This is a genomic window from Pseudomonas sp. UBA3153 (assembly GCF_002364635.1).
Lineage (GTDB): Bacteria > Pseudomonadota > Gammaproteobacteria > Pseudomonadales > Pseudomonadaceae > Pseudomonas_O > Pseudomonas_O kuykendallii.
Genome location: NZ_DEYR01000011.1, coordinates 1 through 55,702, shown reverse-complemented (window position 1 = coordinate 55,702; position 55,702 = coordinate 1). Strand labels below are relative to the sequence as shown.

53 protein-coding genes and 1 riboswitch (1 of these 54 cut by a window edge) are annotated in these 55,702 nt (G+C 66.3%); of the genes, 29 read left to right on the top strand and 24 right to left on the bottom strand.

Translation table 11 applies throughout. The features are described from left to right. Window positions 1-302, top strand: the 3' portion of a protein-coding gene (locus tag B2X67_RS02745) for a glutathione peroxidase (protein WP_286784532.1). 247 nt of this gene lie to the left of the window's left edge; only the last 302 of its 549 coding nucleotides appear in the window; its start codon lies off the left edge, out of view; its stop codon occupies window positions 300-302. 387 nt (window positions 303-689) lie between these two features. Then, window positions 690-2,024, top strand: coding sequence for an OprD family porin (locus tag B2X67_RS02740; RefSeq protein WP_286784531.1), 1,335 nt, complete (start codon window positions 690-692; stop codon window positions 2,022-2,024). Between the two features lie 13 nt (window positions 2,025-2,037). Here B2X67_RS02740 and B2X67_RS02735 read toward each other — a convergent pair whose 3' ends face one another. After that, window positions 2,038-2,304: a DksA/TraR family C4-type zinc finger protein gene (locus B2X67_RS02735; RefSeq protein WP_282338655.1), complete on the bottom strand. Its 267-nt coding sequence runs from the start codon at window positions 2,302-2,304 to the stop codon at window positions 2,038-2,040. A 150-nt stretch (window positions 2,305-2,454) separates the two neighbouring features. On the opposite strand from B2X67_RS02735, the gene B2X67_RS02730 reads away from it, so the two are divergent. Beyond that, window positions 2,455-2,817 (top strand): hypothetical protein, encoded by a 363-nt coding sequence (locus B2X67_RS02730; protein ID WP_282338654.1) that lies wholly within the window; start codon window positions 2,455-2,457, stop codon window positions 2,815-2,817. 3 nt (window positions 2,818-2,820) lie between these two features. Here B2X67_RS02730 and B2X67_RS02725 read toward each other — a convergent pair whose 3' ends face one another. Further along, a complete protein-coding gene (locus tag B2X67_RS02725; RefSeq protein ID WP_286784530.1) occupies window positions 2,821-3,051 on the bottom strand; it encodes a hypothetical protein in 231 nt (76 codons plus the stop codon). A 182-nt stretch (window positions 3,052-3,233) separates the two neighbouring features. Then, complete coding sequence (locus tag B2X67_RS02720; protein ID WP_282338652.1) at window positions 3,234-4,097, bottom strand: isocitrate lyase/PEP mutase family protein; 864 nt, start codon at window positions 4,095-4,097, stop codon at window positions 3,234-3,236. Window positions 4,098-4,660: 563 nt separating this feature from the next. Between B2X67_RS02720 and B2X67_RS02715 the strand changes: the two genes are divergently transcribed. Next, complete coding sequence (locus B2X67_RS02715) at window positions 4,661-5,608, top strand: lysylphosphatidylglycerol synthase transmembrane domain-containing protein (protein WP_282338721.1); 948 nt, start codon at window positions 4,661-4,663, stop codon at window positions 5,606-5,608. 98 nt (window positions 5,609-5,706) lie between these two features. Beyond that, complete coding sequence (locus B2X67_RS02710) at window positions 5,707-6,972, top strand: Hsp70 family protein (RefSeq protein ID WP_282338650.1); 1,266 nt, start codon at window positions 5,707-5,709, stop codon at window positions 6,970-6,972. A gap of 9 nt (window positions 6,973-6,981) precedes the next feature. Here the strand turns inward: B2X67_RS02710 and B2X67_RS02705 are convergent, their stop codons facing one another. The 3 genes from B2X67_RS02705 to B2X67_RS02695 all read right to left on the bottom strand — a co-directional run bounded on the left by B2X67_RS02705 (window position 6,982) and on the right by B2X67_RS02695 (window position 9,155). Further along, the gene (locus B2X67_RS02705; protein ID WP_282338649.1) at window positions 6,982-7,191 is read right to left on the bottom strand and encodes a hypothetical protein; all 210 of its coding nucleotides are present in this window, start codon (window positions 7,189-7,191) and stop codon (window positions 6,982-6,984) included. A gap of 120 nt (window positions 7,192-7,311) precedes the next feature. Then, entirely contained in the window at window positions 7,312-8,169 is an 858-nt protein-coding gene (locus B2X67_RS02700; RefSeq protein WP_286784529.1) for an SDR family oxidoreductase, read from the bottom strand. Between the two features lie 95 nt (window positions 8,170-8,264). Continuing rightward, entirely contained in the window at window positions 8,265-9,155 is an 891-nt protein-coding gene (locus tag B2X67_RS02695) for an esterase/lipase family protein (protein ID WP_282338647.1), read from the bottom strand. Window positions 9,156-9,468: 313 nt separating this feature from the next. Here B2X67_RS02695 and osmE point away from each other — a divergent pair, with 313 nt between their 5' ends. The 4 genes from osmE to B2X67_RS02675 all read left to right on the top strand — a co-directional run bounded on the left by osmE (window position 9,469) and on the right by B2X67_RS02675 (window position 11,193). Next, window positions 9,469-9,813 carry an osmotically-inducible lipoprotein OsmE gene (osmE, locus tag B2X67_RS02690; protein ID WP_282338646.1) on the top strand — a complete coding sequence of 115 codons (345 nt, stop codon included), beginning with the start codon at window positions 9,469-9,471 and terminating at the stop codon, window positions 9,811-9,813. A gap of 131 nt (window positions 9,814-9,944) precedes the next feature. Then, complete coding sequence (locus tag B2X67_RS02685) at window positions 9,945-10,346, top strand: Rho termination factor N-terminal domain-containing protein (protein ID WP_286784528.1); 402 nt, start codon at window positions 9,945-9,947, stop codon at window positions 10,344-10,346. Window positions 10,347-10,360: 14 nt separating this feature from the next. Next, window positions 10,361-10,537, top strand: a complete 177-nt coding sequence (locus B2X67_RS02680) for a hypothetical protein (protein WP_273234882.1) — start codon at window positions 10,361-10,363, stop codon at window positions 10,535-10,537. Between the two features lie 122 nt (window positions 10,538-10,659). Next, window positions 10,660-11,193 carry a ferritin-like domain-containing protein gene (locus B2X67_RS02675; RefSeq protein WP_090223948.1) on the top strand — a complete coding sequence of 178 codons (534 nt, stop codon included), beginning with the start codon at window positions 10,660-10,662 and terminating at the stop codon, window positions 11,191-11,193. 294 nt (window positions 11,194-11,487) lie between these two features. Here B2X67_RS02675 and B2X67_RS02670 read toward each other — a convergent pair whose 3' ends face one another. From B2X67_RS02670 to urtA, 10 genes are all read right to left on the bottom strand, one after another. Beyond that, complete coding sequence (locus B2X67_RS02670) at window positions 11,488-12,540, bottom strand: AAA family ATPase (RefSeq protein ID WP_286784527.1); 1,053 nt, start codon at window positions 12,538-12,540, stop codon at window positions 11,488-11,490. A 245-nt stretch (window positions 12,541-12,785) separates the two neighbouring features. Next, the gene (locus B2X67_RS02665) at window positions 12,786-13,826 is read right to left on the bottom strand and encodes an aliphatic amidase (protein ID WP_090223951.1); all 1,041 of its coding nucleotides are present in this window, start codon (window positions 13,824-13,826) and stop codon (window positions 12,786-12,788) included. Window positions 13,827-13,926: 100 nt separating this feature from the next. Further along, window positions 13,927-14,274: an FmdB family zinc ribbon protein gene (locus B2X67_RS02660; protein ID WP_286784526.1), complete on the bottom strand. Its 348-nt coding sequence runs from the start codon at window positions 14,272-14,274 to the stop codon at window positions 13,927-13,929. 112 nt (window positions 14,275-14,386) lie between these two features. Then, window positions 14,387-15,616, bottom strand: a complete 1,230-nt coding sequence (fmdA, locus tag B2X67_RS02655; RefSeq protein ID WP_282338641.1) for a formamidase — start codon at window positions 15,614-15,616, stop codon at window positions 14,387-14,389. A gap of 194 nt (window positions 15,617-15,810) precedes the next feature. Further along, window positions 15,811-16,329 carry a Rho termination factor N-terminal domain-containing protein gene (locus B2X67_RS02650; protein ID WP_286784525.1) on the bottom strand — a complete coding sequence of 173 codons (519 nt, stop codon included), beginning with the start codon at window positions 16,327-16,329 and terminating at the stop codon, window positions 15,811-15,813. 110 nt (window positions 16,330-16,439) lie between these two features. Further along, on the bottom strand, window positions 16,440-17,129 hold the full coding sequence (gene urtE, locus B2X67_RS02645) for an urea ABC transporter ATP-binding subunit UrtE (protein ID WP_090223958.1): 690 nt from the start codon (window positions 17,127-17,129) through the stop codon (window positions 16,440-16,442). A gap of 277 nt (window positions 17,130-17,406) precedes the next feature. After that, complete coding sequence (gene urtD / locus B2X67_RS02640; RefSeq protein WP_090223960.1) at window positions 17,407-18,168, bottom strand: urea ABC transporter ATP-binding protein UrtD; 762 nt, start codon at window positions 18,166-18,168, stop codon at window positions 17,407-17,409. Further along, on the bottom strand, window positions 18,165-19,349 hold the full coding sequence (gene urtC, locus B2X67_RS02635) for an urea ABC transporter permease subunit UrtC (protein ID WP_282338637.1): 1,185 nt from the start codon (window positions 19,347-19,349) through the stop codon (window positions 18,165-18,167). The genes urtD and urtC overlap by 4 nt, the downstream gene beginning before the upstream one ends. A gap of 163 nt (window positions 19,350-19,512) precedes the next feature. After that, window positions 19,513-20,430 carry an urea ABC transporter permease subunit UrtB gene (gene urtB, locus B2X67_RS02630; protein WP_282338636.1) on the bottom strand — a complete coding sequence of 306 codons (918 nt, stop codon included), beginning with the start codon at window positions 20,428-20,430 and terminating at the stop codon, window positions 19,513-19,515. Window positions 20,431-20,603: 173 nt separating this feature from the next. Continuing rightward, complete coding sequence (gene urtA, locus B2X67_RS02625) at window positions 20,604-21,848, bottom strand: urea ABC transporter substrate-binding protein (RefSeq protein WP_282338635.1); 1,245 nt, start codon at window positions 21,846-21,848, stop codon at window positions 20,604-20,606. A gap of 453 nt (window positions 21,849-22,301) precedes the next feature. Between urtA and B2X67_RS02620 the strand changes: the two genes are divergently transcribed. Then, window positions 22,302-25,718: a hybrid sensor histidine kinase/response regulator gene (locus tag B2X67_RS02620; RefSeq protein ID WP_286784524.1), complete on the top strand. Its 3,417-nt coding sequence runs from the start codon at window positions 22,302-22,304 to the stop codon at window positions 25,716-25,718. Continuing rightward, entirely contained in the window at window positions 25,714-26,412 is a 699-nt protein-coding gene (locus B2X67_RS02615; RefSeq protein ID WP_286784544.1) for a response regulator, read from the top strand. The genes B2X67_RS02620 and B2X67_RS02615 overlap by 5 nt, the downstream gene beginning before the upstream one ends. Window positions 26,413-26,430: 18 nt before the next feature. Here the strand turns inward: B2X67_RS02615 and B2X67_RS02610 are convergent, their stop codons facing one another. Further along, window positions 26,431-27,195, bottom strand: a complete 765-nt coding sequence (locus tag B2X67_RS02610; RefSeq protein ID WP_286784523.1) for a substrate-binding periplasmic protein — start codon at window positions 27,193-27,195, stop codon at window positions 26,431-26,433. Window positions 27,196-27,362: 167 nt separating this feature from the next. Here B2X67_RS02610 and B2X67_RS02605 point away from each other — a divergent pair, with 167 nt between their 5' ends. The 9 genes from B2X67_RS02605 (at window position 27,363) to B2X67_RS02565 (ending at window position 36,893) form a co-directional block, all read left to right on the top strand. After that, on the top strand, window positions 27,363-28,541 hold the full coding sequence (locus B2X67_RS02605) for an NAD(P)/FAD-dependent oxidoreductase (protein ID WP_286784522.1): 1,179 nt from the start codon (window positions 27,363-27,365) through the stop codon (window positions 28,539-28,541). Between the two features lie 83 nt (window positions 28,542-28,624). Next, on the top strand, window positions 28,625-30,799 hold the full coding sequence (gene yccS / locus B2X67_RS02600; RefSeq protein WP_286784521.1) for a YccS family putative transporter: 2,175 nt from the start codon (window positions 28,625-28,627) through the stop codon (window positions 30,797-30,799). A gap of 141 nt (window positions 30,800-30,940) precedes the next feature. Then, complete coding sequence (locus B2X67_RS02595) at window positions 30,941-31,780, top strand: STAS domain-containing protein (RefSeq protein ID WP_282338628.1); 840 nt, start codon at window positions 30,941-30,943, stop codon at window positions 31,778-31,780. An 8-nt stretch (window positions 31,781-31,788) separates the two neighbouring features. Then, window positions 31,789-32,208 carry an STAS domain-containing protein gene (locus B2X67_RS02590; protein ID WP_090225166.1) on the top strand — a complete coding sequence of 140 codons (420 nt, stop codon included), beginning with the start codon at window positions 31,789-31,791 and terminating at the stop codon, window positions 32,206-32,208. Continuing rightward, window positions 32,168-32,566: an ATP-binding protein gene (locus B2X67_RS02585; RefSeq protein WP_090223973.1), complete on the top strand. Its 399-nt coding sequence runs from the start codon at window positions 32,168-32,170 to the stop codon at window positions 32,564-32,566. The genes B2X67_RS02590 and B2X67_RS02585 overlap by 41 nt, the downstream gene beginning before the upstream one ends. After that, complete coding sequence (locus B2X67_RS02580) at window positions 32,557-33,540, top strand: ATP-binding SpoIIE family protein phosphatase (RefSeq protein WP_376747791.1); 984 nt, start codon at window positions 32,557-32,559, stop codon at window positions 33,538-33,540. The genes B2X67_RS02585 and B2X67_RS02580 overlap by 10 nt, the downstream gene beginning before the upstream one ends. After that, complete coding sequence (locus tag B2X67_RS02575; RefSeq protein WP_282338624.1) at window positions 33,533-35,287, top strand: ATP-binding protein; 1,755 nt, start codon at window positions 33,533-33,535, stop codon at window positions 35,285-35,287. The genes B2X67_RS02580 and B2X67_RS02575 overlap by 8 nt, the downstream gene beginning before the upstream one ends. Further along, on the top strand, window positions 35,284-36,405 hold the full coding sequence (locus B2X67_RS02570; RefSeq protein ID WP_286784519.1) for a hybrid sensor histidine kinase/response regulator: 1,122 nt from the start codon (window positions 35,284-35,286) through the stop codon (window positions 36,403-36,405). Before B2X67_RS02575 ends, B2X67_RS02570 begins: the two co-directional genes overlap by 4 nt. Window positions 36,406-36,410: 5 nt before the next feature. Further along, window positions 36,411-36,893 (top strand): GreA/GreB family elongation factor, encoded by a 483-nt coding sequence (locus B2X67_RS02565; RefSeq protein WP_286784518.1) that lies wholly within the window; start codon window positions 36,411-36,413, stop codon window positions 36,891-36,893. Window positions 36,894-36,949: 56 nt separating this feature from the next. Here the strand turns inward: B2X67_RS02565 and B2X67_RS02560 are convergent, their stop codons facing one another. Further along, on the bottom strand, window positions 36,950-37,450 hold the full coding sequence (locus B2X67_RS02560) for a M48 family metallopeptidase (protein ID WP_286784517.1): 501 nt from the start codon (window positions 37,448-37,450) through the stop codon (window positions 36,950-36,952). A gap of 191 nt (window positions 37,451-37,641) precedes the next feature. Here B2X67_RS02560 and B2X67_RS02555 point away from each other — a divergent pair, with 191 nt between their 5' ends. Continuing rightward, window positions 37,642-38,019, top strand: coding sequence for a response regulator (locus tag B2X67_RS02555; protein WP_282338619.1), 378 nt, complete (start codon window positions 37,642-37,644; stop codon window positions 38,017-38,019). A gap of 57 nt (window positions 38,020-38,076) precedes the next feature. Then, the gene (gene ligB, locus B2X67_RS02550; RefSeq protein ID WP_376747790.1) at window positions 38,077-39,759 is read left to right on the top strand and encodes an NAD-dependent DNA ligase LigB; all 1,683 of its coding nucleotides are present in this window, start codon (window positions 38,077-38,079) and stop codon (window positions 39,757-39,759) included. A gap of 10 nt (window positions 39,760-39,769) precedes the next feature. Here ligB and B2X67_RS02545 read toward each other — a convergent pair whose 3' ends face one another. Together B2X67_RS02545 and B2X67_RS02540 are read right to left on the bottom strand one after the other, a co-directional pair. Next, on the bottom strand, window positions 39,770-40,216 hold the full coding sequence (locus tag B2X67_RS02545) for a c-type cytochrome (protein ID WP_282338615.1): 447 nt from the start codon (window positions 40,214-40,216) through the stop codon (window positions 39,770-39,772). A gap of 130 nt (window positions 40,217-40,346) precedes the next feature. Next, the gene (locus B2X67_RS02540; RefSeq protein ID WP_286784515.1) at window positions 40,347-40,763 is read right to left on the bottom strand and encodes an acyl-CoA thioesterase; all 417 of its coding nucleotides are present in this window, start codon (window positions 40,761-40,763) and stop codon (window positions 40,347-40,349) included. Between the two features lie 210 nt (window positions 40,764-40,973). Here B2X67_RS02540 and B2X67_RS02535 point away from each other — a divergent pair, with 210 nt between their 5' ends. From B2X67_RS02535 to B2X67_RS02515, 5 genes are all read left to right on the top strand, one after another. Beyond that, window positions 40,974-41,384 carry a hypothetical protein gene (locus B2X67_RS02535; protein ID WP_282338613.1) on the top strand — a complete coding sequence of 137 codons (411 nt, stop codon included), beginning with the start codon at window positions 40,974-40,976 and terminating at the stop codon, window positions 41,382-41,384. 106 nt (window positions 41,385-41,490) lie between these two features. Further along, a riboswitch (S-adenosyl-L-homocysteine riboswitch) is annotated at window positions 41,491-41,600 on the top strand. A 25-nt stretch (window positions 41,601-41,625) separates the two neighbouring features. Next, window positions 41,626-43,035 carry an adenosylhomocysteinase gene (gene ahcY, locus B2X67_RS02530; protein WP_286784514.1) on the top strand — a complete coding sequence of 470 codons (1,410 nt, stop codon included), beginning with the start codon at window positions 41,626-41,628 and terminating at the stop codon, window positions 43,033-43,035. Window positions 43,036-43,211: 176 nt separating this feature from the next. Further along, window positions 43,212-44,060: a methylenetetrahydrofolate reductase [NAD(P)H] gene (gene metF / locus B2X67_RS02525; RefSeq protein ID WP_282338611.1), complete on the top strand. Its 849-nt coding sequence runs from the start codon at window positions 43,212-43,214 to the stop codon at window positions 44,058-44,060. A gap of 113 nt (window positions 44,061-44,173) precedes the next feature. Beyond that, the gene (locus B2X67_RS02520; protein WP_286784513.1) at window positions 44,174-44,884 is read left to right on the top strand and encodes a substrate-binding periplasmic protein; all 711 of its coding nucleotides are present in this window, start codon (window positions 44,174-44,176) and stop codon (window positions 44,882-44,884) included. A gap of 369 nt (window positions 44,885-45,253) precedes the next feature. After that, window positions 45,254-47,035, top strand: a complete 1,782-nt coding sequence (locus tag B2X67_RS02515) for a DEAD/DEAH box helicase (RefSeq protein ID WP_282338592.1) — start codon at window positions 45,254-45,256, stop codon at window positions 47,033-47,035. Between the two features lie 77 nt (window positions 47,036-47,112). Here the strand turns inward: B2X67_RS02515 and B2X67_RS02510 are convergent, their stop codons facing one another. Then, a complete protein-coding gene (locus B2X67_RS02510) occupies window positions 47,113-47,703 on the bottom strand; it encodes a YceI family protein (RefSeq protein WP_090224029.1) in 591 nt (196 codons plus the stop codon). Between the two features lie 22 nt (window positions 47,704-47,725). Further along, window positions 47,726-48,283, bottom strand: coding sequence for a cytochrome b (locus tag B2X67_RS02505; protein ID WP_286784512.1), 558 nt, complete (start codon window positions 48,281-48,283; stop codon window positions 47,726-47,728). Window positions 48,284-48,463: 180 nt separating this feature from the next. Here B2X67_RS02505 and B2X67_RS02500 point away from each other — a divergent pair, with 180 nt between their 5' ends. Both B2X67_RS02500 and B2X67_RS02495 read left to right on the top strand, forming a co-directional pair. After that, window positions 48,464-49,870, top strand: a complete 1,407-nt coding sequence (locus B2X67_RS02500) for an adenosylmethionine--8-amino-7-oxononanoate transaminase (RefSeq protein WP_286784511.1) — start codon at window positions 48,464-48,466, stop codon at window positions 49,868-49,870. A gap of 345 nt (window positions 49,871-50,215) precedes the next feature. After that, window positions 50,216-50,935, top strand: a complete 720-nt coding sequence (locus tag B2X67_RS02495) for a 16S rRNA (uracil(1498)-N(3))-methyltransferase (protein WP_286784510.1) — start codon at window positions 50,216-50,218, stop codon at window positions 50,933-50,935. Between the two features lie 297 nt (window positions 50,936-51,232). Here the strand turns inward: B2X67_RS02495 and B2X67_RS02490 are convergent, their stop codons facing one another. Further along, entirely contained in the window at window positions 51,233-51,967 is a 735-nt protein-coding gene (locus B2X67_RS02490) for a SapC family protein (RefSeq protein WP_282342805.1), read from the bottom strand. Window positions 51,968-52,072: 105 nt separating this feature from the next. Further along, window positions 52,073-55,486: an EAL domain-containing protein gene (locus B2X67_RS02485; protein WP_286784509.1), complete on the bottom strand. Its 3,414-nt coding sequence runs from the start codon at window positions 55,484-55,486 to the stop codon at window positions 52,073-52,075. Window positions 55,487-55,702: the final 216 nt, after the last annotated feature.

Genomic DNA, 55,702 nt, shown 5'->3' with positions numbered 1-55,702 from the left:
GCCTGACCTACGACGTGAAATTCCCACTGTTCGCCAAGATTTCCGTGGTCGGCGATGGCCAGCACCCGCTGTACCAGGCCCTCACCCGCGCGCTGCCGGATGCCACCGGCGAAGGCCCGATGCGGGAAAAACTCAAGGGCTACGGCATCCAGGCCAATACGGTGCCGGAGGTGCAGTGGAACTTCGAGAAATTTCTCATCGGTCGCGACGGCCGCGTCGCTGCCCGTTTCGCACCCGATGTCACCGCGGACGACCCACGCCTGGTCGAAGCCGTGGAAGCGGAACTGGCGAAATCCGCCTGATCCGCACGGCGGACGAGCCAGCCTCGCCCGCCGCCATTTCTATATACACAACCACACAGCAAAGTCCGCATTGTCGGATCAACGACAATAAAGGCGGTCTTTTCCTGCATTAATAAAAATCCACTTAACCCGTAAAATCATAGACTTGAATGGAAACAGGAACGCTGGAAGCGTTCTTGCTCTGTCCGTGACGCTCAACCGGGCGCATCGGAAATTCGCTATATAGCCGCCTACCCAGGCGAGTGCGAATGGCGCCCTGCATTATCCAGAACTCGTCTACCAGCGATCCGCCACAGAGCCGGACGCGAGGCGAGCGGTGACGATGCAGGCAACGCCTCCCCCTTGCGCCCCGAGCCCACACTCACGACATCGCAACGGAGCGCCCCCATGAAGATCCAATCCCTCAGCGCAGCCATCGCCCTCGGCCTTCTGGCCCGGCACGCCACGGCCGCCGGCTTCATCGAGGACAGCAAGGCCAGCCTTGGCCTGCGCAATTTCTATTACGACCTGAACACCAAGAACACCGCGGACAACCGGGCCGAGGCCAACGAGTGGGGGCAGGGCTTCATCTTCAACTACGCCTCGGGCTTCACCGAAGGCACCGTCGGCTTCGGGCTGGACGTGGTCGGCCTGCTCGGCCTCAAGCTGGATTCGGGCGGCAACAGCCAGAACGGCGACAGCCGCCGCCCCGGCCAGCTGTTCCCGCTGGACAGCAATGGCAAGGCCGAGGACGACTTCAGCAAGGCCGGGGTGACCGCCAAGCTGCGTGTCTCCAAAACCGAAGCGCGCATCGGCACCCTGCAGCCGAAGCTGCCGGTGGTGAACTTCAACGACGGTCGCCTGCTGCCGCAGCTGTTCGACGGTGGCCAGGTCACCTCGGCCGAGATCGACAACCTGACGCTGATCGCTGGCCAGCTTGAACACACCAAGACCCGCGCGTCTTCCGACGACGTCGGCCTGCGCATCGCCGGTGCTGCCTCGGTCGGCGGCGTGCAGGCGGACTCCAACCAGTTCCGCTACGCCGGCGCCGACTACAAGGCCTCCAAGGACCTGGTGCTGCAGTACTACTACGGCAACCTGGAAGACTTCTACAAACAGCACTTCCTCGGCCTGACCCACACCTGGGCCATCGGTCCGGGCGCGCTGAAGACCGACCTGCGCTACTTCCACAGCGATTCCGACGGCAAGAACGGCAGCGTCGCCGGGCGTGCCGAAGGCTATCGCGGCCAGGGCGAAATCACCGCTGCCAACACGGTGAGCGGCACCGAGGTGGACAACGACACTTGGAGTGCCTTCCTCACCTACACCCTGGGCGGCCACGCACTGAGCGGCGGCTACCAGCAGGTCTCGGGCGACAGCGCCTTCCCGTTCCTCAACCAGGGCGACGGCTCCACCGCCTACCTGATCACCGACCGGCAGATCGGCAAGTTCCTCTCCGCCGGCGAGCGCACCTGGCTGGCGGAGTACAGCTACGACTTCGCCAAGCTCGGCGCGCCGGGGCTGAAGGCGTTCATCACCTACCTGTCGGGCGACGACATCGACGCCGTGGGCGGCGATCGCCAGGAATGGGAGCGCGATGTGCGTCTGGACTACAGCCTGCAGAGCGGCGCCCTCAAGGGCCTCGGCTTCTCCTGGCGCAACGCCTCGCTGCGCGGCAACACCACCGCCAACGACCAGGACGAAAACCGCTTCATCGTCAGCTACACCCTGACGCTGCTCTGAGCGCCCGCCGCGCTCAACGCAACTGGCTGTCCTTGCTGCCCCGGCGGTTGTAGCCGCTGTGGGCGGCCTGCTCCTTGTCGTACGCCGCCTGGCAGACCACGCACAGGCGCACGCCCGGCACCGCGGCGCGGCGCGCCTCGGGGATCTTCGCGTCGCATTCCTCGCAGTGGCTCAGGCTCTCGCCCTTCGCCAACTGGCTGCGTGCGCGCTGCACGGCATCCTCGATGGTGCTGTCGATCTGCTCCTGTACCGCTCCGTCGTTCGCCCAACCGCTGGCCATGTTCACCTCCCGCTACGGGTTGCCGGACGATGCGCGCAGCGCCTTTCGCGGCGCCGTGGCATCGGCCGAAAATCTATCTACGCTGCACAGGTCGCCTGCCAGAATGTCGCAGGCCTGCTGATTCCCTGGAACTGGAAAAGGAACGCGCGCATGAACCTGAAGTACCTTCTCGCCGCTACGGCCCTGACGTTTTCCGGCGCCCTCCTGGCAGATGCGCCCGCCGCGATAAAGGACGGCATGCTGGTCGATGACAGCGGCATGACCCTCTACACCTACGACAAGGATTCCCACGGGAAATCCGTCTGCGTCGACAAGTGCGTGGAAAACTGGCCGCCCCTGCAGGCGGACATGGAAGCGGAAGCGGGCGGCGACTGGACGGCGATCGAGCGCAGCGACGGGACCATGCAGTGGGCCTACAAGGGCCGCCCGCTGTATACCTTCATGCAGGACAACGCGCCGGGCGACATGAATGGCGAGGGAAAGGGCGGGGTCTGGCACATGGCCAAACCCTGACGCTCAGTGGCGTTTGCCGGACCTGTTGGGGTCGTTGGTCATGGGGCCCAGGCCGGTCGCCCGGTTGCCGCTGACGTAGGGCCGCTTCTGCGCCACGTTGCCGGACTTCTCATCCGTGTACGGCGCTGGGTTGACGTTGCCGTTTGACTGTTCCTGCGACTGCGAGGGCTGGGCAGCATTACCGGTATCGCGATTGCCGTCGCGTTCGTGAGGCGTCGTTCGCGGGTTGGACATGTGAACCTCCGGCACCGAAGTGCCCGTCGCGGCGCGAAGGGCGCCACCTGCGAACATCGGAACCCGGCCACGCCCAATCGTGCGTCTCGCCCAGGCAATTCCCTCGAACCCGCCCGCGCTGGCGGTTATCCGCCAGAGGCGTGGCGTGCTTCCGCCAGGGCCATGCGCGGAAAAGCGTCGACCTACTCCTTGACGTCCATGTACTCGCGAGCCCAGATGCGGTACTCGTCCGGATGCGTGTACTTGTTCGACAGGGCCGAGGCCGAGAGGTCGCTGGCATCGATCTGGCGCTGCTCGCGCAGGCAGTCGTAGGTCGCCTTGATGGCGGCGAAGTAGGCCGCATGGCCGTTGACCACGATACGCACGCCCAGCTCCGCCAGGCGCTTGCGGTCGCGCAGCTCGGGGTTGTCGTAGGTGACCAGCATCAGCGGCACGCTGAGGTGCTCGGAAACCTGCTGCAGGTGCGCGAAGTCGCGAATCCCGACCATGCAGATGCCGTCCGCGCCGGCCGCCTGGTAGGCCTGCACGCGGGCGATCAGTTCGTCGTTGTCGAGCACGCCGGCGTTGGTCCGGGCAATGATGCTCAGCGCCGGGTCGATGCGCGCCTCGATGGCCGCGCGGATCTTGCCGACGCCCTCCTGCACCGAGATCAGGTCGGTGGACTTGTGCCCGAACTGCGCGGGCAGGAGAGTATCTTCGAGGGTCAGCGCGGCGATTCCGGCGCGCTCCAGCTCGGTCACCGTGCGCATCACGTTGAGCGCGTTGCCGTAGCCGTGGTCGGCGTCGGCGATCACCGGCAGGCGGGCGACCCGGCCGATGCGCACCGCCTGCTCGACGAACTCGCTGAGGGTTATCAGGGCGAAGTCCGGTGCCGCCAGCACCTGCAACGAGGCCACCGAGCCGCCCAGGATGCCAACCTCGAAGCCGAGGTCGGCGGCGATGCGCGCCGACATGGGATCGAAGGTGGACGCCGTGCTGTAGCAGGAATCCGATTCCAGCAGCGCGCGGAATGCCGCGCGTAAATCGTGGTGAGAGGTTCTTTGCATGGGTTCAAGGCCAGTTCGGGATCTAGTTATCAATCGGCCCCACTTTATCAAAAGCGGGTTTGCTCCACGTCGCACGGGCAATCCCGCAGGGGCGCAGTGCCGATCGAGCGCGGCCAGCGCGCGGTTCAGGCAATTTGCATGCACGAATCTTACCGTGTCATTCGGTCGCAGTGGCGAGCGTGGCAGACGACCCAGGTCAGTTTGCCAGCTTCGCACCAGCCGTTATGATGCCGGCCGCCCGACAGGCGGTCCCGCCGCCCTGCCCGCGGCGCGCCGTACCGCTCAGGGAGTGATACGACGAATACTTTGTCACATAGAGGACGGGGTCGCCGCTGGCAGCTTTCCGCCCAACCGGCGATCATCGGAACCCGACCACAGCCTACCGAGCAGATGACTAAAGCGTACGCCGCCTCCCCCACCGAAGCGCCTGTATCCGACCGCAGCGTCGTCCAGGTCAGCCATACCGTCGAGGCCGACAGCCAGGCATACTCGCCGGCGGCCCGAGCGTGTCGCCTGCACGAACCCGCCCTGCGCCCGGCATCGGGATCTGGAAAACAATAATGATGAAAAAGAAGAGCGATCTGATCTGGACCCTCGTCGGCCTCGGCGCCGTCGTGCTGTCCTGCTATCTGCTCTACCACGAAGTGCGCAACATCTCGCTGGACGAGATCGCCGAGAGCCTCAAGGCGATTTCCGGGCACAACTGGGCGATGGCCGCCGCGGCAACCCTCGGCGCCTACTGCGCGCTGGCCTGGTACGACCGCATCGCCGTCGCCCACCTGGGCAAGCACATTTCCTGGTGGTTCATCACGCTCTGCTCGTTCACCACCTACGCCCTGGCGCATAACATCGGCGCTTCGGTATTTTCCGGCGCCTTGGTGCGCTATCGGGCCTACCGCAGCAAGAACCTGTCGGCCCAGGAAATCGGCATCCTGATCGTCTTCTGCTCGTTCACCTTCATCCTCGGGGCGATCCTCGCCGGCGGCTGCGTGCTGATCGCCCGGCCGCAACTGATCGACCGCGTCACCGACGTCACACCCTGGTTCTCGGTGGTCATCGGCCTGTTCCTGCTGGCGCTGGTGGCGCTCTACGTGCTCGGCTCCTGGCGCCAGTTCAAGCCGTGGACCTACGGCAAGTTGCGCCTGGAATACCCCCGACTGGGCATCGTCTTCCGCCAGTTGCTGGCCGGCCCGCTGGAGCTGGCATGCGCCGCGGCGATCATCTATTTCGCCCTGCCGGAAGCCAATAACCCGGGCTATCTGGTGGTGCTCGGGGTGTTCCTCGCGTCCTTCTCGCTGGCGCTGCTCTCGCATGCGCCGGGCGGACTGGGCGTGCTCGAAGTGACCTTCCTCGCGGCGATGCCGGAGCTGCCGAAGGCCGACGTGCTGGCCGCGCTGATCGTTTTCCGCGGTCTCTACCTGCTGCTGCCGTTCGCCCTCTCGCTGTTCATCGTGCTGGGTTTCGAGTGGTCGCAATGGCGGCAGAAACGCCAGGCCGACGCCGCGCCCTGACGGCATGAGCCCGATTCCCTCCGGGCGATAACCGGGGGAAGCATTCGGCGCCGCTCTCGCATACACTGCGCGGCCGTTTTTTCCCGGTGAGCGCGCCCATGACCTTCTCAACTCCGGCCCGTGCCTGTGGCATCGACTTTGGCACCTCCAACTCCACCGTCGGCTGGCTGCGCCCCGGCGAGGAGTCGCTGATCGCCCTGGAGGACGGCAAGATCACCCTGCCGTCGGTGGTCTTCTTCAACTTCGAGGAGCGCCGCCCGGTGTTCGGGCGCCTGGCCCTGCACGAATACCTCGAAGGTTACGAAGGCCGACTGATGCGCTCGCTGAAGAGCCTGCTGGGCTCCAAGCTGCTGAAGAGCGAAACCGCCGTGCTCGGCAGCGCACTGCCCTTTGAATCGATCCTCGGGCTGTTTCTCGGCCAGCTCAAGCACCGCGCCGAAGCCCATGCCGGGCGCGAATTCGAGCAGGTGGTGCTGGGCCGTCCGGTGTACTTCGTCGATGACGACCCCGAAGCCGACAAGGACGCCGAGGACACCCTGGTGCGGGTGGCGCACACCCTGGGCTTCAACGATGTGTCCTTCCAGTACGAACCGATCGCCGCGGCCTTCGACTACGAATCCGCCATCGAGCGCGAGGAGCTGGTGCTGATCGTCGACATCGGTGGCGGTACCTCGGACTTCTCGCTGGTGCGGCTGTCGCCCGAGCGCCGCCAGGTCGCCGACCGGCAGAGCGACATCCTCGCCACCGGCGGCGTGCACATCGGCGGGACCGACTTCGACAAGCAGTTGAGCCTGCGTGGGGTGATGCCGCTGTTCGGCTATGGCAGCCGGATGAAGAGCGACGCGCCGATGCCCACCAGCGTGCACCTCAACCTGGCCACCTGGCATACGATCAACGCGGTCTATGCACAGAAATCGCAGCTGGCGCTGCAGAGCATGCGCTACGACGTGGCCGATCCGACCGGCATCGATCGCCTGATGCGCCTGATTGCGCTGCGTGCCGGCCACTGGCTGGCGATGCAGGTGGAGGAAAGCAAGATCGCCCTGACCGATGCGGCAGAGCACCGCATCGATCTGGGACGGATCGAGGAAAACCTGACCGCGGACTTCGACCGGCCGCTGTTCGAACAGGCCATCGACCCGCTGCTCGAGCGCGTGCGCGGCAGCGTCGGCGAGCTGCTGCGCCGCGCGCAGGTGGGTGTGGAGCAGGTCGATACAGTGTTCTTCACCGGCGGTTCGAGCGGTATCCCGGCATTGCGTCGCAGCGTGGCGGCGCTGTTGCCGAACGCCCGTCACGTGGAGGGCAACACCTTCGGCAGCATTGGCAGCGGTCTCGCCATTGAGGCGAAGAAGCGCTACGGCTGATTGACCGGCTCAGTCCAGCGGCTGGATGCTGACGTCGCTGATGCCCACCACCGGCGCCAACTCGACCAGTTCCTCGAGGACCAGATCGTCGTTCACCGCCAGGTTGTTCTTGCGTGCGAGTTCCTTCACCGCATCGATGATCGGAATATCGAGGTCTTCGATGACATCGGTGTGCGGTTCGCCCTGCAGGGTGTAGTGGATCTCGTAGTGCTCGCTCATGGCGCAATCCTCCGGGTCTACACAGGGTTGATCCCAGCGCGCCGGGGATTGTTCTGGATCTCCGCCGAGCGGTAGTGGCACCGCGCCCATCCTGCGGGAGGACGGCGCGCGGCGCGCGGGTCAGAGGATCGGCTTGCCGCCGGTGACGCCGATCCGGGTGCCGGAAATGTAGCTGGATTCGTCGGAGGCGAGCATGACGAATGCCGGCGCCACTTCCACCGGTTGCCCCGGACGCCCCATCGGGGTTTCGCTGCCGAAGCTCTTCACGTCGTCCTCGGGCATGGTCGAGACGATCAGCGGCGTCCAGACTGGGCCGGGCGCGACGCTATTGGCGCGGATGCCCTTCTCGGCGAGCAGCTGGGCGAGGCCCGCCGTGAAATTGGCGATGGCGCCCTTGGTCGCGGCATAGGCCAGCAGCGTCGGCTTCGGCATGTCCGAGTTGACCGAGGTGGTGTTGATGATCGAGCCGCCCTTGGGCATGTGCGGCACCGCTGCCTTGACGATGCGAAACATCGCCGTGATGTTCACGTCGAAGGTGTGCACCCATTCCTCGTCGGGAATCTCGTCGAGCGAGGCGCGGCTCATCTGGAACGCGGCATTGTTCACCAGCACGTCGATCTTGCCGAACTCGGCGACCGTCTTCTCCACCAGTTGCAGACACAGCTCGCCGTCGGCGAGGTCGCCCGGCAGCAGCAGCGCCTTGCGCCCTGCCTGCTCGACCAGACGCGCGGTGTCCTTGGCATCCTCGTGCTCATCCAGGTAGGCGATGGCGACGTTGGCCCCCTCGCGGGCGAAGGCGATCGCCACGGCGCGGCCGATGCCGCTGTCGGCGCCGGTGATCAGCGCCGTCTTGCCCATCAGCCGGCCGGAACCCTGGTAGCTGTCCTCGCCGCAGTCCGGCAGCGGATTCATGCGGTCCTGGCTGCCGGGGTTCTGCTGCGGCTGGCTGGCGAAGGGCGGAGTCGGATAATCGGTCATGGAAAGCTCCTGTCATTGGGGATACACCCATTAACGACAGGAGCGTTTTTGCCGCAGTTCAGCCAAACCGGCGGGCGGTAGCAGAGCGCGGGCCGTCAGCAGCCGGCTTCACGCAGACGCGCCGCATGCTCGAGATACAACCCGACAGGATTCACGCCGTCCGGTACGCGGCCGGAGAACTGGTTGATCAGGTCGAGGTGGTCCATGGGGTAATCCGAGCGGATCACCTGGCCCAGGTGGGCACTGAAACGCCCGACGAATCCGTCGTTCTGCCCGGCCTCGCGGACGAAGGTACGCGACAACGTCCGGCACATCGCCTGGCTCGGATCAAGACGGTTGCGGCCGCGGTCGGTGACGCCCGGCTGCAGCGTGCCGGCCCAGGAGTAGTAGCGCACGCCGTCCACTTCGTAGTCCCCCTCGCCGCCCCACACCGTGGGCACGCCCTGGGGAAAGCGCTGGTTGAACGACTGCATGCCGGCGCAGGTGAGCGCGCGGTGCGAGGCAATGCCGTCGAGCGGCAGATGCAGGCTGTACTCGTGGCTCTCGAACAGCTCCAGCATTCGCGCCACGCCATGCGCCGCGCGCGCCGCGAACTTCTCCCGACGACCGTTATGCGGCAGTTTCTGCACCAGATAGTCGGCCAGTTCCGAGCCCTGGTTCGGCCCGCCGACGCTGGTCACCGAGGCGACCCACTGCGGCCTGAGCGCCGCCGCGTAGCGCACCGTCAGCGCGCCCTGGCTGTGGCCGATCAGGTTGACCTTCTGCGCGCCGGTGGCGGCGAGGATCTCGTCGATGCGTTCGAGCAGTTGTTCGCCACGCACCTCGTTGCCGTTGAGCGACGACACCTTGGGGGTGAAAACTCGAGCGCCCTGCTCACGCAGCGCGGAATCGATGCCGTACCAGTAAGGCCGCCCGGCCAGGCGAACGAAGCCGAGCAGACCATGCACGAGAACGAGGGGATAGCGGGTGTGCGCGTCAGGCGGCATGTGCGGACTCCTGTCGGCAGCGGCGACGCCGGTCGACGCCGCCGCGAAGGATCAGAACAACAGCTTGAAGAACGCGATCACGACGATCAGGCCGATGAGAAAGATGATGCCGACTGTACTACCAAGAAACTTCAACATGCGCAGGATTCCTTTTCTGGGGTTCACTTTTGTGACCCCGGCGGCCGCGCGTAGGTTCGCCCGAATGCGGCAGAGGCGCCGCGCGAGTGCGGATCAAACCAAGCGGCGAACTACCGGCGAAGGTCATCGCTCCAAGCTCTGTCAGACACACATCATCCGCACAGGAATAATCCGCATGATCAAGCAGAGCCTCGCCCTCGCCGCTGTTGTCGCCACCCTCGGCGGCTGCGCCACCAACCCGGAAAACCCGGTCGACTACGTCACCTACCGTCACGAGCCTCTGGTCGAGCAGGTCAAGATCGGCATGACCAAGGAGCAGGCCCTCGCCCTCGGCGGTCCGGCATCCAGCGAAATGGGCCGCACCGTGTATCCGGGCAGCTGCAACAACTACGTACTCAACCACGACGGCAAGGAACAGCCCTACTACGTCGCCTTCGACGCCAACGACCGTGTCCAGGACAAGGGCTTCCTGACCTGCAAGGAAATGGAAACCAACGAGCGCACCAAGCACAAGTTGTAAGCCAGCCCGCCGCCATCGCCCGATGGCGGCGTTCCTCCCGGACCGCGCCCTGCCGTCTGTCCAGCGATCCGAAACTTCGCCCCAGGCACCAGTCGAATCTCCTGAACACCCATGAATTCAGGAGAACCGTCATGCCCCGTGGCGATAAATCCGAATACAGCGAAAAGCAAAAGCGCAAGGCCGAGCACATCGAGCAGAGCTACGAGCAACGTGGCCTGTCCAACGACGAAGCCGAGGCGCGAGCCTGGGCCACGGTGAACAAGCAGTCCGGCGGTGGCGAGAAAAAAGGCGGCTCCGGCCAGCGCAAGAGCGAAACCGCCAAGCGCGCCGACCGCAAGGACTCCGCCCAGCGTGCCGCCGCCGCGCGCAAGGGCAAGCCGGCCAATCGAGGTTCGGCAAAGTCGCGCTCGCGTAGCGGCAGCACTTCCCTTACCGAGATGACCCGCGACGAACTGATGAAGCGTGCCCGCGAGCGCGACGTGCGCGGACGTTCGAGGATGCGCAAGGCGGAGCTGATCCGCGCCCTCAGCTGAATCTGGAGACTGCCATGACCCCCGACTCGCCCCGCGACAGACCGGACCCGACCCAGCCGAAAGTCACCCCGGACAACGCCCACAACCCGTTGCCGCCGATGCCCGCGCACCAGGACGTACCGCAGAAACCGGCGCCGCAGCCGGAGAACGAAGCCGATCTTGAGCGCGAGCAGCCCGGCAACTGGCGTTGAAGCCAGACGGCTCGACGGTGCGAAACCTTTGGCACCGTCTAACACTCACAACAGGGTCGCCTGGGCCATCCTGCCGTCAGAGCAGGAGCGTCAGGCCGTGATCCACGCCTAGGAGATTCCTGATGAGCTACGTACAACTGAGTGACAAGAACACCCTGCGCGAACGCGCCCGCCAGCACGTCGAAAACGGTGCGGTGACCGAGAGCTACAGCGCCGACAAAGACGTCGTGCTCAAGCTGCTCAACGATTCGCTGGCCACCGAGCTGGTCTGCTACCTGCGCTACAAGCGCCACTACTACATGGCGACCGGCCTGCGGGCGAGCGTCGCCGCCGATGAATTCCTCGAGCACGCCGGGCAGGAGCAGGAACATGCCGACCGCCTGGCCGAACGCATCGTCCAGCTGGGCGGCGAACCGGACTTCAACCCCGACAGCCTGACCGAGCGCTCCCACGCCGAATACACCGAGGGCAACGGCCTGCGCGACATGGTCTTCGAGAATCTGGTCGCCGAGCGCATCGCCATCGACAGCTACAAGGAAATCGTCCAGTACCTGGGCGACAAGGACCCGACCACCCGGCGCATCTTCGAGGACATCCTCGCCCAGGAAGAGGAACACGCCGACGACCTGGCCGGGCTGCTCGACGGGATGAACTGACCCAGCGGGTGAAAGGTCCGAGCCTGCGATCCGCCAAGGCCGCCAGGTGCTTTGCCAGATGCAGGGTGGATGACGCTTTTTCCGTCCACCGTTACCGCGCCGGGTGGATCGGTGAAGCGCGATCCACCCTACTATCCGCCGCCGGCGCCGGGAGCCTTGCCAGATGTAGGGTGGATGACGTTTTTTTCATCCACCGTCACTGCGCGCACTGCGCGCGGGATCGATGAAGCGCGATCCACCCTACGGTCCTACACATCGGGGGTCGGCAGGCGGCAGATAGGTGAGCCGGCGCGGTCACCCTACCGTCTCGCCTTCCACACTTAACATCCCCGTTCCCCCGAGCACCCGCAGCCGATTGGCCTGTGGGTTGCGCAGCAGGTATTCCGCTACCTTCGGCTCCAGTTGCGTCCGCACGCGGCGCGCCAGGTCGCGGGCACCGAAACGGCGGTCGTGACCGGCGCAGAGCAGCGCAGCGGCCGCGTCATCCACCTTAAGCTGGCGCCCGTGCCGGCCCAGGCGCTGGTTGAGCTTGTCCAGTTCGATGGCCAGCAGGTCCGGCAGGCGCTCGCCACCGAGGCGCTCGAAAGCGAGAAGGCGGTCGATGCGGTTGAGGAATTCCGGCTCGAAGTGCCGGTGCAGAGCCGCCTCGACGATTGCCTTCTCGCGCCCCGGCCGCGGTTGCAGGCGCAGCCAGCGGCGCCAGCCCCGCTCGAAACCGGCACGGTAGTGCCAGGCCTCCTGGGCGCCGATGTTGCTGGTCATGAAGATCAAGCTGTTGCGGAAATCGATGCGCCGGCTGCCTGAGCTGAGCACCAGCTGGCCACTGTCGAGCACGTTGAGCAGGCTGCGGATCACCTCGCGGCTGGCCTTTTCCAGTTCGTCGAAGAGCACGATGCCGGGCCGGCTGAAGCTGCCCTGGATCGCCTCGATGTCGAACAGCGTGGTGCCTTCCTTGCTGCCGACGTAGCCCGGCGGCGCGCCGGTCAGTGCGGCGGCGTAGTGCTCCTGGGCCAGGGTGTTCATGTCGATGCGGCAGAAGGCGTCGGCCTTGCCGTGTATCGCCTGGGCCAGCAGGCGGACGATCTCGGTCTTGCCGACGCCGGTGGGGCCCATGAACAGGTTCACGGACAACGGCCGCTCGCGCTCGCCGATGTCCGCCTTGACCACCGCCAGCAGCGATTCCACCGCCGCCAGCGCCGCCTCCTGCCCGACGATCCGTTCTCGCAGCAGCGCCATCACCTGCGCCGGCTCGAAGAGAAAGCGCGATTGCAGGCGATCTGCCGCCGGCGACGGCGCCTCGGCCAGTTGCCCGCGATTGTGCTCGACGAGGTCATTGATGAAGGGCATGCCAGGGCTCCGGATCGGCGGTGTGGGGTGGGCTGCGTCGCGGCGCCCATGCGGTTCGTAGGGTGCGCCGTGCGCACCGACCGATGCTGCGGTGCGCATGGCGCACCCTACGTCCATGTACGTCCGCGCCTTCGGCAGTTTGTAGGGTGCGCCGTGCGCACCGGCCGGTGTTGCGGTGCGCATGGCGCACCCTACGTCCACGTACGTCGCGCCTTCGGCAATTTGTAGGATGCGCGGCAGCGGCATCAGCCGGCGGTCTTTTCCTTGCCGCCGTGCGGCAGTTCGCCGACTGGGCAATCGGCGACGCCGATGCTGCGGCGGGTGAGTTTTTCCACGTCGTCGCGGGCCTTTTCGGCGTCCATCACCCAGGTGCGGTAGAACTCGAACGGGCAGTCGGCGACGCCGCGGTCGCCATCGCCGGAGTTGTACACGCCGGTGTAGCCGCGGTGCAGCAGCTTGAACAGGTGGTTCTGCGACTGGTCGTTGGCGCGCGCGTCGCGAATCTGCGAGATCGACAGCTGGGCGTACTGGATGCCCATTTCCTCCTCGCCGCACTCGCCGAGGGTGCGCCCGTCGAAGCCGATGATCGCCGAATGGCCGAAGTAGCTGTACACGCCGTCGAAGCCGGCGGCGTTGGCCACAGCGACGTAGCAGTTGTTGGCCCAGGCCATGGTTTTGGACATCAGCACCTGCTGCTCCTTGGCCGGGTACATGTAGCCCTGGCAGCGCACGATCAGCTCGGCGCCCTTCATCGCGCAGTCGCGCCAGATCTCCGGGTAGTTGCCGTCGTCGCAGATGATCAGGCTGATCTTCATGCCCTTCGGGCCTTCGCTGACGTAGGTGCGGTCGCCCGGATACCAGCCTTCAATGGGACACCAGGGGATGCACTTGCGGTACTTCTGCACGATCTCGCCCGCATCGTTGATCAGGACGAGGGTGTTGTACGGCGCCTTCTCCGGCGACTCGTTGCGCTCGCCGGTGAGCGAGAAGATGCCCCAGGTTTTTGCCTCGCGGCAGGCGGCGGAGAAGATCGCCGTTTCCTCGCCGGGGATGGTCGCCGCGGTGGCCATCATCTCGTCGCGGTCGTACATGATCCCCATGGTGCTGTATTCGGGGAACACCACCAGGTCCATGCCCGGCAGGCCGAGCTTCATGCCCTTGATCATCTCGGCGATCCTGCGCGCGTTGTCGAGGACTTCGGCCTTGCTGTGCAGGCGCGGCATCTTGTAGTTGACGACGGCGACACCGACGGTGTCCGGGCTGCTGGAAATATCACCGTGACGCATGGGGCTCTCCTCGGATTTCGGGCGCGTTGAGATCGCGGGGTGGTTGGTGGGCTGAAGCCCAGGCTACGGAAGGCCCGGACGCAGCGATCCAGGCGCAGCCTCAGTGGCTGATCATCCACGGCCGTCCCGCCGGCTTGCCCTTGAGGGCGTGGGGGTTGGCCTTGGTCGGCAGGTTCGGCTTGCTCGGCGCGCAGCAGCTGCAGCCGGCCGCGTGTTTGCGCTTACTGGCGTACTCGGCGACGGTCTGCGGCGCATGGGCGGCGCGCTCGTTGGTCTCGATGGCGGCGCGGGTGTTGCCGGCCATGGTCGCCAGCCGCGGCGCGGAGAGGATCACCCTTCGGCTTTCGCCGGCGCAGTAGGGGCACGCGCAGGGCTGGTCGCGCTCGGCCATCGGCCGCAGCATGGTGAAGTCGCCGCATTCGGCGCAGTCGTATTCGTAGATCGGCATGCTCACCTCGGGGGTTCGGGAAGCGCGCAGCGCCCCTTTGCCAATGCGGGTGTCCGCCACCCGGACCGCCCTGGCCGCCGTCCAAAGCACCAGGCCGGTCCGGGCGGAGAACTCATTTGTCCAGGGCGATCGGCAGGTCGATGCTGCCATCGAGGTGCTTGATCGGGCCGGACGCGCTCGGGTTGATGTCGAATTCGAAGATTTCCGTGGGCAGCCACAGCGTCGCGCAGGCGTTGGGGATGTCCACCACGCCGCTGATGTGCCCCTGCACCGGCGCCGAGCCGAGCAGCGAGTAGCCCTGGGCCGGCGAGTAGCCGAACTTGGTCAGGTAGTTGATGGCGTTGAGGCAGGCCTGCTTGTACGCCAGGTTGACGTCCAGGTAGTGCTGCTTGCCGGCCTCGTCTACCGAGATGCCTTCGAAGATCAGGTAGTTGTTGTAGGTGGGCACGATCGGGCTGGGCTTGAAGATCGGGTTCTTGATCCCGTACTTGGCCATGCCGCCCTTGATCAGCTCGACCTTCATGTGCACCCAGCCGGCCATTTCGATGGCGCCGCAGAAGGTGATCTCGCCGTCGCCCTGGCTGAAGTGCAGGTCGCCCACCGACAGGCCGGCGCCGTCGACGTAGACCGGGAAGAAGATCTTCGAGCCGCGCGACAGGTCCTTGATGTCGCAGTTGCCGCCGTGTTCGCGCGGCGGCACGGTGCGCGCACCGGTCAGCGCGGCCTTGTCGCGGGCCTCGCCGGTGAGCTTGCCCATGTGCGCGGTGGCGGCCAGCGGCGGGTTGGCCAGCGGCGGTACGCGGGTCGGGTTGGTGTCGATCAGCTCCTGCTCGCGCTTGTTCCAGTCGGCGAGCATCTTGTGGTCCGGCAGGCAGCCGATCAGGCCGGGGTGGATCAGGCCGGCGAAGTTCACGCCCGGAATGTGCCGCGAGCTGGTGAACATGCCCTTGAAGTCCCAGATCGACTTCTGCGCGTGGGGGAAGTGATCGGTGAGGAAACCGCCGCCGTTCTGCTGCGAGAAGAAGCCGTTGAAGCCCCAGAGCGAATCCTGCCGCGCGCCGATGTCGAGCAGGTCGACCACCAGCAGGTCACCCGGCTCGGCGCCCTGCACGCCCACCGGGCCTGACAGGTAGTGCACGGTGGACAGGTCGACGTCGCGCACGTCGCTGGCGTCGTCGTCGTTCTTGATCGCGCCGGCGGTCCAGTCGTAGGTTTCGAGGATGAAGTCGTCACCCGGCTTGACCCAGCAGGCCATCGGGATGTCCGGATGCCAGCGGTTGTGGATCTGCTCGTTGTCGGTGGCGGCCTGATTGAGGTCGACCTTGATCAGCGTTTCGGTCATGACAAAGCTCCTGGGACCTTGAGGGTTTCGGCGCAGCGGCCGGGTCGGGAGCTAGTCTTGATTCAGCAGGCGATGCGGGAAATACGTCGGATGACGTAGGCGCGAGCGGCACGTGCCAACGGCCTGAAAACGCCACGCGCAGGCCATTTTCGTGCGCCGGGCGCGGGGCCGCAAAGCCGCGCGGCATGCGGCGTTCAGGCCTCGCCGGCGCGCTTCAGCGCCTCGATCAGATCGACCTTGTTCATCCGCGAACGGCCGGCGATGTTGCGCTCGGCGGCGCGCCTGAGCAGCTCGGGTTTGGCCAGGCGGCCCAGCGAGGGCGCGCGCTCGGCGGCGGTCTTGCGCGCGATGTCTTCCGGCTGCGCGGAATGCTGCTGGCCGCGACGACTGTCGGCGCGTTTCTTGCGCGAGGTGCGCGCGTACTCGGCGCGGCTTAGCGACGCACGGGCACGCTCGGGCAGGTAACGCTCGCCGGTCTCGCCGGAGGGCTTGCCCGAGCGCGTGCCCCAGTCCTCCTCGGTCCAGTGCGCGAGGGCGTTGTCGGCCGGCTTGTCGCCGAGGTAACCGCCGCCCTCGCGCTGGTATTCGCGCACCGCCAACTGGGCCTTGCGCGCGGACCACTGGCCGGGCTTGCCACCCTTGTCGCCGGCGGTGACACGCTGTTTGACGGTTTCCCACAGTGCCGGATCGGTTTTCTTCGCGGTACCGGACATGGCGCTTTCCTCCACGCTCTACCTGTGAAGGAAAGACCCCTGCGGCCTACGCGATGTTCTGCGTCCGGGACGAGCGGGCGTCGGCCGGACAGCCAGAGGCCGTAACAGGCTCAGACCGAGAGGTAGCGGCTGATGGTCTGCTCATCCACCTTGTCGCGGGTTTCCTCGACGACGAACTTGCCCTTCTCGATCACCAGGAAGCGGTCGGCGATCTCCATGGTGAAGGACAGCACCTGCTCGGAGACGACGATGGTCAGGTCGCGCAGGTTGCGGATCTCCTTCAGCTTGTGGGCGATGTCCTTGATGATCGACGGCTGGATGCCTTCGGTGGGTTCGTCGAGCAGCAGCACCTTGGGGTTGGTGGCCAGCGCACGGGCGATGGCCAGCTGTTGCTGCTGGCCGCCGGAGAGGTTGCCGCCCTTGCGCGAACGCATCTCGTGGAGCACCGGGAACAGCGCGTAGAGGTCGTCCGGCACCTTGCCCCTGGCCGACGCCGGCAGGCCGGTCTGGATGTTCTCCAGCACGCTCATGTGGGAAAAGATCATCCGCCCCTGGGGCACGTAGGCGATGCCACGCTCGACACGCTGGTGGGTTTCCAGCGCGGAGATGTCGGCGCCGTCGACGCTGATCTGCCCGCCCCATTGCGGCAGCACGCCCATCAGGCTCTTGAACAGGGTGGTCTTGCCCATGCCGTTGCGGCCCATGACCGCGACGATCTCTTTTTTCGCCACGGTCAGGTTCAACTCGTGGAGGATCTGGCTCTGGCCGTAGCCGGAAACGAGGTTGCTGATCTGGAACATGTGTGTCACTCCAACGTAGGGTGCGCCACGCGCACCATTGCGTATGTGTAGGAGCCAGCTTGCTGGCGATCCGCGGACCGTCAGTAGATCGATCGCCGCTGACTCTTCGGTGCGCGCGGCGCCCTCTACAAAGCCGGTATCCCGGCCTCAGATCACCTTCGGATTGCTCTGCACCAACGCCATGCCGCCGTAGGGTGCGCCATGCGCACCGCTGGCCACGACGTGGCGGACTCTTCGGTGCGCACGGCGCACCCTACAAAAGCCTGCATCGCGGGTCTCAATGCCCCAGGTACACCTCGATCACCTTCGGGTTGCTCTGCACGGACTCCATGCTGCCCTCGGCCAGCACCTTGCCCTGGTGCAGCACGGTGACCTTGTGGGCGATGCTCTTGACGAACTCCATGTCGTGCTCGATGACCAGCACCGAACGCCCCTGGCTGATGCGGTTGAGCAACTCGGCGGTCTGCACGCGCTCGCTGACGCTCATTCCGGCCACCGGCTCGTCGAGCATCAGCAACTCCGGGCCCTGCATCAGCAGCATGCCGATCTCCAGCCACTGCTTCTGGCCGTGGGAGAGCAGGTCGGCCTGCTTGTCGAGGAAGTCGCTGAGGAAGATTTCCCCGGCGACCTCCTCGACCCGCGCGATGACCTCGGGCGAGCGCTTGAAGAACAGCGCGCCGAACACCTTGCGCCCGCTCGGGTAGGACATTTCCAGGTTCTCGAACACCGTCAGGTTCTCGTAGATCGACGGGTTCTGGAACTTGCGCCCGACCCCGGCGCGGACGATGTCGAACTCCTTCATCCTGGTCAGCTCGCGGCCGTCGAACTCGATGCTGCCGGAGGTCGCCCTGGTCTTGCCGCAGATGAGGTCGAGCACCGTGGTCTTGCCGGCGCCGTTGGGGCCGATCACCACGTGCACTTCGTTGCGGTCGACGTAGAGGTTGAGGTCGTTGACCGCCTTGAAGCCGTCGAAGGACACGGTCAGCCCCTCGATGGCGAGGACCGGTTTGGCGGCCTGGAATCCTGCTGGGCTGTTCATGGCGCGGTCTCCAGTTCACGGGCGGGCGAGGCGGCGGGCGGCTTGGCGGCGAACACGCGAACCTTGGGCGGCGGCACGCCGAACAGCTGCTTGCCGAGCGGGAAGCGCGCGATCCATTTGCGCCCGTGGCTTTCCCAGAGGCCGGCGATGCCGTTGGGGAAGTACATGACCACGACGATGAAGAGGCCGCCCATCAGGTACAGCCACAGCTCGGGGAAGCTCTCGGAGAAGTAGGTCTTGCCGAAGCTCACCAGCAGCGTGCCGTACACCGCGCCGAGCAGCGACATGCGCCCGCCCACCGCGGCGAAGATGACCATCTCGATCGACGGCACGATGCCGACGAAGCTCGGCGACATGAAGCCGACCTGCAGGGCGAACATCGCCCCGCCGATGGCCGAGAAGGCCGCCGCCAGGCAGAACACGAAGATCTTGAAGCTGGCCACGTCATAGCCGGAGAAGCGCACACGTTCCTCCTTGTCGCGCATCGCCATCAGCAGGCGGCCGAGCTTGGAGGTCAGCACGAAGCGGCCGATGAGGATGCAGCCCAGCAGCAGGAAGGCGTTGACGAAGTAGAGGATGACCTTCGCCGAGTTGTCGCGGATGTCCCAGCCGAGCAGCGTCTTCAGGTCAGTGATGCCGTTGACGCCGCCGGTGAGGCCCTGCTGGCCGATGATCAGGATGGTCAGGATGGCCGCGATGGCCTGGGTGACGATGGAGAAGTACACGTCGCCGACGCGGCGCTTGAACATGGCGATGCCGATGATCAGCGCCAGCAGTACGGGCACCGCGACCACCGCGACCAGGGTGAAGCCGAAGCTGTGGAACGGCTGCCACATCATCGGCAGCTCGGTCAGCTGGTTCCAGTCCATGAAATCCGGGATGCCGGGGGTGGACTGGATCTTGGTGCTCTCCGGGTCGGACGCCTCCAGCTTGAGGAACATCGCCATGCAGTAGCCGCCGACACCGAAGAAGATGCCCTGGCCGAGGCTGAGGATGCCGCCATAGCCCCAGCACAGCACCAGGCCGACGGCGACGAAGGCATAGGTCAGGTACTTGCCGACCATGTTCAGGCGGAAGGTGTCCAGCGCCAGCGGGAACACCACCAGGATCAGCGCGGCCAGCACCAGCAGGCCGATGGCCCCCTGTTTGCCGCCGAGCAGGTTTTCGTAGGCGTTTTTCATCAGCAAATCTCCCGGCGGACAAAAAGTCGCTTTGAACCGTAGCGAGCAGCTCCAGCTGCAAGAAGCCCGGAGCGCAGTGACGAAGGCGTACATCGAGTACGTTGAGGAAACGAGCACTGCGCGACGCCGCAGATGGGGCGCGCAGTAGGTTGAAAGCGACTTTTCACTTCCGGACCTTTATCGAGAACAGCCCCTGCGGACGCAGCATCAGGATCAGGATCACCGCCGACAGGGTCAGCACCTTGGCCATCGAGCCGGAGAGGAAGAACTCCATGATCGATTGCGCCTGGGCGATGGTGAACGCCGAGGCGATGGTGCCGATCAGGCTGGCGGCGCCGCCGAAGACCACGGTGAGGAAGGTGTCGACGATGTACAGCGAACCCGCGGTCGGCCCGGTGGAACCGATGGTGGTGAAGGCCGCGCCGGCGACCCCGGCGACGCCGCAGCCGAGGGCGAAGGTCATGCGGTCGACCTTGCGGGTGTTGATCCCCACGGCGCGGCTCATCACCCGGTTCTGCATGGTGGCGCGCACGTGCAGGCCCCAGCGCGAGCGGTACAGCATGATGAACAGCGTGGCGGTGCAGAGCACGGTCAGGCCCATCACGAACAGGCCGTTCTTCGGAATGTCGATGGTCTCGGTGGGGTTCCACGAACCCATGATCCACTCCGGCATTTCCGCGCCGACCTCGCGCGCGCCGAAGATCGAGCGGAACGCCTGCTGCATCACCAGGGACAGGCCCCAGGTCGCCAGCAGGGTGTCCAGCGGACGGTGGTAGAGCTTGCTGATCATCGCCCACTCCACCAGCCAGCCCAGGGCGCCGGCGATGAAGAACGAAGCGATGATGGCGAAGAAGAAGTAGTACGGCTGCATCGCCGGTACGTAGTGCAGGGTCAGCGTCGAGATCACGTAGGTGGTGTACGCGCCGACGGTGAGGAACTCGCCGTGGGCCATGTTGATCACGCCCATCTGGCCGAAGATGATCGCCAGGCCGAGTGCCATCAACAGCAGCACGCAGAACACCGACAAGCCGTTGAAGCCCTGCATGACGGCGATGGCGCCGAAGTCGGATAGCCACTCCATGATTGGTCTCCTGGGTGGGGTGGTGGAATTCGTGGCGGAGCCGTCCCCCGTTCACCGGCCCTCTCCCGAGGGGAGAGGGGGGATGGGAGCCTGTCGACGGTAAGCGCGGCGCCCGTCGGTCCCCTCCCCTATCGGGGAGAGGGGGCTTGCGCTCGAAGCTCGCCGTCAAACCGTCACTGATAGCCTTTCGGGAACGGGTTCGGCTCGATCAGCTCGGACTCGTGGACCACCTTGAAGGTACCGTCGCCCTGGATTTCGGCGATGCGTGCCTTACTCCACAGGTGATGGTTCTCGTGGACCTTCACGTAGCCCTCCGGCGCGGTGGTCAGCTCGATGCCTGGGGACGCGGCGACGACCTTGTCGACGTCGAAGCTGCCGGCCTTCTCGACCGCCGCCTTCCACAGCCATGGGCCGAGGTAGCCGGCCTGGGTGACGTCGCCGATGACCGAGTCCTTGCCGTACTTGGCCTTGAATTCCTCAACGAATTTCTTGTTGTTGGGGTTATCCAGGGTCTGGAAGTACTTCATCGAGGAGTAGAAGCCCTTCATGTTCTCGCCACCGATGCCGAGCATTTCATCCTCGGTTACGGAGATGGTCAGCAGGGTCTGCTTGTCGCTGGTGATACCGGCGGCCTTCAGTTGCTTGTAGAAGGCCACGTTGGAACCGCCGACCACGGCGGCGAACACCACGTCGGGTTTCTTCAGCTTGATCTTGTTGGTCAGCGAGCCGAACTGGGTGTTGCCCAGCGGGTAATACTCTTCGCCGACGACCTTGCCGCCGAGCACGTTCTCGATGTGCTTGCGCGCGATCTTCATCGAGGTACGCGGCCAGATGTAGTCGGAGCCGAGCAGATAGAAGGTCTTGGCGCCCTTCTCCTTGGCGATCCAGTCGAGGCTGGCGAGGATCTGCTGGGTCGCTTCCTGGCCGGTGTAGATGACGTTCTTGGACTGCTCGAGGCCTTCGTAGAAGGTCGGGTAGTAGAGCAGGCCGTTGTCCTTCTCGAAGATCGGCAGCACGGCCTTGCGCGAGGCGGAGGTCCAGCAGCCGAACACGGCGGCGACCTTGTCGCTTTCCAGCAGCTTCTTGGCTTTTTCGGCGAAGGTCGGCCAGTCGGACGCACCATCTTCCTGGATCACCTTGATCTGCCGGCCGAGGATGCCGCCCGAGGCGTTGATCTGGTCGATGGCCAGGCGTTCGGCCTGGATGGAACCGGTTTCCGAGATCGCCATGGTGCCGGTCGCCGAGTGCAGCTGGCCGACGGTCACGGTGGTGTCGGTGACCGCCAGACCGGTGGTGTTGGCATCGTCGGCCTGCGCCATCTGGCCGAATACGCTGGCGGCCAGCAGCGAGATCGCCGCGGCGCCCAGCGCCAGCCGCCGGGGAAGGTGGCGTGTGGCTCCCGTGAGTCTTGATTCCATCGTCTTGCTCCTCTGGTGGTTGGCGCGATCGGCTCGCCTTGCGGGTGCCGGTCTCGGTTCGGGGCAAGAATGCGTTTGCGACGCGAACGGGGGGTATACGCAGATTGACGTAAGCGCATACGTCATCTGACGTACAGGCGCAGCGCTCTGCCTCGGGCATCCTGAGCCCCGCCACGCGCGCAGGCGTCCCGCATCCTGTAGGCCGACGCCAAGCCGCCGGTGCGCGCGGCGCACCCTACGGCGGTCGGTGCATGCGTAGGGTGCGCCATGCGCACCAGGGGGACCGCCGGACTCCCCGGCGCAGGAAAACCCCCGGTGCGCGCGGCGCACCCACGGCAACACGCTTCACGGAGCACTCGTAGGGTGCGCCATGCGCACCGCAGAACCGCCCGACGGGTCACGCCGAGGCATGGAAGTTGCTGTCGAGAACCACCGCCAACCAGGAGCGCGCCCGTGCAGCCCACCGGCACTCAACGCATCGCCAAGATCCGCCGCGACTACAACAGCTGGGTCGCCGACGAGACGCTGGAAGACTACGCGCTGCGCTTCACGCCGAAGTCGTTCCGCAAGTGGTCGGAGTTCCGTATCGCCAACACCGCCCTGGGCGCGGTGTCGTTCCTCGCCCTGGAAGCGATCGGCGGCGCGCTGGCGATCAGCTACGGCTTCAACAACACGCTGTGGGCGATCATCGCCGTGGCCCTGGTGATCTTCCTCACCGGCCTGCCGATCAGCTACTACGCCGCCCGCTATGGCGTGGACATGGACCTGCTGACCCGCGGCGCCGGCTTCGGCTACATCGGCTCGACCATCACCTCGCTGATCTACGCCAGCTTCACCTTCCTGTTCTTCGCCCTCGAGGCGGCGATCATGGCGCTGGCGCTGGAGCTGTACTTCAACATCCCGCTAGCGCTGGCCTATGTGATCTGTTCGATCCTGATCATCCCGCTGGTGACCTACGGCATCACCCTGATCAACCGCCTGCAGCTGTGGACGCAGCCGGTGTGGATCGTTTTGCTGTTCCTGCCCTACGTGTTCGTCATGCTGAAAAACCCCGAGGCGCTCAGCGACCTCACCGGCTTCGTCGGCCGTGAGGGCGAGGCCGGGCGCTTCAACCTGCTGCATTTCGGCGCCGCCTGCACCGTGGCGCTGGCGCTGGTCACGCAGATCGGCGAGCAGGTCGACTACCTGCGCTTCCTGCCGGCCAGGACCCGCGCCAACCGCAAGCGCTGGTGGGCGGCGATGCTGCTGGCCGGGCCGGGCTGGATCATCCCCGGCGCGCTGAAGATGTTCGCCGGCGCCTTTCTCGCCTTCCTCGCCCTGCAGCACGAGATTCCCATCGAGCGCGCCGCCGAGCCGACGCAGATGTACCTGGTGGCCTACGGCTACGTGTTCGACTCGCCGCAATGGGCACTCGGCGCGATGGTGCTGTTCGTCATCGTCTCGCAGGTGAAGATCAACGTGACCAACGCCTACGCCGGCTCGCTGGCCTGGTCGAACTTCTTCGCCCGCGTCACCCACAGCCATCCGGGGCGCGTGGTGTGGCTGGTGTTCAACGTCGCCATCGCGCTGATGCTGATGGAGCTGGGCGTGTTCGAGGCCATCGAGCAGGTGCTCGGGCTCTACTCCAACATCGCCATCGCCTGGATCGGCGCGGTGGTCGCGGACCTTGTGATCAACAAGCCGCTGGGGCTCTCGCCCAAGCAGATCGAGTTCAAGCGCGCGCACCTGTACGACATCAACCCGGTCGGTGTCGGCGCCATGCTGATCGCCTCGCTGCTCTCGGTGGCGGCGCACGGCGGGCTGTTCGGCGCCCTCGCCCAGGCCGCGTCGCCGGCCGTGGCGCTGGGCTCGGCGCTGATCGTCGCGCCGCTGATCGCCTGGCTGACCAAGGGCCGCTACTACATCGCCCGGCAGCGCCAGCCGGAGCTGCTCTACCCGTACACGGTCAAGGGCAAGGTGCCCTGCGTGCTCTGCAGCAATGCCTTCGAGGAGCCGGACACCGCCTTCTGCCCGGCCTACGGCGCGCCGATCTGCTCGCTGTGCTGCTCGCTGGACGCGCGCTGCGGCGACCTCTGCAAGCCGCGCGCGCGGCTCGCAGAGCAGTTCGACGACCTGATCCACTGGATCTTCCCCAACGTCTCCATCCCGCGCCTGCACACCCGGCTGGCGCATTACCTCGGCGTGCTGACGGTGATAGTCGCGCTGCTGTCCTGCGCTCTGGCGTTGGTCTACAGCCAGGTTTCCCAGGGCATCGGCGAGGCCTCGCCGGAAGCGATGCAGACGCTCTACCAGGCGTTCCTCAAGGCGTTCCTGGTGCTCACCCTGTTCGCCAGCCTGCTCGCCTGGTGGGTGGTGCTGACCCGCGAGAGCCGCCGCGTCGCGCAGGAGGAATCGCACCGCCAGACGCAGTTGCTGATGCAGGAGATCGAGGCGCACCGGCGCACCGACGAGGAACTGCAGAAGGCCAAGGAAGCCAGCGAGGCGGCCAACGCGGCGAAGAGCCGCTACGTCACCGGCCTCTCCCACGAGCTGCGCACGCCGCTCAACAGCATCCTCGGCTACACGCAGATCCTGCAGCGCGACGGCGCCATGGCAGTCCAGCACAAGGACGCCCTGGCGACCATCTTCCGCAGCGGCTCGCACCTGCTCTCGCTGATCGACGGGCTGCTCGACGTGGCCAAGATCGAGGCCGGCAAACTGAACCTGGAGCAGGTGGAAATCCCCTTCCCCGAGTTCGTCCGGCAATTGCAGCAGATGATCACTCCGCAGGCCCAGGAGAAGGGCCTGGGCTTTCGCCTCGACGTGCGCGGGCGGCTGCCCAGCGTGGTGCGCGGCGACGACAAGCGCATCCGCCAGATCCTCATCAACCTGCTCGGCAACGCGGTGCGCTTCACCGAGCGCGGCGAGGTCGCCCTCGCCGTCAGCTACCTGCGCGAGACCGCCACCTTCGAGATCATCGATACCGGCATCGGTATCGCGCCGGAACAGATCGAGCGGATCTTCCAGCCCTTCGAGCGCGGCGACCCGCTGCGCCAGGACAACGGCGTCGGCCTCGGCCTGACCATCACCCGCATGCTCACCTCGCTGATGGGCGGCGAACTGTCGGTGACCAGCCGCCCCGGCGAGGGCACCCGCTTCCAGGTGCGCCTGTTCCTGTCCGAGGTGCGCGTGCCGCAGGCCGTGGTGCACGTCGAGCACGACATCGTCGGCTACCAGGGCGAGCGCCGGCTGATCCTGGTGGTCGACGATCACCTGGAACACCGCAAGGTGCTCTCCGGCATGCTCGCGCCGCTGGGCTTCGCCATCGCCGAGGCGAGCAACGGCCAGGAGGCGGTGCGCCAGGTCGCCCTGCTCAACCCGGACCTGATCCTGATGGACCTGTCGATGCCGCTGATGGACGGCTGGGAAACCAGCCGGATGATCCGCCGCAACGTGATGTCGCAGGCGCCGATCATCGTCATCTCGGCCAACGCCTTCACCGACGACCGCGAGCGCAGCGTAGGCGCCGAATGCAGCGATTACCTGGCCAAGCCGGTGCACACCCCCGAGCTGCTGGAGAAGATCAAGGTCCAGCTCGGCCTGCAATGGCTCAAACGCCCCACCGAAGCGCCGCCCGGAAACGGGCCCTGGCGGCTACCCAGCGACCAGGCCCTGGCCGAGCTCAGCGAGCTGGGCGCACAGGGCTACGTGAAAGGCATCGTCGAACGCCTCGACGCGCTGGAGGGTACCGAACCGGAAGCCGCCGCCTTCGTCGCCGGCATGCGCCAACTGGTCAAGCGCTTCCAGCTCAACGAATTCAACCGCCTGCTCAAGGATGCCCAGAGCCGGCGCCGTTCCGTGCCCGAACAGGAGATCGCCCGTCGTGATTGATTCCCAGCCGTCCGCCCCACCCACCGCCAAGGCCCTCCGGCCGGTCCACGAGCAGGGTGTGGTCCTGATCGTCGACGACGTTCCGGACAACCTCGCCCTGCTTTCCGACGCCCTCGACGAGGCCGGCTACATGGTGCTGGTCGCCCTCGACGGCGCCAGCGCGCTGGAGCGCATGCAGCGCCGCCGCCCGGACGTGATCCTGCTGGACGCAATGATGCCCGGCATGGACGGCTTCGAGACCTGCCGGCGGATCAAGGCGCAGGCCGGCATCGCGGATATCCCGGTGCTGTTCATGACCGCGCTGACGGACAGCGAGCACGTCGTCGAAGGCTTCGCCGCCGGCGGCATCGACTACGTGACCAAGCCGATCCGCCCCGACGAGGTGCTCGCCCGCGTCGCCGCCCACCTGCGCACCGCGCGCACCCTGCAGACCGCGCGCAACGCTCCGGGCGCCGCCCCGAGCCTGGACGACGAACAGGTCCGCGAAGCCCTCGCGGCACGCTTCCAGCTCACCGGCCGCGAAGTCGAAGTGCTGCACTGGGTCGCCTGCGGCAAGACCAACCGCGATATCGGCGACATCCTCGGCCTCAGCCCGCGCACGGTGAACAAGCACCTGGAGCACGTCTACGTGAAGCTCGGCGTGGAAACCCGCACCGCCGCGGCGGCCGTGGCGATGGCGGCGGGCGGACGCTAGTCCTGCGCGGCGCCGGGCTCAGCGCAGGCGGTGCCGGTCGATCAGCCGGTCGTAGCTGCCGTCGGCCTTCATCTCCTCGATCGCGCGGTCGAAACCTTCGATGATCTCGGCGTAGTTCTTCAGGCTGCGCCGCACGAGGATGTGCAGGCCGTTCTCGGACAACGGCGGGGAAAGGAACTCCAGCCCCGCGCGCAGGCTGCGCAGCGAGCGACTGAAATGAAAGCCGGCGGCGTACTCGTCCTCCACGGCCAGGTCGACGCGGCCGGCGGCGAGCATGTTGGCGGCGACCTCGAAGCTGCGCACGGGGACCCGCCTGAGCTTCTCGTCGGTGTCGAAGGCGGGGTCGTAGGCGTAGTCGCGCACCACGGCAATGCTGTAGGGATACAGGTCCTGGATACGCCGGAAGCTGATGTCGCTGCCCTTGCGCGCGAGCAGGCGCACCCGGTTCGACAGGTAGGGCGCGGAAAACGCCCCGTAGGTGGCGCGTTCCTCGCTGTACCAGGCGCTGATGACGACGTCGTACTGGTCCTGCTGGAGGCCGCGGATCGCCCGCGCCCAGGGCACCTCGACGTACTCGCTGTCGTAGCCGGCGCGCTTCAGCGCGGTGCTCACCAGATCGGTGGCCAGCCCGTTGTTGAGCAAGCGGTGATCGGTATAGGGCGCCCAGGCATTGGCCACCAGGCGCAAGGGTTCGGCGGGCGCCAGGCCGGCGTACAACAGACTGGCGAACAGCAGGGTTCTGGAAGCCCTGACCGGCCATGAGTCCGCGAGGCACTGCTTCATCGACACATGCTCCCTACTGGAACGACTTCGTGTAGGTGCGGATAACCGCGCCAATCTCGTGGCAAGAAGCAGGCCACGCCGGACGGCATTCGGCGGCGAACGGGCATCGGTTACCATGCGCGGCCGCCGGCACGCTTCCGGCCAGGCTTGTACGTGGAGGTCGACGGGTGCGCAATACGGATGTGGTGATCATAGGTGCCGGTGCCGCCGGTCTGATGTGTGCGTTGACCGCAGGCGCGCGAGGCCGGCGTGTGCTGTTGCTCGACCATGCGAACAAGGCTGGGAAGAAAATTCTCATGTCCGGCGGCGGCCGCTGCAATTTCACCAATCTCTACAGCGAGCCGGGAAATTTCCTCTCGCGCAACCCGCACTTCTGCAAATCGGCGCTGGCGCGCTACACCCAGTGGGATTTCATCGCCCTGGTGGAGGCCCACAAGGTGCCCTACCACGAGAAGAAACTCGGCCAGCTGTTCTGCGACGACAAGGCCGGCGACATCCTGCAGATGCTCCTCGACGAATGCCGGCAGGCGAACGTCGAGCTGCACCTGGACACGCCGGTGAACGTCATCGAGAAAAGCGAGGGCGGCTATCGGTTGCAGACCGGCATCGGCGAGCTGCAATGCGCCTCGCTGGTGATCGCCACCGGCGGCCTGTCGATCCCGACCCTCGGCGCCACCGGCTTCGGCTACCAGGTCGCCCGCCAGTTCGGCCACGAGGTGCTGCCGACCCGCGCCGGCCTGGTGCCCTTCACCATCACCGACAGCCTCAAGGACCTGTGCAGCGAACTCTCCGGCACCTCGCTGGACTGCGCGGTGAGCTGCAACGGCGAACGCTTTCGCGAGAACCTGCTGTTCACCCACCGCGGCCTGAGCGGGCCGGCGATCCTGCAGATCTCCTCCTACTGGGAGCCGGGCGACGTCGTCGAGATCGACCTGCTACCCGACCGCGACGCCGAGGCCTGGCTGCTGGAGGCGCAACGCGCCCACCCGGACCGTGAACTGAAGACGCTGCTCGCCGAGGTGTTCACCAAGAAGATGGCCGGGCTGCTCGCCGAACGCTGGTTCGTGTCCAAACCGCTGCGCCAGTACACCCCGGCCGAAATCGCCGAGATCGCCGCGCGCCTGGGCGGCTGGCGCCTGGTGCCGTCGGGCACCGAGGGTTATCGCACCGCCGAGGTCACCCTGGGCGGCGTAAGCACCGACGAGGTGTCGTCGAAGACCATGGAATCGCAGCGCTCGCCGGGGCTGTACTTCGTCGGCGAGGTGCTCGACGTCAGCGGCCATCTGGGCGGTTTCAACTTCCAGTGGGCCTGGGCCTCGGGACACGCCGCCGGGGAGTGCGTCTGAGCCGGCGAAGAAATCCGCCGAACGCGTGGCTTTAATTCGTTTTCGCTAGTCTGATGCCTATCCAACGGAGACCGAACCGAGCCATGCCCCGATCTTCCCTCAACCACACCCTGCGCCGCCTCTGGGGCCGCGACAAGTTCGCCTTCAGCCTGAGGGTGCTGATCGCGCTGACCGGCGCCATGGCGCTGTGCTGGTACGAGGAACGCCTGGAACTGGTGATCCCGCTGTTCCTCGGGGTGATCGCCAGCGCCCTGGCGGAAACCGACGACAACTGGTTCGGCCGCCTCAAGGCACTGGCGGTGACGCTGGTCTGCTTCGCCATCGCCGCCAGTTCGGTGGAACTGCTGTTCCCCTACCCCTGGCTGTTCGTCTCCGGGCTGGCGCTGTCGACCTTCGGCATGACCCTGCTCGGCGCGCTGAGCGCACGCTACGCGACCATCGCCCAGGCCACGCTGATCCTGTCCATCTACACCATGATCGGCGTCGACCAGCGCGGCGGCAACGCCGGCAGTTTCTGGCACGAACCGCTGCTGCTGATCGCCGGCGCCACCTGGTACGGCCTGCTCTCGGTGGCGTGGAACGCGGTGTTCTCCAACCAGCCTGTTCAGATCGGCCTGGCCGTGCTGTTCCGCGAGCTCGGCCTCTACCTCAAGCTGAAGGCCGCGCTGCTGGAGCCGCTGCGCCAGCTCGACCTGGAGGAGCGGCGCCTGGAACTGGCCAAGCAGAACGGCAAGGTGGTGACCGCGCTGAACCAGGCCAAGGAAATCCTCCTGCACCGCCTCGGCGGCCGGCCGGGACCGAAGGTGAAGCGCTACCTGCGTCTTTATTTCACCGCCCAGGACATCCACGAGCGCGCCAGTTCCTCGCACTACCCGTACAACGCGCTGACCGAGGCGTTCTTCCACAGCGACGTGCTGTTCCGCTGCCAGCGCCTGCTGCACCAGCAAGGCTCGGCGTGCCAGGCGCTGGGCCGCGCGATCCAGCTGCGCCAGCCGTTCGAGCACGGTGAAAGCCAGCAGGCGCTGAGCGACCTGCAGGCCTCGCTGGACTACCTGCGCGCACAGAACAACCCGACCTGGCGCAGCCTGCTGCGCTCGCTCGGCGCGCTGGCGGCCAACCTCGGCACGCTGGAGAAGAAGCTGGCCGACGCGAGCAACCCGGATGCGCCGCTGGACGAGCAGGACAGCACGCTGTTCGACCGTTCGCCGCGCTCCTTCAAGGACGCCGCCGAACGCCTCCGCCAGCAGTTCACCCCGACCTCGCTGGTGTTCCGCCACGCGCTGCGCATGGCCATCGCGCTGGTCGCCGGCTACGCCATGCTGCACTGGATCCACCCCAGCCAGGGCTACTGGATCCTGCTCACAACGGTATTCGTCTGCCAGCCGAACTACGGCGCCACCCGCGTGCGCCTGGTGCAGCGGATCCTCGGCACCATCGCCGGGCTGGTCGGCGGCTGGGCGCTGATCACGCTGTTCCCCAACGCCCTGATCCAGTCGTTCCTGGCGGTGATCGCCGGGGTGCTGTTCGCCGCCACGCGCAGTTCGCGCTACACCCTGGCGACCGCCGCGATGACCCTGCTGGTGCTGCTCTGCTTCAACCAGATCGGCGATGGCTACGGGCTGATCTGGCCGCGCCTGTTCGATACCCTGGTCGGCAGCCTGATCGCCGGCGCGGCGGTGTTCCTGATCCTGCCGGACTGGCAGGGCCGGCGCCTGAACCGGATGATCGGCACCGCGCTGAGCAGCAATGCGCGTTACCTGCGCCAACTGATGCAGCAGTACCGCAGCGGCAAGCGCGACGACCTCGAGTACCGCATCGCCCGGCGCAACGCGCACAACGCCGATGCCGCGCTGTCGAGCACACTGTCGAACATGCTCATGGAGCCCGGCCATTTCCGTAAGGACGCCGAGCTGGGTTTCCGCTTCCTGCTGTTCAGCCACACGCTGCTCAGTTACCTCTCGGCCCTCGGCGCGCACCGCGGCAGTCTGCCCCAGGAGCTCTACGACGAACTGATCGAAAGCGCCTCGGTGCGTATCGCCGACAGCCTCGACCAGCTGGCCACCGCCCTGACCGAGCAGCGCAGCGTCGCCGTGCACGACGAGGAAGAAGAAGCGCTGGCCGCCCAGCTCGAACAATCCCCCGACGAACAGCACGACGTGCAGCGCCTGGTGAAAACCCAGCTGGCGCTGATCTGCCGCCAACTGGCGCCCCTGCGCACGCTCTCGGCGCATCTGCTGAAACCCGCCAAAGCCAATTGAGGGTGGTTCTCAGCCGCTGCGCGGCGAGAGAATTCCTCGACACTGCATGCTATTGTCCTCCACCGAAACCGGGTCTTGAGCCCGGTTTTTTAATGGAAGAAGCGCACGCGCCTGCCGCGGCCCCAGACCTGCGAGGACCCCATGTCAGTACCAGTGATTGCCGAACTACTGAAAAAACACGAAAGCGAGCTCCTTCAGGAGTGGATCGTGAGCCAGCGCGCCGCCGGTTTCCGCACCGACCTGATCGATGAAGGCACCGTACAGAACAACTCGCGCGAGCTGCTCAAGCTACTCAGCATCGCCGCGCTCAGCGGCATCGATGACCTCGGCAGCGCCGAGTGGAAGCCGGTGCGCAACATGATCGAGGCGCTGTCGCGCACGCAGAGCCGGCAAGGTTTCAGCCCCAGCGAAACCGCCACCTTCGTGTTCTCGCTCAAGGAGCCGCTGTTCGCCAAGATCCAGGCGAGCTGCGCCGATCCGGCAAGCGAAATGCTCAAGGCCAGCCAGTTGCTCGACAAGCTCGGCCTGTACAGCATGGAGAGCTACATGACCGGCCGCGAGTCGGTGATCCGCGAGCAGCAGGAGAGCATGCTCGAGCTGTCCACCCCGGTCGTCGAGCTGTGGAAAGGCGTGCTGGCGATCCCGCTGATCGGCTCGCTGGACAGCAACCGCACGCAGATCGTGATGGAAGCGCTGCTGGAAAAGATCGTCCAGACCGAATCCGAAATCGCCATCATCGACATCACCGGCGTGCCGACCGTCGACACCATGGTCGCCCAGCACCTGCTCAAGACCGTCACCGCCGCAAAGCTGATGGGCGCCCGCTGCATCATCAGCGGTATCCGTCCGCAGATCGCCGCGACCATCGTCCACCTGGGCGTGGAGCTGGGCGACGTGATCACCAAGTCGTCCCTGGCGGATGCGTTCTCCGTCGCGCTGAAAGAGCTCGATATACGTCTGGTCAAAGGCTCGCTGAGGTAAACGCCATGGTGGACAAGATCCCGATTCTGAAAATGGGAAAATTCCTGCTCCTGTCGATCCAGGTCGACATGCACGACCAACTGGCGATGGACCTCCAGGAAGATCTCACGCACCAGATCGTCCTGCACCGCTCCAAGGGCGTGCTGATCGACATTTCCTCGCTGGACATCGTCGACTCGTTCATCGGTCGCATGCTGTCGCACATCGCCCATGTCTCCCGCATCCTCGACGCGAAGATCATCGTCGTCGGCATGCAGCCGGCGGTGGCGATCACCCTGGTCGAGCTGGGCCTGTCGCTGGACGGCATCGCCACGGCATTGAACGTCGAGAAGGGCATGCGTCGCCTGGAACAAATGGTCGAAGACGACCTCAGCCTGGAGCTAGAAAGTGGGGAAGACCGAGATTTTTCCGCTGAAGCAGGAGACTGACATCGTCATCGTCCGACAGCGCGTGCGCAAAGCGGCGGAAGCCGTGCGGCTAGGTCTGGTTTCGCAGACCAAGATCGTCACCGCGGCCAGCGAAATCGCGCGTAACGCGTTGATCTACGGCGGCGGCGGCGAGTGCGTGATCGAAGAGACGACCAAGGACGGGCGCGGCGCCGTTCGCTTGGTAATTTCCGACCAGGGCGAAGGCATCGCGAACCTCGACCGGGCCATGGTCGATGGATACACCTCGGGCAGCGGCATGGGCCTGGGACTCGGCGGCGCCAAGCGCCTGGTCGACCAGTTCGCCATCGAAAGCCAACCCGGGCAAGGCACCCGCATCGAATTATGGAAGTGGCGTTGAACACCGACTGCTGTACCCGCTCGTTCGTGGTGAACGAGGTCGCCCATGTCGACGCGGTGCGCCGCGCGACCATCAGGCAGGCCGAGGCGCAGGGGTTCGACGAGGATGCCCTGGGCCGGATGACCATTGTCATCCAGGAAATGGCCCGCAACCTGGTCAACCACGCCGGCGAAGGCGAGATCCTGCTCAACGGCGACGGCGGCACGCTGGACGTGCTGGCCGTCGACCGCGGACCGGGCATGGTCAACGTTGCCCAGTGCATGGCCGACAGCTACTCCAGCAAGGGCACCATGGGCGCCGGCCTGGGTGCGATCAAGCGCCTCTCGGACAGCTTCGACATCTATTCACAGCCGGGCCAGGGCACCGTGGTGCTGGCACGCTTCCAGCTCGAAAAGTCGCCGCCCTCGGCGCTGATCAGCGGCGCGCTGTGCCTGCCGCACCCCAAGGAAGAGCTCTGCGGCGACGCCTGGGCGATTCGGGACAACCGGGTGATGCTCTGCGACGGCCTCGGTCATGGTCCGCAGGCCAACGAAGCCAGCCAGCGGGCACGCCGGCTGTTCCTCGAGCACGACCCGAAGATCGGCCTGGTCGAACTCATGGAGCGCACCCACCATGCGCTGCAGAGCACTCGTGGCGGCGCCCTGGCGTTCGCCGAGGTGGACGTCGAACAGGGCCAGGTGACCTTCTGCGGCGTGGGCAACATCGCCGGCGCGCTCTACGCGGAACAGTCACGCGGCATGGTTTCTTCGAACGGAACGGTGGGCTACAAGGTCGGAAGGGTACAGACCTTCTCTTACCCCTGGGACGAGCACACTCTGTTGATCATGTCTTCCGATGGCATCACCACCAAATCCAGCCTGAACCCCTACCCCGGCATTCGCGCCCGCCACCCGGCCCTGGTCGCCGGCGCCATCATGCGCGACTTCCGCCGGCTGAACGACGACGCCACGGTGGTGGTGCTTCGTCATGCGTGACGCGCTGCCGATCTCCAGCGTACCCATCCTTTCCGAAATCGACGTGGTGCTCTGTCGTCAGCGCGCCAAGCAGATCGCCGGCTGGGTGGGCATGTCGCAGCTGGAGCAGATTCGCCTGGCCACCGGCGTGTCCGAGCTGGCGCGCAACATCTTCCAGTACGCCAGCCAGGGGAGATTCAATTTCTACCTGCAGCGCGACGCCCGCGGTCAGCTCAACGGCATCGCCTTCGACGCGATAGACCAGGGCAAGGGCATCGCCCAGCTGCAGGAGATCCTCGACGGCAGCTACGTCTCCACCACCGGTATGGGCGTCGGCCTGGTCGGCGCCAAGCGGCTGATGGACGATTTCCAGATCGAGTCCTCGACCAACGGCACGCGGATACGCGCGATCAAGTACATGGGCCAACCCCGACCATTCCCGGACGAGGCGCAGATCGTCGCCTTCCGCCAGCAGCTCAGCGCGGGCGGCGAGCTCGATCCGTACCGGGAACTGCAACTGCAGAGCGAGGACCTGCTGCTCACCAACAACGAGCTTCGCATCCGCCAGCAGGAGCTGGAGGACACCGCCCAGGAGCTGGAAAACACCAACAAGGGCGTGGTGGCGCTGTATTCCGAGCTGGAGAAGACCGCTCAGGAATTGAAGGAGGCCGGCGAATCGAAGAGCCGCTTCTTCTCCAACATGACCCACGAATTCCGCACCCCGATCAACATCATCGAGAACATCTCCAAGCTGCTGGCCAGTGGCGTCGACGGCCAGCTGAACGCCGAGCAACTGAAGCAGGTGAAGTTCATCAGCGACGCCGCCGCCGAGCTGGCCAATCTGATCACCGAGCTGCTCGACCTCGCCGAGGTGCAGTCCGGGCGCATCGAGATCGCGCCGACGCGTTTCAGCTTGTTCGCCTTCATGGAGGAGATCGAGACCCTGACGACCTCGCTGGCGATCCGCTATCCGGGCGTCACTCCGCTGATCCAGCTGCCGACCAGCGACGTGAGTCTGAACACCGACCACGGCCGGCTGTTTCAGATCCTGCGCAACCTGATTTCCAACGCGTTCAAGTACACCCCAGCCGGCAACGTGAAGATCAAGGTGTTCCAGCCGGACGACGCGCACCTTGAGTTCCTCGTCGAGGACACCGGCATCGGTATCTCCGCGGAGAACCAGGCGCGGGTGTTCGAGGAGTTCTGCCGGATCAAGTCGCCGAACCTGAAGAACATCGAGGGCACCGGCCTGGGCCTGCCGCTGGCGCAGAAGCTGGCGACCCTGCTCAACGGGCGCATCAGCCTGTCCAGCCGCGAAGGCCAGGGCAGCCGCTTCTACGTGCAGATTCCGCTGGAACTGGACGGTGAGGAAAGCGACGGCCGGGACCTCGACCTCAGCGGGACGACTATCCTGATCATCGATGACAGCGACGCCGACCGTTACCTGATCCGCCGCACCCTGGAACCCTACGATCCGGTGCTGATCGAGGCGGACAGCGCCCGCGCCAGCATCGACAAGCTCAACGCGGTACGCCCGGACATCATCTTCCTCGACCTCGAGCTTCCGGACATCAGCGGCGAGGACCTGCTCGCCAGCATGGACTGGAGCATGCACCAGCGGGTGGTGATCAACACGGCGAAACCGCTTGGCGACGAAGAGCGCGCCCGCCTGGAGCCCCACTGCCATGCGCTGTTGCTGAAGACCCAGGCGGATTATTCCGAACGCCTGCTGCAATGCGTCAGAGCCCTCGCGTGGAGGCAGGAATGAAGACCCGCAAGCGCATCCTTGTCATCGACGACACCGACGCCAACCGCTATGTGCTGAAGAAGATCCTCGCCACCCAGCCGTCCTACGAAATCATCGAGGCCGGCAGTGGCGAAGAGGGCCTGGCGCTGATGGACGCCGACGTCGACCTGATGATCATCGACATCAACCTGCCGGACATGACCGGGTTCGATCTCATCCAGGCCGCCGAGAAGAAGCTCGGCCGCGGCAAGCTGCCGTCGGTCATCAACATCTCCGCAACCTTCGTCACCGGCAAGGACAAGGCCACCGGGCTCAACAGTGGCGCGCAGGCCTACCTGACGCATCCGATCAACCCGGACGAAGTGGTCGCGACCATTTCTTCGCTGCTCAAGACCAACCACCGCATCGAACGCGTCGAACAGCAGCGCAACGTGGCGATTGCCCTCAGCCAGAACCTGCAGACCGAGAAGATCATGCTCGAGCGCTTCATGCGCTCGCTCAGCCACGACCTGCGCTCGCCGCTCACCGCCGCCTCGATGGTGGTAGGGCTGATGCAGAAGAGCCCTACCCGGCGCAGCGACGAGATGCTGGATATTCTCGAAAAGAACCTGCAGCGCATGAGCCAGATGATCACCAACGTGCTCGACATCTCCCACGTCAGCCTCGGTGGTGGCCTTCAACTCAACGGCGAGACCTTCACCGTCGGCATGCTGCTTGAGGGTGCGGTCGCCGATCTGCGCATCCAGATCGGCAATGAGCTGCGCGTCGACCTGGAAACCCCCGAAGAGGAGGTGTTCTGGGATCGCCATGCGTTCCTGCGGATCATCGACAACCTGGTGATAAACGCCGCCAAGCACGGCAGCAAGAGCGCGCCGATCTTCATCGAACAGCGCCACCTCGAGGGCGAAATGCTGATCCGCGTACGCAATGGCGGCAGCATTCCCAGCGACGTGCTGGCGAACCTGGCGACGCCCTACTTCATCTCCACCAAGAGCGACGTGCAGGGTTGGGGGCTTGGCCTGCCGACGGTGAAGGCGCTGTGCGAAAGCTTCGGCGGGCGCGTCGAGTTCAGCAGCGGGGGCGAGGAAGTGATCGTCGACGTGTTCCTCCCGGTCAGCCTGCCGCGCGCGCGAACCTGAACCCGATGGACAAGGCCCGTCTGCGCGAGCGCCTGCTGGAGCGCCTGGAAAGCGACCTCGAACTGGCGCGCCGCGCCGCGCAAACCGCCTACGAGGCGGCGACCCACGAAGAGAACATCGCCGAAAACAAGTACGACACCCTCGGTCTGGAGGCGTCGTACCTCGCGGCGGGCCAGTCGCGCCGCGTCGAGGAAATCCACCAGACCCTCGCCGCCTGGCGCCAGTTGCCTCTGCAACCCTACGCCGCGCCGCGCGGCATCACACTCGGCACGCTGGTGCAACTGGCCGACGACAACGGCGACGAGCAGTGGCTGCTGCTCGGCCCCGACGGCGCCGGCCTCAAGCTCAGCGACGAGCAGCGCGACGTGCTGGTGATCACCGCCCGCTCGCCGCTCGGCGCCGCCCTGCTCGGGCAGCACGCAGGCGATGAATTCGAGCGTGAGATCGCCGGGCGCAAACGCCGCTTCGAGATTCTCGCGGCCTTCTGAGCCCCGCTACCCGCAAGAGCCCCAGGACGAAGGCACCGCTACGCAAATTCGCCGGCTCACGATTTCGTCTGCAGGTCGCGCCAGGTCAGGTGGATGCGCAGGTCGAACTCCAGTTGGTGGTAGCCGGGCAGCATGTGCTCGCAGAGCTGGTAGAACGCCTTGTTGTGATCGAACTCGCGCAGGTGCGCCAGCTCGTGAACCACGATCATGTTGAGGAACTGCGGCGCCGTATCGCGGAACAGCGCGGCGATGCGGATTTCCTTCTTCGCCCTGAGCCTTCCGCCCTGCACGCGCGACACCGCCGTGTGCAGGCCGAGGGCCTTCTGCAACACGTCGAGCCTGGCGTCGTAGAGCACCTTGTCCAGCCCCGGCGCGTTGCGCAGGAACTCCTGTTTGAGCGCCATGGTGTAGGCGTACAACGCTTTGTCGCTCTGCACCGCATGGCGCTCGGGATAGCGCTGGCGCAGGTACTCCTCGAGGCGTTCCTGGGCGATCAGCGTGCGCACCTTTTCCTGCAGCGCGGGCGGATAGGCAGCGAGGTATTTCAGCGGCGTCATGGCGGGCGGGACGGGCAATCAGGGAGCGCGCAGTCTAGCAAGCGGCCGCCCTTCGCGGTCGACTCGACGACGGGGCGCAGCGGGTAGATCGACGTGAAAGTTTCCGGAACGGACCCTGGCGCTGGCGGTCGTATGCGGGGAATATTCAACCCCATCGAAAAATCCCCCCTTAGCAGTCCCGGGCGCCACCAATGAGTCAGGCAAAAAGCAAAATCGTTCTGCTGGTCGAGGATGAGCCGGACGTCCGGCTTCTGCTCGCCGAATACCTCGAAGAAGAAGGCTACGACGTGCTGCAGGCCGCGTCCGCCGCGGAGGCGTTCGCAATACTGGCGAGCAAACCCCGCCTCGATCTGCTGGTCAGCGACTTCCGCCTGCCGGACGGGGTCTCCGGCGTGATGATCGCCGAACCCGCGCTCAAGCTGCGGCCGGACCTCAAGGTCATTTTCATCAGCGGCTACCCGGCGGAAATTCTCGATTCCGGCAGCCCCATCGCGCACCAGGCGCCGGTGCTGGCCAAGCCGTTCTCCTTCGACACCCTGCAGGACCAGATCCAGCGCCTGCTCGCCTGAGTCGCATGCCCCGGCGGCACCGCCTGAACTACGCTGCGCGCTTCTCCCCGAGCAAGGATGCTCCCGATGAAGCGCTGGATCGCCGCCACGCCGTTCTGCCTGCCTTTCACCCTGCTCGCCGCGCCCTGCCCCGACTGGCAGCCCGAGCGCGCCCGCGCCGAGCTCGACGGCCTGTCCCGCCGGATCGCCGAATGGGACGCCACCTACCACCGCCAGGGCCGCTCGCCGATCGCCGACGAACTTTATGACCAGGCCCGCGAACGGCTCGCTGGCTGGCGCGACTGTTTCCCCGGGCAGGCGCCGCTCGCCGCCGATCCGCTGGCCGGCGCCGCCGGGCAGATCGCCCATCCGGTGCCGCAGACCGGTCTCGACAAGCTCGCCGACGAAGCCCGCGTCGAAGCCTGGATGGCCGAGCGCGAAGGGCTCTGGGTGCAGCCGAAGGTCGATGGCGTGGCGGTGACGCTGATCTATCGCGACGGCCAGCTGCTGCAAGCGGTCAGCCGCGGCGATGGCCGCTTCGGCCAGGACTGGACGGCGCGGGTGCGCGCACTTCCCGGTGTGCCGGCGCGGCTGCCCGACAACCGCCGGCTGCTGCTCCAGGGCGAGCTGTACTGGAAGCTGACGGAGCACGTGCAGGCCAGCCACGGCAGCGCCGGCGCGCGGGGCAAGGTCGCCGGGCTGCTGGCGCGGCAGAGCCTCGGCGAGGCCGATGCCGCCGGCATCGGCCTGTTCGTCTGGGAATGGCCGGACGGCCCTGCCGACATGCGCGCCCGGCTCGACGAACTGCGCCGCCTGGGTTTCGCCGACAGCGCGCGTTTCAGCGAACCGGCGGCCTCCTTCGCCGAGGCTCGCAAATGGCGGGAGCACTGGTACCGGGCCGCATTGCCGTTCGCCAGCGACGGCGTGGTGATCAAGCAGGGCCGGCGTCCGCCGGGCGAGCGCTGGAGCGCCAGCGCACCGGCCTGGGCGATCGCCTGGAAGTTCCCGCTCGCCCAGGTGCTCGCCGAGGTGCGCGCGGTGGAGTTCAAGGTCGGCCGCAGCGGGCGCATCACCCCGCTGCTGCAGCTGCAACCGGTTCAGCTGGATGACCGTCGCGTGCAGCGCGTGTCGGCCGGATCGTTGCGTCGCCTGCGCGAACTGGATATCCAGCCCGGCGACCAGGTATCGGTCAGTCTCGCCGGGCTGACCATTCCGCGCCTCGACGGCGTGGTCTGGCATGCCGCCGTGCGCAAGCCGCTGGAGCTACCCGCCGCCTCGCGCTATCACCCGCTGAGCTGCTGGCAGCCCACGCCCGACTGCCGCAGCCAGTTCGCCGCGCGCCTGGAATGGCTGGGCGGCAAGCACGGCCTGGGCCTCGCCGGAGTCGGAGCGGGGAGCTGGCAGACGCTGATCGACGCGGGACTGGTGGAGCACCTGCTCGACTGGATGGACCTGCGCGAGGAGCAGTTGCTCGCCCTGCCCGGCTTCGGCGAGAAGCGCGCCAAACGCCTGCTGGCGAGTTTCGCCGAGGCCCGCGCCCAGCCGTTCGGCCGCTGGCTGGGCGCCCTTGGCTTGCCGCCCAGCGGCGCGGCGAATCTCGGTACGGACTGGCAGCAACTGGCCGGACGCAGCCAGGCCGACTGGCAGCGCGAGCCCGGTGTCGGCCCGGGCCGCGCGCGTGCCTTGGTGGCCTTCTTCGCCGACCCGCAGGTCCGCGCCCTTCGCCAGCGGCTGAAGGAGGCCGGCGTGGCGGGCTTCTGACGGGCCGCGATCAGTAGTCGCGGAACTCCTTGTGGCAGGCTTCGCAGGCGTCTTCCACCTTCTGCAGCGGCGCGGCGACCGTCTCGGGCGCCAACGGCCCGCTGGTGCTGGCAGCGACCAGGGCGGCGGTGCTGGCTTCCAGGTCGCGGGCCAGTTCGTCGAAGCGCTCCTGGCGCTGCCACACCTCGTCACGCGCGTTGCTGTGCTCTTCCTTGACCGTCGGAAAGTGCTTCCACGGCTGGCGCGACAGCTCGTCCAGATGCGCGGCGCCGGTGGCGAACGCCTTGCTGTCGAACTTCAGCCGGCCGCGCAGCATGCCGCCGAGGTCTTCGCTGGTCTTCAGCATCTGCTTGAAGATCGCCTGGCGCTGGCCGAGCGGGGAGTTGGGGTCAATCTTGTTGCAACCACCGAGCACGAGCAGCGCGGCGAATACGATGAACAATGATTTGGAAGGCATGGGCGTTTTCGCGAGGGTTGGGCGGGACGCGGATTATCCGCCCCCGTCCGTGTCGCTGCCAAACTGATCCGTCGGCACGGCGCCCTCACCTGGCGACAGGTTGACGCAGGTCACGCCCGCCTCGGGAGACTCAACGGGCGGGATCGATGGGCGCGTCCTCTTCCTTGAACTGGTCGCGGATGTAGGTGATTTCGCTCTTGCCGTGCGGCGCCGGCAGGCCGTCCGAGCCAAGGTTGACGAACACCATGCGCTCGATGGTCAGCAGGCTCTTGCGGGTGATCTTGTTGCGCACTTCGCAGCGCAGGGTGATCGAGGTGCGGCCGAACTCGGTGGCGGTGATGCCCAGCTCGATGATGTCGCTCTGCCGCGCCGAGCTGACGAAATTGATCTCGGAAATGAATTTGGTCACCACCCGCTGGTTGCCCAGCTGGACGATGGCGTAGATCGCCGCCTCCTCGTCCACCCATTTCAGCAGGCTGCCGCCAAACAGCGTGCCGTTGGGATTGAGGTCTTCGGGCTTCACCCATTTGCGCGTATGGAAGTTCATGGACACTCCTGTCGGGGGTTAGGAATCGCCAGCATGATCGCAGGCCGGCGCCTGAGTGTCGCGACCGGAAATGCGATGGAAAAGTTCACGAGAACCTAATTGCCCTACTCCCGCGCATGGGTTTAAATCCCCGTCGATCATTTTCCAAGGACTTCACTCGGTATTGCCACCCTTCGCGCCGCCGAGCGACCCGACACTGAGGTTGAACCCATGCGTTTTCTGCCCCTTTCCGCCGCCGTTCTGCTTGCCGCCTTTCACCTGCCGGCCCAGGCACTGGACTTCGGCGCCCTCGCCAACGGCGTGGCAAGCGTCGCCAATGCGGTGAACGGCACCCCGGCCAACACCGCGAATACGGCAAATACGGTGAGCAGCACCGGCAACAGCGCCTGCGACGCCAAGCTTCGCGAGTACCAGGACCAACTGGCCCTGGCACAGGCTGCCGGCAAGGCCGCCAACAACAGCAACGTGCAGAAGCTCCTGCTGCAGGCCAACACCCTCTGCGCACAGACCGCCAGCACTCAGCAGCCGGTCCAGGCCGTCCCGGCCGCCGCCCCGCAGACCGCCCAGGAAACCGCGGTCAACGCCGGCGTCAAGCTGCTCGGCACCATGCTCAGCAAGTGACGGCGCGCGCCATCCGGCGCGCACCTTCGCTGCCCTATTGGGTAGTCGCGCCGGCATCGCTATAATCCTTCGCCTCACACGCCCGGTTTACGGTCGTGCCCGCCACCCGGGCGAGGGGCGCTGCAGCAGGCCGGGCCGCTTCGATCGATTCGAGGCAGCCTACCTGTCAGGCTCGCACGGGGCGTTTCCCAGACGCAGCAACGGCGCCCATTCGCACTCGAACGAATGGAGAACTCATCCCATGAGCGCTGTTTCTACGCCTGCCGGTTTCACCGATTTCAAAGTCGCCGACATTTCCCTGGCCGATTGGGGCCGCAAAGAGCTGATCATCGCCGAGTCCGAGATGCCGGCCCTGATGGGTCTGCGCCGCAAATACGCCGCCAGCCAGCCGCTGAAAGGCGCGAAGATCCTCGGCTGCATCCACATGACCATCCAGACCGGCGTACTGATCGAGACGCTGACCGCCCTGGGCGCCGAAGTGCGCTGGTCGTCGTGCAACATCTTCTCGACCCAGGACCAGGCCGCCGCCGCCATCGCCGCCGCCGGCATCCCGGTGTTCGCCTGGAAAGGCGAGACCGAGCAGGAGTACGAGTGGTGCATCGAGCAGACCATCCTCAAGGATGGCCAGCCGTGGGACGCCAACATGGTGCTGGACGACGGCGGTGACCTGACTGAAATCCTGCACAAGAAATACCCGCAGATGCTCGAACGCATCCACGGCGTCACCGAAGAGACCACCACCGGCGTGCACCGCCTGCTCGACATGCTCAAGGCCGGCACCCTGAAAGTCCCGGCGATCAACGTCAATGACGCGGTCACCAAGAGCAAGAACGACAACAAGTACGGCTGCCGCCACAGCCTCAACGACGCCATCAAGCGCGGTACCGACCACCTGCTGTCCGGCAAGCAGGCGCTGGTGATCGGCTACGGCGACGTGGGCAAGGGCTCGGCGGCCTCGCTGCGCCAGGAAGGCATGATCGTCAAGGTCAGCGAAGTCGACCCGATCTGCGCCATGCAGGCCTGCATGGACGGCTACGAGCTGGTTTCGCCCTACAAGGACGGCGTCAACGACGGCAGCGAAGGCTGCGTCGACGCCGCGTTGCTGGGCAGGATCGACCTGATCGTCACCACCACCGGCAACGTCAACGTCTGCGACGCCGGCATGCTCAAGGCGCTGAAGAAGCGCGCCGTGGTCTGCAACATCGGCCACTTCGACAACGAGATCGACACCGCCTTCATGCGCAAGAACTGGGCCTGGGAAGAGGTCAAGCCGCAGGTGCACAAGATCCACCGCACCGGCGCCGGCAGCTTCGACGCGCAGAACGACGACTACCTGATCCTTCTCGCCGAAGGCCGCCTGGTGAACCTGGGCAACGCCACCGGCCACCCGAGCCGGATCATGGACGGTTCCTTCGCCAACCAAGTGCTGGCGCAGATCTTCCTGTTCGAGCAGAAGTTCGCCGACCTCTCCGCCGAGAAGAAGGCCGAGCGCCTGACCGTCGAAGTGCTGCCGAAGAAGCTGGACGAAGAAGTGGCGCTGGAGATGGTCAAGGGCTTCGGTGGCGTGGTCACCCGTCTGACGCCGAAGCAGGCCGAGTACATCGGTGTGAGCACCGAAGGCCCGTTCAAACCGGACGCCTACCGCTACTGATCCACACCGAAGGGTGGGTTTTAGCCGCGCAGCGGCGTAACCCACCCTCGCTTACAACGGGTTTCTAGCGCGGTCTCGACTGTCGCCTGGCGGGTTACGCGCCGCGTAGAAACCATGATTAGCCTTCACGTATGGGGCCGGCGTCGCCAACCCGCCCTACGAAGAGAAGCGTCTCCATGACCCAGAAAAAAACCAACGTCAGCTTCGAGTTCTTCCCGGCGAAGACCGAGGCCGGGCATGAAAAACTGCTGGCCAACGCGCGCCGACTGGCCGCGGAACGCCCGCACTTCTTCTCCTGCACCTACGGCGCCGGCGGTTCGACCCGCGACCGTACGCTGAACACCGTGCTGCAGCTGGACGGCGAAGTGAAGGTGCCGACCGCACCGCATCTGTCCTGCGTCGGCGACAGTAAGGACGACCTGCGCAGCCTGCTCACGCAGTACCAGGCCGCCGGTATCCGCCGCATCGTCGCGCTGCGTGGCGACCTGCCGTCGGGCATGGGCATGGCCAGCGGCGAGCTGCGCTACGCCAACGAACTGGTCGAGTTCATCCGCCGCGAAACCGGCGACCACTTCCATATCGAAATCGCCGCCTATCCGGAAATGCACCCGCAGGCACGCGGCTTCGAGGACGACCTGGCGAACTTCGTGCGCAAGGCCCGGTCCGGCGCCGACAGCGCCATCACCCAGTACTTCTTCAACGCCGACGCCTACTTTTACTTCGTCGAGCGGGTGCGCAGGGCCGGCGTCGACACGCCGATCGTGCCGGGCATCATGCCGGTGACCAACTACAGCAAACTGGCGCGCTTCTCCGACGCCTGCGGCGCGGAACTGCCGCGCTGGATGCGCAAGCAGCTCGAAGCCTACGGCGACGACGTGCAGAGCATCCAGGCCTACGGCGAACAGGTGATCAGCGCAATGTGCGAACGCTTGCTGGCCGGTGGCGCGCCGGGGCTGCACTTCTACACCCTTAACCAGGCCGAACCGAGCCTGGCGATCTGCAGCAACCTGGGTCTCGGCGCCTGACCCAGCAGGGACTGTCCGGCAGCGCGACGCGAGCGGCCGCGATCCCTGGCGCATGACTTGCTTCCATCGCCCGCACGACCGCGGGCGCGGGTAACAGGAAAAGGGAGCTGTAGATGGCGAAAAGGATCTGCTGGGCATTGCTGTTCTGCACCGCCTGCGTGGTCGCGCAGGCCGATCCGCTGCGCATCGTCAGCGAAGCCTGGGCGCCCTACGTCTACGAAGAGAACGGCGTGGTGCGCGGCCTGGACTACGAGCTCACCGCAACGGTGCTCGAACGCCTCGGCATCACCCACGAGCTGCAACTGCTGCCGTGGAAGCGCAGCCTGGCGGAGTTCGACGAGGGCCGCGCCGACGCGATCCTCGACATCTTCCGCAACCCGGACCGCGAGCAAAGCATGGTGTTCATCGACGAGCCGCTGTCCAGCAGCGAGTTCGTGCTCTTCTACGCCCGCCAGCGACCGTTCCCGTACAGCGACCTGAACAGCCTGAAGGGCCTTCGCATCGGTGTGTCGCCGGGCTACTGGTATTCCAACGAAGCCTTTCGCCAATCCAAGGACTTCATCCGCGAGAACGCCCCCAACCATGCCGCCAATTTCGGCAAGTTGATGCTTGGACGCGTCGACATGGTGCTGATCGAGCGACGCGTCGGGCTGTACCTGGCGCAGCAGATGGGCATCCTCGATCAGCTGGACTACCACCGTCAGCTGATCAGCCACGACGACCTCTACCTGGCGCTGCGCAGAACCCCGGAGTTCGAGCGCCTGGCCGCGCGCTTCGCCATTGAGCTGCGCAAGCTCAAGGCCGAACGCGCCGCCACGCCCTGATCGACAAAACACAGCGCGAAAAGCCGGCGCGTCGCGAAGGGCTGCAGGCCGATCCCGCACAACCGCGGCACGCTCCGACCCCGCCGAAGAAGCCATCGATTCGCCGCACCGACGCGCCGCTTCGCTGCAGGCGGGTACCACTGGGCGGTGCCCGCCTGGCGCCCGAGGCTGGCGGATGAACCTCGGACCTGACACACTGTCCCAGCACTGCGGCGTTGACAGCCTCTGTTATACTCCGCGCTCCCGCCAGGCTTACGCCCGGATGCTCGGCAACTCGCCAGCAGGACCGGACGGGATCACGCCCCACAACGCGTGCATTCAAGCCAGGCAGATTGCCCTACGGCCCAGCCCTAACTGACAGGATTCCCCATGTCCTTTGCTTCCCTCGGTCTCTCCGAGGCTTTAGCCCGCGCTGTCGAAGCCGCTGGCTACACCCAGCCCACTCCGGTGCAACAGCGGGCCATCCCCGCCGTGTTGCAAGGTCGCGACCTGATGGTCGCCGCCCAGACGGGTACCGGTAAGACGGGCGGATTCGCCCTTCCGGTCCTCGAGTTGCTGTTTCCAGGTGGTCACCCCGACAAGGCCCACCGCCACGGTCCGCGCCAGCCCCGCGTACTGGTCCTGACACCGACGCGCGAACTCGCCGCTCAGGTGCATGACAGCTTCAAGCTCTACGCCCGTGACCTGCCCTTCGTCAGCGCCTGCATCTTCGGCGGCGTCGGCATGAATCCGCAGGTACAGGCGCTGGCCAAGGGCGTCGACGTGCTCGTCGCCTGCCCGGGTCGTTTGCTCGACCTGGCGAACCAGAAGGCCATCGACCTTTCCCACGTGGAAATCCTGGTCCTCGACGAAGCCGACCGCATGCTCGACATGGGCTTCATCCACGACGTCAAGAAAGTCCTCGCCAAGCTCCCCGCGCAGCGGCAGAACCTGCTGTTCTCGGCGACCTTCTCCAAGGACATCACCGATCTCGCCGGCAAGCTGCTGCACAACCCGGAGCGCATCGAGGTCACCCCGCCGAATACCACGGTGGAGCGCATCGAACAGCGCCTGTTCCGCGTCCAGGCCAGCCACAAGCGCGCGCTGCTGGCGCACCTGATCACCCAGGGCGCCTGGGAACAGGTGCTGGTCTTCACCCGCACCAAGCACGGCGCCAACCGTCTCGCCGAGTACCTCGACAAGCACGGCCTGCCGGCCCAGGCGATCCACGGTAACAAGAGCCAGAACGCGCGCACCAAGGCCCTGGCCGATTTCAAGGCCAGCGCCATCCGCATCCTGGTCGCCACCGACATCGCCGCCCGCGGCTTGGACATCGACCAGTTGCCCCATGTGGTCAACTTCGAACTGCCCAACGTCGAGGAAGACTACGTTCACCGCATCGGCCGTACCGGCCGTGCCGGGCGCAGCGGCGAGGCGATCTCGCTGGTCGCGCCGGACGAGGAGAAGCTGCTCAAGGGCATCGAACGCCTGACCAAGCAGCGCATTCCCGACGGCGACACCCTGGGCTTCGACCCGAGCACCATCGAGGCGGAGAAACCCGAAGTGCGCGAGCCGCGCCAGCCGCGCAATGCGCGTCCGCAACGCGGCGAGCGCAAGGCGGAGTCCGGCGAGAAGAAGGAACAGCCCAAGGGCCGCAACCGTCGCGGCGGCGACAAGCCAAAAGCGCAAGCCCAGGGCGACGCGGCGGCACGCCCGACCCGCGCACCGCAGATCCCGGCCAACCGCGATCCGGAAGAGTTCCTCGACGACGACGTGGACAACTTCGGCAACCGCGCCGACTACGTCAGCCCGTACCAGGGCAAGGCGCAGAACCGCGGACGTCGCCCCGCCAACGGGCAGCCCGGCCAGGGCGCACCGGCCGGCGGACGTCCGGCCGGTGGTGGCGGTCAGGGCAAGCCGCGCGCGGCTGGCCAAGGCCAGGGTGGCCGTGGCAAGGGGCCGAAGCGTGACGACCAACGTGCCCGCCCGCAAGGCGGCCGCGACCGTGACGAATCGCGCCAGGAGCCTGCCGTTCGCGGCGCACGCGACAAGCAGCCGCTGATCGTGCACAAGGAATCGAAGGCCGACCGCCTGCCGACTCCCGAGCAGCTCGATCAACTGCCGCAGCGTCCGCGCGGCGAGAAGCCGGCGCTGCTGACCCGCAACCGCTGAAGCACTCCGTTACGCCGTCGCGCGGCAAAACGAAGAACGCCGGCCCTGGGCCGGCGTTTTCGTTGGTGCGTGATCGCTTACTTGCGCACACCTTCGAAGGTGAAATACAGCTCGACCGCGTTGGACTGCGGGCCGAGGTCCATCATCTTGCCGAAGTCCATGCGGTTGATGGTGGTGGAACCCTCGAAACCGGCACGGTAGCCGCCCCAGGGGTCCTTGCCTTCGCCGAGGAAGGTCGACTTGATCACGATCGACTTGGTCACGCCGAGCAGGGTCAGGTCGCCGGTCACGTCGGCAGTCAGCTTGCCATCGGCGTTCTTGCCGGTGGGCTTGACGCTGGTGGAGACGAAGGTGGCTTCGGGGAATTTGGCCACGTTGAGGAAGTCGCCACTGGAGACGTGCTTGTCACGCTCGGCATGGTTGGAGAATACGCTGGCGGTCTTCAGGGTGACGTTGATCTTGGCGTCTTCCGGCTTGGCGGCATCGAAGCTGAAAGTGCCGTCGAAGTCGCGGAAGGTGCCGGTGATGTAGCTGTAGCCAAGGTGGCTGACCTTGAAGTCGACGAAGGCGTGCTGGCCTTCCTTGTCGATGGTGTAGTCGGCGGCCATGACGTTGCCGGCCAGCAGTGCGCCACCGAGGGCCAGGGAAAGCAGGGATTTCTTCAGCATGACGAGTTCCTTCCAGTGAATATCAAGGTTTGGCTTTGCGGCCGAGCATGCGCGCCAGGGTGGCATCACGGTCGATGAAGTGGTGTTTCAGCGCCGCCAGGCCATGAAGCCCGGCGAAGATCACCAGGGTCCAGGCAAGGTAGAGGTGGATATCGCCGGCAACGTCCGCCTGATTCGGCAACCCGCTGACCAGCGCCGGTACGTCGAACAGGCCGAACACCGGAATCCCCACGCCGTCGGCGGTGGAAATCAGGTAGCCGGCGATCATCACGACGAACAGGGCGACATAGAGGAACAGGTGGCCGGCCTTCGCGGCCAGGCGCGTCCGCGGCCCCTGGTTGGGCGTGGGAGGCGGCGGCGGGCTGACGAAACGCCAGACCACGCGCAGCAGCATCACCGCCAGCAGCACCAGGCCGATGCTCTTGTGCAGGTCCGGGCCGGCTTTGCGCCACGCATCGTAGTAGCCGAGGCCGACCATCCAGATGCCCAGCCCGAACATGCCGAACACGGTCAGCGCCACGCCCCAGTGCAGGATCACGCTGACCAGTCCATAGCGAGCGGGAGAGTTGCGCAGTTGCATCGTTGTCTGACCTTGCCTGTCGGAGAATGAGCAGAGATTACCTTCAAGATAATGGTTTAAAAGCGCAATAATCTGCTCCGAAATATCGAAGTATTAGATATCAAGATTTTTCAGGGGGCGTTCGCCCGGCTCATCGACGGACCGATCTGCTAGGCTTCGCGCTCTTTTTCGGAGGCCACCATGAGTCAGAACCACGACTGGATGCAGCGCGACCTCGCCGTACTCTGGCATCCCTGCACGCAGATGAAGGATCACGAGCGCCTGCCGGTGATCCCGATCCGTCGCGGCGAAGGCGTCTGGCTCGAGGATTTCGATGGCAAGCGCTACCTGGACGCGGTCAGCTCCTGGTGGGTCAACGTGTTCGGCCACGCCAACCCGCGGATCAACCAGCGCATCAAGGACCAGGTCGACCAGCTCGAGCACGTGATCCTCGCCGGTTTCAGCCACCAGCCGGTGATCGAGCTGTCCGAGCGCCTGGTCAAACTGACGCCCGCCGGGCTGGAGCGGGTGTTCTACGCCGACAACGGCTCCTCGTGCATCGAAGTCGCGCTGAAGATGAGCTACCACTACTGGCTCAACGTCGGCCGTCCGGAGAAGAAGCGCTTCGTCACCCTGTCCAACAGCTACCACGGCGAAACCGTGGCGGCGATGTCGGTGGGCGACGTCGCGCTGTTCACCGAGACCTACCGGTCGCTGCTGCTGGACACCCTCAAGGTGCCCAGCCCGGACTGCTACTTCCGTCCCGAGGGCATGTGCTGGGAGGAACACTCGAGGGTGATGTTCGCGCACATGGAGCGCACCCTCGCCGAGCACCACCATGAGGTCGCCGCGGTGATCGTCGAGCCGCTGATCCAGGGCGCCGGCGGCATGCGCATGTACCACCCGGTGTACCTCAAGCTGCTGCGCGAGGCCTGCGACCGCTATGGCGTGCACCTGATCCACGACGAGATCGCCGTCGGCTTCGGCCGCACCGGAACGATGTTCGCCTGCGAGCAGGCCGGCATCCGCCCGGACTTCCTCTGCCTGTCCAAGGCCCTCACCGGCGGCTACCTGCCGCTCGCCGCCTGCCTGACCACCGACGAGATCTACCAGGCCTTTTACGCCGAGTACGACACCCTGCGCGCCTTCCTCCACTCGCACAGCTACACCGGCAACCCGCTGGCCTGCGCGGCGGCGCTGGCGACCCTGGACATCTTCGAGGAAGACAAGGTGATCGAGGCCAACCGCGCCCTCGCCCTGCGCATGGCCGAAGCCACCGCGCACCTCGCCGACCACCCGCACGTCGCCGAAGTGCGCCATACCGGCATGGCCCTGGCCATCGAGATGGTCCGGGACAAGCCGAGCAAGACCGCCTATCCGTGGCAGGAACGCCGCGGCCTGGCGGTTTACCAGCACGGCCTGTCGCGCGGGGCGCTGCTGCGTCCGCTGGGCAGCGTGGTGTACTTCCTGCCGCCCTACGTGATCACCCCGGAGCAGATCGACTTCCTCGCCGAGGTCGCCAGCGAAGGCATCGACCTGGCCACGCGCAGCCACGTCAGCGTGTCGGTGAACCGCGACCTGCATCCGAACCATCGCGATCCGGGCTGAAGCCGGCCACAGGACAGGCGGAACCCGCCTTCGCTCCGCAGGGCGGATGACGCTCTTTTCATCCGCCCTGCGGCGCCCGGTGGATCGGAAAAGCGCGATCCACCCTACGAAACGCTCGACGAAACTCTGGCCGGTGGGTTACGCGGCCTTCGGCATCGAGTAGGCCGGCGTATCGAGCGAGGACGCTAACCCACCCTACGAAATGGCGCCCGAACCCACGGGGCAGTGCAAACGGCCAACGCGGCGCACAGCGCCCCGTAGGGTGCGCCGCGCGCACCAACGCATCACGCCGCCATCGGCAAAGCCGGTAGAATTGCGCCTCACCTCTCGCCGGCCCGGAACCCTATGCGCCTCTCCCGCTTCTTCGTCGACGCCCCGCTCGCCCTCGGCCAGCACGAACTGCCCGAGGCCCAGGCCCATTACCTCGGTCGCGTGCTGCGCCTGAACGCCGGCGCCGCCGTGCAGCTGTTCGACGGCAGCGGCTTCGAGTACCTCGGCGAACTGGCGGAGGTCGGCAAGAAGAGCGTGCGCGTCGAACTGAACGAGCGCGTCGAGGGGCAGGCCGAATCGCCGCTGCGCGTGCACCTCGGCCAGGGCCTGTCGCGTGGCGAGCGGATGGACTGGGCGATCCAGAAAGCCACCGAGCTGGGTGTCGCGGAGATCACCCCGATCTTCAGCGAGCGTTGCGAAGTGCGCCTGAAGGACGAGCGCGCCGACAAGCGCCTGGCCCACTGGCGCCAGGTGGCGATCAGCGCCTGCGAGCAATGCGGCCGCTCGCGGCTGCCGACGATCCATTCGCCGTTGCCGTTGGCGCAGTGGCTCGAGCAGACGCCGGCCGATCTCAAGCTGGTCCTGCATCCTTTCGCCGAGCCGCTGAGCAGCCACGCCAAGCCGACCAGCCTGGCCTTCCTCATCGGCCCCGAGGGCGGCCTCAACGACGACGAGGTCACCAGCGCCAGCCGTGCCGGCTTCCACCCCGCGCGGCTCGGCCCGCGTGTGCTGCGCACCGAAACCGCGCCAGTGGTGGCGCTGGCCGTGGCCCAGCAGTTGTGGGGCGATTTCTAGCTGAGATATCCGCGGCTGATAAAGGAAGCTCATCACGCGGGTTGCACCCGCCCTACGAAGCCAATATGGCCACTCCGGTCCGGTATGGTGGGCTTCAGCCCACCGGGTTCGTCGATGCCGGGCTGGTGGGCTCAAGCCCACCCTACGCACGCCCCTGCAGGAGCTCGCTCGCGATCAACGCGCCCCAAAAGCATCGCCAGCAAGCTGGCGCCTACAGTCCCGTAGGGTGAACGTCCGACTCCCCACGGCCCCCAACGAAAAGCCCCGCATGGCGGGGCTTTTTCATGGCCGTGACGCTCAGCGCCGGGGGACTTCGCCTTTCCTCTTCAGGTAGTCGTCGAACAGCTGGTTGGCGTTGCCCAGCGACATCAGGTGCGCGTAGATCCAGCCGAGGAAGCCGGACCTGTGAAGATCGAGCACCTGCTCGTCGGCGAGGCCGAGGAACTTCGCCTCGTCCACGGCCTGGAAATCGCTGAGCACGAAGGTTTCGCCGCTGGCGTGGGTGAGCGTCAGGGTGCGGCTGGAAAGCAGCTGCAGTTCGTTGAGCTTGGCGACGAACAGCCGGGTGCGCTCCATCTCGGCGGTGAAGTTCTGCAGGAACTGGATCATCTCGTCGAGGAACTCGCTGTTGCGCCCCTCGGCATCGAACAGCTCGCGGCCGGTTTCCTCGTTCCAGCCGCCGTAGGCGGCGTCGAAGCAGACGGTGAAGGTGGCGTCGTCCTGCGCCATGACGAACGGGTAGCGGCGAACGAAGGCCGGGATGTAGGTGTTGGCCTGCCACTGATGCTCGCCGTCGACGTAGCCGTTGTGGCCGTCCTTGAGGCCGAGCAGGGCGATCGGCATGGCCTTGTCGCCCTCGCCGATGAACACCAGCGGGTAATGCCGCGCCGCCTGGAAGAACTCCAGCCCGGCCACCGGGACCAGATGGGTAGCGGCGGCGAATTCGCAATTCTGCGCGGTCCGCAGCTTCAGCGTGCGGTGTTCCTCGCGGTTGAGCGCCTTGATTTGCTTGTAGAGCAACAGGGTGGTCATGAATGACTCCTGGGTCGGTGGACGGTCGAGGCGGGAGCGCCCGCCTGAGGGTTCTGACGGTCCTAACCATAGCCAAGGGTTCCCGCCGGCGAAAGCCGCGCTGCCCTACCTGCGCTCCATCCAGTCCACGAACTGCTCGGCGACCAGCGGCCGACTGAAGTAATAGCCCTGGCCCAGCGCGCAGCCGTGCTCGCGAAGGAATTGCAGCTGGCTGGACGTTTCGATGCCCTCGGCGACGCACTCCAGCCGCAGGTTGGCGGCGATCAGCAGGATGGTTTCCACCAGCAGCAGGTCGCTGGCCTCGCCGTTCAGGTCGAGGAAGCTGCGGTCGATCTTCAGCCGGTCCAGCGGCAGGCGCTTGAGGTAGGTCAGCGACGAATAGCCGGTGCCGAAATCGTCGATAGCGAAGCGCACGCCGAGGGCCTTGAGCTCCTGCATGGCATCGATGCACCGTTCGGCATCCTCCAGCAGCACGCCTTCGGTGATCTCCAGCTCCAGCGCCGAGCCGGCCAGCCCGTGGCGCTGCAGACAGTCGCCGACGCGTTGCGCGAAGCCGGCCTGGCGCAGCTCGCGCGGGCTGACGTTGACCGCCATGACCAGGTGCGGCCAGCGCCGGTGCCACTCGGCCAGCGTCGCGCAGGCCTGCTCCAGCACCCACTGGTCGAGTTCCTGGACGAGCCCGGTTTCCTCGGCCAGCGGGATGAAGGCGGCCGGCTCGATGTCGCCGCGCTCGGGATGATTCCAGCGCAGCAGCGCTTCGACCCCGCAGACCTCGCCGCTCTCCAGCGCCAGTTGCGGCTGGTATTCCACGCGCAGCTGATGGCGCGCGATGGCCTGGCGCAGTTCGCTTTGCAGTTGCAGGCGCTGGTCGATGGCGTCCTGCATCTCGGGGGCGAAGAAGTGCAGCGCATTGCGCCCGCCGAGCTTGGCCCGGTACATCGCGGTGTCCGCCTGTTTCAGCGCGTCGGTGGCGAGCTGCGCGCCGATGGGATGCAGGGCGATGCCGATGCTGGCGCTGGCCGACAGTTCGTGGCCGTCCACCACGCAGGTTTCCACTAGGGACCGGAGCAGCTTCTCGCCGACTTCGGCGGCGTACTTGGCGGCCGCCTCCGGCTGCGTCGCGAGGCCTTCGAGCAGCACCACGAATTCATCGCCGCCCAGTCGAGCCAGCGTGTCTTCCGTGCGCAGGCAGCGCGCCAGGCGCGCGGTGACCTCGCGCAGCAGGGCATCGCCGACCGGATGGCCGAGGCTGTCGTTGACCGTCTTGAAGTGATCCAGGTCGATGAACAGCAGCGCGCCGAAGCGCTGCTCGCGCTGCTCGCGGTCCATCGCGTGCTGCAGGCGGTCCAGCAGCAGCCGGCGGTTCGGCAGGCCGGTCAGCTCGTCGCTGTAGGCCAGCCGCTCGATTTCGCGCTGGTAGCGCTGGCGTTCGGAAATATCGGTGATGCTCAGGCGCAGCAGCGGCCGTTCGCCGCCCGGCAGGCGCACCAGGCGCACCTCGCAGGGCCGCACGCGTCCGGCACGGTCGCGGATCAGCCAGTCGAACACCGGCACCTCGCCGGCGAGCGCGGCCCGCAGCAGGTCCACCGCGACCGTCTGGGAGGCGCGTCCATCGGCCTGTTGCGGCGGGCTGAACTCGACCGGCTGGCGGCCGAGCAGTTGTTCGCGCGGCAGGCCGGTGAGCCGCGAGGCGTTGCCGTTGACCTCGACGATGCCGTTCTTCGCATCGAACATCATGATCGCCTCGGGCGCGTGCTCCACCAGCGTCTGGTAGCGCGCCTCGGCCTCGCGGCGCTCGGTGATGTCGGCCAGCAGCGCCAGGCAGGCCTGCAGGTGGCCCTCGGCGTCGCGCACGGCGCGCAGGCTGAGGCGGGTGAAGACGACGCTGCCGTCGGGACGAAGGAAACGTTTCTCCATCTCGTAGTCGTCGCGCTCGCCAGACACCAGCTCGGCGAACAGCACAGCCTCGTAGGCCAGGTCGTCCGGGTGGCTGACCTGATTCCAAGGCGCTGCGTGCAACGCCTCGAGGCTGCGGCCGAGAATCTGGCACAGGCGCAGGTTCATTTCGCGCCACTGCTGCTGCGGGCCGAGCATGGCCATGCCGATCAGCGGGGCCTCGAAGAACAGCCGCAGCCACTCGTCGCGCTCGCGCAGCTGCTGCTCCGCGAGGCGCCGCGCGCTGACGTCCTGGATCGCGCCATAGATGCGCACCAGCTGCGTACCGTCGCGTTCCACCAGGCCGTTGATACGCACCCAGCGTGGTGTGCCGCGGCCGCCGACGAGGCGGGTTTCCAGGTCGAAATCGTTGCCGGAAAGCAATAGCCCGGCCATCGTCTGCTTGAGCAGCTCGCGGCCCTCGGCATCGAACAGTCCGAGCACGCGCTGGTAGCTCGGCTGGCCGTCGAAGGCGTCCACTTCGAGGATGCGCAGGCAGCCCTCGCTCCAGAACATGCGCAGGTCCGGGTACTCCAGCACCCAGCCGCCGATATCGGCGATGGCTTCGGTCTGCGCCAGCAGGTGAGCCTGGCGCAACAACTCGCCGCGGCGCTCGTCCAGCTCGCGGGCGAGCCGTTCGCGGATCGTCACGTCCTGCTGCAGGGCGAGGAAATGGCTGACGCCCTCGGCATCGCGAATCGGGGCCAGGGTCAGCTCGTTCCAGAATGCCGTACCGTCCTTGCGGAAGTTGCGCAGCACCACCTGGCAGGGTTCGCCGCGCTGCAGCGCCCGGCGCAACTGCTGCATCTGCACCTGCTGGCCGTGGTTGCCGCAGAGGAAACGCAGATCCCGGCCGAGTACCTCGCCCTGCGCATAGCCGCTCATCCGCTCGAACTGCGGGTTGCAGTAGATCAACGGCAAATCGGCGTGCCGCGCGTCGGCGATGGTCAGGCCCAGCGGCACCGCCTTCAGCGCCTTGTCGCTCATTCCGGGAACCGGCGAAGCCGAAGACGGCAGCGCATCGACCGCCACCGCGCGCAGCCAGCCGCGACGCCGCAGTGCGGGGCTGAGGCCGGCCAGCAGCGGAATGCCGAGTACCACCATGAGCAACCCGCGGGCAGCCCAGTGGCCTTCCTTGAGCGGTTTGACCGACTGCCAGAGGAAGGTCGTCAGCGCCTCCTGGTGGTCACTGACGAAGGTCGCGACGATCAGCGGCAGCAGCACGCCCAAGCCGAGAAACTGCGCCCAGCTGCGCGGGCCGCGCAGCGCGGGGTCAAACGGCCGACCGCTCAGCAGCAGCCAGCCCAGACCGCAGCAGAGCGTTTCCGGAATCGCCAGGAACGGCGCCCAGGCCCATTCGCCGAGGCTGATGCCGATTACCAGCACGCCGTTGAGATAGACCGAAGGCAGCACCCACGCGCCCCACCAGAGGCTGAACACCAGGCCCAGCGCCAGCGACGGATACCACAGCGGCAACGCGTCGGGGCTGCTCCAGGCCAGCGCCGCGGCGCTGGAAAGCAGCAGCAACGGCAGCGGCAACCAGCGGGTCCAGCCAGGCAGGCGGTCGGATCGGGCGGCGGGCATGAGACCTCGTCGGGGAAATGCCGTAATCAGAGCGGCTCCGAACCGCACGGGCGGCAGGGATGGGTTCGAGGGGGTGGCGAAGAAGCGGAGGCTAGGCTAAAGGGCTGCGCGGAAGCCGTCCAGACAAACCAAAGGGCAAGAATTGCGCCGTATCGGCGGCATGATTGACGGCGGCGACACCGGCGCGTCGCGCGGCGGCTAGACCGCGTCGCGCGG

Coding starts and splice junctions, on each gene's coding strand:
- B2X67_RS02720 (WP_282338652.1), bottom strand. CDS start 4,097: ATGCAAAGAACCTCTCACCACGATTTACGCGCGGCATTCCGCGCGCTG.
- B2X67_RS02730 (WP_282338654.1), top strand. CDS start 2,455: ATGAACCTGAAGTACCTTCTCGCCGCTACGGCCCTGACGTTTTCCGGC.
- B2X67_RS02685 (WP_286784528.1), top strand. CDS start 9,945: ATGCCCCGTGGCGATAAATCCGAATACAGCGAAAAGCAAAAGCGCAAG.
- B2X67_RS02520 (WP_286784513.1), top strand. CDS start 44,174: ATGGCGAAAAGGATCTGCTGGGCATTGCTGTTCTGCACCGCCTGCGTG.
- B2X67_RS02545 (WP_282338615.1), bottom strand. CDS start 40,216: ATGCCTTCCAAATCATTGTTCATCGTATTCGCCGCGCTGCTCGTGCTC.
- B2X67_RS02595 (WP_282338628.1), top strand. CDS start 30,941: ATGTCAGTACCAGTGATTGCCGAACTACTGAAAAAACACGAAAGCGAG.
- B2X67_RS02495 (WP_286784510.1), top strand. CDS start 50,216: ATGCGCCTCTCCCGCTTCTTCGTCGACGCCCCGCTCGCCCTCGGCCAG.
- B2X67_RS02660 (WP_286784526.1), bottom strand. CDS start 14,274: ATGCCGATCTACGAATACGACTGCGCCGAATGCGGCGACTTCACCATG.
- B2X67_RS02715 (WP_282338721.1), top strand. CDS start 4,661: ATGAAAAAGAAGAGCGATCTGATCTGGACCCTCGTCGGCCTCGGCGCC.
- B2X67_RS02565 (WP_286784518.1), top strand. CDS start 36,411: ATGGACAAGGCCCGTCTGCGCGAGCGCCTGCTGGAGCGCCTGGAAAGC.
- B2X67_RS02610 (WP_286784523.1), bottom strand. CDS start 27,195: ATGAAGCAGTGCCTCGCGGACTCATGGCCGGTCAGGGCTTCCAGAACC.
- B2X67_RS02560 (WP_286784517.1), bottom strand. CDS start 37,450: ATGACGCCGCTGAAATACCTCGCTGCCTATCCGCCCGCGCTGCAGGAA.
- urtC (WP_282338637.1), bottom strand. CDS start 19,349: ATGAAAAACGCCTACGAAAACCTGCTCGGCGGCAAACAGGGGGCCATC.
- B2X67_RS02485 (WP_286784509.1), bottom strand. CDS start 55,486: ATGCCCGCCGCCCGATCCGACCGCCTGCCTGGCTGGACCCGCTGGTTG.
- B2X67_RS02535 (WP_282338613.1), top strand. CDS start 40,974: ATGCGTTTTCTGCCCCTTTCCGCCGCCGTTCTGCTTGCCGCCTTTCAC.
- B2X67_RS02500 (WP_286784511.1), top strand. CDS start 48,464: ATGAGTCAGAACCACGACTGGATGCAGCGCGACCTCGCCGTACTCTGG.
- B2X67_RS02570 (WP_286784519.1), top strand. CDS start 35,284: ATGAAGACCCGCAAGCGCATCCTTGTCATCGACGACACCGACGCCAAC.
- B2X67_RS02670 (WP_286784527.1), bottom strand. CDS start 12,540: ATGCCCTTCATCAATGACCTCGTCGAGCACAATCGCGGGCAACTGGCC.
- B2X67_RS02695 (WP_282338647.1), bottom strand. CDS start 9,155: ATGCCGCCTGACGCGCACACCCGCTATCCCCTCGTTCTCGTGCATGGT.
- ligB (WP_376747790.1), top strand. CDS start 38,077: ATGCTCCCGATGAAGCGCTGGATCGCCGCCACGCCGTTCTGCCTGCCT.
- urtE (WP_090223958.1), bottom strand. CDS start 17,129: ATGTTCCAGATCAGCAACCTCGTTTCCGGCTACGGCCAGAGCCAGATC.
- ahcY (WP_286784514.1), top strand. CDS start 41,626: ATGAGCGCTGTTTCTACGCCTGCCGGTTTCACCGATTTCAAAGTCGCC.
- osmE (WP_282338646.1), top strand. CDS start 9,469: ATGATCAAGCAGAGCCTCGCCCTCGCCGCTGTTGTCGCCACCCTCGGC.
- B2X67_RS02515 (WP_282338592.1), top strand. CDS start 45,254: ATGTCCTTTGCTTCCCTCGGTCTCTCCGAGGCTTTAGCCCGCGCTGTC.
- B2X67_RS02650 (WP_286784525.1), bottom strand. CDS start 16,329: ATGTCCGGTACCGCGAAGAAAACCGATCCGGCACTGTGGGAAACCGTC.
- urtA (WP_282338635.1), bottom strand. CDS start 21,848: ATGGAATCAAGACTCACGGGAGCCACACGCCACCTTCCCCGGCGGCTG.
- B2X67_RS02555 (WP_282338619.1), top strand. CDS start 37,642: ATGAGTCAGGCAAAAAGCAAAATCGTTCTGCTGGTCGAGGATGAGCCG.
- B2X67_RS02725 (WP_286784530.1), bottom strand. CDS start 3,051: ATGTCCAACCCGCGAACGACGCCTCACGAACGCGACGGCAATCGCGAT.
- B2X67_RS02740 (WP_286784531.1), top strand. CDS start 690: ATGAAGATCCAATCCCTCAGCGCAGCCATCGCCCTCGGCCTTCTGGCC.
- B2X67_RS02675 (WP_090223948.1), top strand. CDS start 10,660: ATGAGCTACGTACAACTGAGTGACAAGAACACCCTGCGCGAACGCGCC.
- urtD (WP_090223960.1), bottom strand. CDS start 18,168: ATGAACAGCCCAGCAGGATTCCAGGCCGCCAAACCGGTCCTCGCCATC.
- B2X67_RS02705 (WP_282338649.1), bottom strand. CDS start 7,191: ATGAGCGAGCACTACGAGATCCACTACACCCTGCAGGGCGAACCGCAC.
- B2X67_RS02575 (WP_282338624.1), top strand. CDS start 33,533: ATGCGTGACGCGCTGCCGATCTCCAGCGTACCCATCCTTTCCGAAATC.
- B2X67_RS02710 (WP_282338650.1), top strand. CDS start 5,707: ATGACCTTCTCAACTCCGGCCCGTGCCTGTGGCATCGACTTTGGCACC.
- B2X67_RS02490 (WP_282342805.1), bottom strand. CDS start 51,967: ATGACCACCCTGTTGCTCTACAAGCAAATCAAGGCGCTCAACCGCGAG.
- B2X67_RS02510 (WP_090224029.1), bottom strand. CDS start 47,703: ATGCTGAAGAAATCCCTGCTTTCCCTGGCCCTCGGTGGCGCACTGCTG.
- B2X67_RS02680 (WP_273234882.1), top strand. CDS start 10,361: ATGACCCCCGACTCGCCCCGCGACAGACCGGACCCGACCCAGCCGAAA.
- B2X67_RS02505 (WP_286784512.1), bottom strand. CDS start 48,283: ATGCAACTGCGCAACTCTCCCGCTCGCTATGGACTGGTCAGCGTGATC.
- B2X67_RS02540 (WP_286784515.1), bottom strand. CDS start 40,763: ATGAACTTCCATACGCGCAAATGGGTGAAGCCCGAAGACCTCAATCCC.
- urtB (WP_282338636.1), bottom strand. CDS start 20,430: ATGGAGTGGCTATCCGACTTCGGCGCCATCGCCGTCATGCAGGGCTTC.
- metF (WP_282338611.1), top strand. CDS start 43,212: ATGACCCAGAAAAAAACCAACGTCAGCTTCGAGTTCTTCCCGGCGAAG.
- B2X67_RS02735 (WP_282338655.1), bottom strand. CDS start 2,304: ATGGCCAGCGGTTGGGCGAACGACGGAGCGGTACAGGAGCAGATCGAC.
- yccS (WP_286784521.1), top strand. CDS start 28,625: ATGCCCCGATCTTCCCTCAACCACACCCTGCGCCGCCTCTGGGGCCGC.
- B2X67_RS02665 (WP_090223951.1), bottom strand. CDS start 13,826: ATGCGTCACGGTGATATTTCCAGCAGCCCGGACACCGTCGGTGTCGCC.
- fmdA (WP_282338641.1), bottom strand. CDS start 15,616: ATGACCGAAACGCTGATCAAGGTCGACCTCAATCAGGCCGCCACCGAC.
- B2X67_RS02700 (WP_286784529.1), bottom strand. CDS start 8,169: ATGACCGATTATCCGACTCCGCCCTTCGCCAGCCAGCCGCAGCAGAAC.